Here is a 57138-nt window from a genome sequence, read left to right as displayed (position 1 = left end):
TCACCGACGCGACCATCGAGGCCGGCGTCGACCCCGACGTCACCTCCGAGTTGACCCGCCCGATGTCCCTGCCGATTGCGGCCGTCCCGGCACGCGACGCCAAGCCGGCGTCCGGCCCCGAGGCGGACTCCGAACCCGGCACCGAAGCCACGTCCGAGGCCGAAGCCGACGCCGAAGCCACGTCCGCCCCCGAGGCCGAGACTGAGGCCGGGTCCGAGGCGCAGACCACGGTCATGTCCATCCCCGAGGTCCGGGCGAAGACCGAGACGGCGTCCGAGGCGCAGACCCAGGTCACCTCCATCCCCGAAGTCCGGACGAAGACCGAGACCGCGTCCGAGGCGCAGACCCAGGTCACCTCCATCCCCGAAGTCCGGACGAAGACCGAGACCGCGTCCGCATCCGGCGAGGCGGAGGCCGAGGTCCAGACTGAGGCCCAGCCGGAGGCAGGGGCGGACGGCGGCGCCGGGGACGAAGGCCCGGTCGGGGCGATGGCGGACGAGCCCGTCGACGACGACGCCACACAGGTGATCCAGCTTCCGCTGCCGGCGGCGCGCACGAACGACGCCGCGCGAGCCGTCCTAGCGCCTCCGGGGGCGGAGAAGGCCCCGCCGCTCGACGCGTCGCGCGAGCCGGCCGAGAGCAACCTGCTCGACACGACACCGGCCGTCCCGCAGCCCGTGCCGGCTGCGGCCACCCCGGCCAAGAAGCCCGGCCCGGCCAAGACACCGGCACCGGCACCGGCACCGGCCAAGACACCGGCGGCGAGTAAGCCGCCGGCACCGGCCAAGACACCGGCACCGGGTAAGACGCCGGCACCGGCCAAGACACCGGCGGCGAGTAAGCCGCCGGCACCGGCCGCGACTCCGGCAGCGGGTGAGACACCCTCGCCTGACGAGACCGTCGCACTGAAGATGCCGGCCCCGGCCGCCCGAGCCGCCTCATCGGCCGCGACCGCCGTACCGACCAAGAGCCCTGTACCGGCCGAGATCGCCGTACCGAGCAAGCCTGCCGGGCCTGCGGAGGCGGCGGTGGCGGTGACGGTCGGGGAGGTGCCCTCACGTGCCGGCGGAGACGCGGATGTGGCGCCGACGGGCATGGTGGCGCGGATGGCGGCGAGCGCGGCATCGTGGCTGCCCCCGCTGCTGACCCTCGAGGGCCTGGTCATGTACGTGCTGGCGCTTCGCGTGCCGCACGGGGCCATGCGCGGCGTGGATCTCGACAAGATCAACGGACTGGGCCTGATCTCGGTCCTGCCGATCACCGCCTTCGCCGCGATCGCGCTGATCATCGTGTCGTTCTTCGTGACCCTGACGCAGAACACCGACCGCAAGGGCGTGCTGCTGTTCCAGCTCGCGGCGGTCACCTTCACCCTGCACGGCGCCGCGGCGCTCATCGAGTCCGAGCCGCGCTTCCACACCGCGTGGGTGCACGCGGGCTTCGCCGAGTACATCGGGCGTGCCGGAGAGGCGCTGCCGGGACTTGACGCCCGTTTCGCCTGGCCGGGCTTCTTCGCGCTGTTCGGGTTCGTCCTGCGCGCGGCCGGCGTCAACGACCCCGGGACGGTCCTGCAGTGGACGCCACTGGTGTCCAACCTGCTCTACCTGCTGCCGTTCGTGCTGATCCTGCGGCAGATCGTGGCGACGACCCGGGCCCGCTGGTTCGCGGCGCTGTTGTTCATCCTGGTCCAGTGGATCGGGCAGGACTACTTCTCGCCGCAGGGGTTCACGTTCGCGCTCTATCTGGTGTTCGTCGCCATCGTGATGCGCTGGTTCGGCCGGGCGGAGCCCAGGACCGCGCCGTTGCCCGCCAAGGGGTTCCTGCGGCGCACGCTGGCCCGGCTCGACCGGCTGGTTCCGGGCGAGCTGCCCGCCAGGCCGACGACGGTGACCGACCGGGTGGTGCTGCTGACGCTGCTGGTGGGGCTGTTCATCGCCACCACGGCGACCCACCAGATCACGCCGTTCATGATGCTGGGGGCGCTGACCGGGCTCATCGTGCTCCGCCGCAGCACCCTGTCCCTCGCGCTGCCGGTGTTCATGGGGCTGATCGTGCTCGCCTGGATCAACTACCAGGCGACGCCGTTCTGGAGCGGCCGGATCAACGAGCTGTTCGGCGGCATCGGCAAGATCTTCGCCAACCTGCAGGAGAACACCGGCGACCGGCTCGTCGGAACCGACCCGCAGCATGCCATCGTCCTCAAGGTGCGGCTCGCCATCTGCGGGGTGATCCTGCTGTTCGCCGCCATCGGCCTGCTGCGGCGGCTGCGGCGCGGCGTCGGCGACCGGACCGCCGCGGTCCTGCTTTGCGTCCCGACGCTGGCGCTCGGCCTGCAGAGTTACGGCGGCGAGATCGGCCTGCGCGTCTACATGTTCGCGCTGCCCGCGGCGTGCATCCTCGGCGCGTACGCCTTCTTCCCGAACCTGCCCGCGCCGAGCAGCGACTCGCGCGAGGGCGAGACCGTGCCGGTCCGGCGGCGTGCCGTGCGGTTCAACCCGGGGACGACCCGGCGGATCTCGGCCGTGCTGGCGGCGGTCGCGGCGCTGGCGCTGGCGGGCGCCTTCCTGGTGGCGCGCTACGGCAACGAGAAGTTCGAGCGGGTCACGACCGGCGAGGCCGCGGCCATGCAGTACATCTACGCGCACGACCAGCCGAGCGCGCGGGTGCTCTATCTGGTCCCGGTCCTCGGCGAGGAGGTCACTCCCACCATCCCGTGGCGGGAGCGCGACATCGACCGGGTGGAGTACGACCAGGCGCTCGTGACCAAGGATCCGGCCGACGTCAGCGGGATCCTCACGGCGCTGACCGGCAAGGCTCCCAACACGTTCCTGATCGCGAGCCGGGGCCAGGCGGCGTACCTGGAGCTCAATCATGGTTTCCCCGCCGGGTGGGGGGAGCGCTTCCAGGCGTCGCTCGACTCCTCGGTGAAGCTCAAGCGGGTCTTCTCCAACGCGGACGCCGCCATCTACACGTTGCGCTCGTACCCGAAGGGGGCGGAGATCCCGCCGCCGGCGCCGGTGACCATGGTGGGCGACCGTTCCACCCCGTGGACGCCGCTCGGGCTGGTGGCCCTGGCCCTGGCCGTGTCCACCTTGTTCGCGGCGGAGCTGGCGAGGTTGCGCGGAACGGAGCGGGCTCCCCGAGGACGCCGCAAGCTGGTGCTGGTCGGCATCCTCACGACGGTCGCCGCGATGGCCGTCATCGTGGAGCGGTTCCTGACCCTGACCTCGGGCTGATCCCCGGCCGGCCTTCATGTGCTCGCCGGCCGGCCTTCATGTGCTCGCCGGCCTGCCACACGCCGATTCCCGGCCGGCCTCACTCCGGCGATCCTGCCGCCGGGCACCGCCTGCCGGTGAACGGGTCACTGGCCGCGGTCGCTCCACTTGACGTCGTAGGCGTCGAGCTGGAACTCCTTGCCGTCGACGGTGGCGGAGAGCGGGGCGGACGCCGTGTTGACCATGATCATCTGTTTGTCGACGGCGAGCACCTGGACCCGGGGGTCGGAGGCGGTGACGTCGACGAGCTGGGCGCCTGCCGGGAACCACCGGGTGAAGCCGCTGATCAGGCCCGCCATGGGCATCTCGTCGCCGACGTCAGGCGTCCACAGGCATCCCGGGCAGTCGTCCCCGGCCTTGCGCTGGGGGTTCCAGTAGAGGGCCGTGGCCGCGCCGCTCCTGGCGAACTCCATCATGGCCGCCGCCTGCACCGCCGTGCGGTGCTGCTCGTCCCAGTCGATGTTGTCGGGGGCGATGTACCACTCGGCCCACCAGACGGGCAGGTCGCCGCTCTTCTGGCGGAGCCAGGTGGTGACGGCGGAGAACTTCTTCAGCGCGATGAACTCGTCGGGGACGAGCCCCCTGTCGTTGGTGGCGGAGGAGCCGTCGATGACGACGAAGTCGGCGCCCTTCTTGTGCTGGAGCCAGTACTCGACGCTGTCGAGATTCCTGCGGTCGACGGCGCCCCACGGTCCCTTCAGGGAGGAGGCGTTGGTGGCGGAGACGTGGCTGTCGATCGGGATGTACGGCCCGCCGACCTGGATTTTGGGGTTGACGGCCTTCAACGCGTCGTAGACGCGGTTGTAGAAGTCGGTATAGGCCTCGACGTCCCAGTTGTTGTGCGCGTCGTCCCAGAAGCCCTTGAACTCGTTCCAGACCATGTAGTGGGTCACGGTGGGGTAGCGCTTGGCGACGGTGGCGGCGAGGGCGGCGTAGTCGTCGAAGTGGTCACGCTGGGGAGCCACCTCGATCTTGCCCCAGCTCGTGCGTCCCTCGGCGCCGCCCTTCATCCAGTCGGGGGCGCAGCACAGGGTCAGCACGGGCTGGGCCTTGGTCGCGGCCATCAGCTTGACCCGGCGGTCGAGATCGCGGAAGTCGTACTTGCCCGGCACCGGTTCCGGGTTTCCCGCGCCCCAGCCCATGATGTGCTGGTTCTGCAGCATGGGGACCCTGAGGAACAGGTCGTCCACTCTCGCGCGGACGGACTCGTTCTCGTTGTCGGCGCTGTACTGGGTGTGGGTGACGCCCCAGCGCGGCCAGGTGTGCACGACGGGCGGCTGCTCGAGGGTCGGCGGGGGCTCGGGTGTGGCGAGGATCGTCGCCGCGACGCCGTCGGAGCGTCCCTTGCTCCGGTGCGCCGCTATGGCCAGGAGCCCCACCACCATGGCCAGGGCGAGCAGACCAGCGCCGATGGCGACCGGTCCGCGCGGTATGTAGCGACGCCGAGCATGCCGGCCACTGTTGTCAACCACTTGGTCACCGTATCCACTTGCGCTTGCAGAACCCTTGAATGGTCCCACTGTCGGCCAGGGGCACGCAGGTCGCCGGCGTCTCGCCTCAGGGCTCGCCTGCCTACCACCCGACTCGCCCATAACATCTTTAACGGCGCAAGACAGGCGATGGGCCTCATACCAACAATCAAGGATCATAAGGTGTCAACTGCTTAATGAAAGGGGTATAAAAGCGGCGACCGAGGATTTGAGGGGGCACAGTGGCCCAGGCATGGCTGCCCGTCGCCAGTCGAATTCCCGCTCTCGAGGATTCCGGCCCCATGGCCGGAGGCGTTCCCCGGGTGGTCTGGTTCATTTGGCCCACCGATCCCCAACGGGTGTCGGCCAAGTCCGTGGCCCAGCGGCTCATACAGATCGCCCGCCCCGCCCACCTGGTGTGGAATCCCGTCACCGGGCAGATCATCCAGTGCCTGCCCCCGACACGGGCGGCGAGCGGCCTGCCGGGCGAGTTCAACCGGCACGGCCGGGTCTGCGTCCAGATCCGCGTGCTCGGCTCGGTGGAGGAGCCGTTCACCGAGACCAAGCTGGACGGGCTGGACGACATCCTCGCGTGGCTGGACTCCTGGGAGGTGCCCCGCCGCTGGCCGGCCGGCCCTCCGCTCCCCTATCCCCACTCGGTGGCGGCGCAGGGCAGCCTCCGGCTGTGGGCCAGGGGAGGCCACTTCGGCGGTTCCCAGGTGCCGGGCAGTTCCGAAGGGGATCCGGGCGCGATCGACGTCCATCGCATCCTCGGCGAGCACGCCGCGAGCCTCGAGGTGCCGCATCCCCGCCAGGGTCTGGACAACCGGGGCTCCGGCCTCGACCGACAGCGCTATCAGTCGTCGAGGATCACACCCGTGATCTGATCCTTATCGTACTATTACATGCCAGGCACCAAGCTGGGTAAAAGGCGTAGGCCTCGTCCGGCGTCTCGAGTACCACCCAGTAGGAGCTCATGCGCATCTCCGTTGTCCATCCTCGGGAGCTCGGCCCGTCCGAGACGGCCCAGTGGCGGGCGCTGCAGGCCGGCGACCCCGCGCTGGACAGCCCCTTCCTGTCTCCGGAGTTCACCATCGAGACCGGCAAGGTGCGGGAACAGGCGCGCGTGGCCGTGCTGACGGACGGCGCCGACATCGTGGGCTTCTTCCCCTTCGAGCGGCACCAGTTCGGCATCGGCATGCCGGTCGGGGCCGGGCTCACCGACGCCCAGGGGATGGTCCACGCCAAGGACATCGAGTTCGACCCCCAGGACCTGGTGAAGGCCTGCGGGCTCGCCGTGTTCGAGTTCGACCACCTGCTGGCCGGCCAGCCGCTGGTCCCCGCCAAGCACACCCGCCACCCCTCACCGGTCATCGACCTGTCCGACGGCTACGCGGCCTACGTCGAGACGCTGAAGCAGGCGTCCGGCAAGACCTACAAGTCCACGGCGTACAAGAGCCGCAAACTCCAGCGCGACTTCGGCGAGCTCCGCCACGACTTCGACGTCCGCGACCAGGCCGTGCTGCGCACGCTGCTCGACTGGAAGACCGACCAGTACCGGCGCACCGGCCGCACCGACCGCTTCTCCCGGCCATGGATCCTGCGCCTGGTCGAGAGCCTGCTCCAGGTGGACACCGAGCACTTCGGGGGGCAGCTGGACATGATCTACGTCGACGGCCGCCCGGTCGCCGGGCACTTCGGGCTGCGCACCAAGACCACGCTCGCCGGCTGGTTCCCCGCCTACGACCCGGCCTTCGCCAAGTACTCGCCCGGTCTGATCCACCACCTGGCGATGGCCGAGCGCGCCGCCGAGGCCGGGATCCGCCTCATCGACATGGGCCGCGGCGAGAAGGAGTACAAGGAGAAGCTCAAGACCGGCGAGCTCTGGGTCACCGAGGGCCGCATCGCCCGGCCGACCGCGGGAGCCGGAGTCCACTGGCTCGTCCGCGTTCCCGTCCGCAAGGCCCGTGGAACGGTCCTCGCCAACTCGGTGCTCCGCGAGACCGCCGACCTGGCCCTTAAGACATACGGCCGGATCCGGACTTCCATCGCTTCGTAGTCGGAGCGCTCTCATGCGCTACCTTTCTGCTGTGCCGCGTCTCGGTGCCGGCAGAACGGAAGGCGGAAAGAGGAGCAGTGAGTCCGGAGCAAGCCCTCGCGGCCCGCACGGGTCGCGAGACCGTCTATCTGCCGTCCAACCGGCTCGGGCTCTTCCTGGCGCTGCGACACTGGTGCACGCCGGGGCAGCGGCTGCTCATGTCGCCCATCTCGGCCGACGAGATCCTGTTCCTGGTCCTCGCCGCCGGACTCATCCCGGTGATCGCACCCATCTCCGTCCTCGACGGCAACATCGAGATGGCCCGCGTCCTGCTGGGCACCGTCGACGCCGTCCTCACCACCAACCTGTACGGCCTGCCGGACGAGGTGTCGGCCATGGCGGGCCTCGTCGTCATCGAGGACGTCGCCCACGCGGCCGAGACCTCGATAGACGGCCGGCCGCTGGGCACCTTCGGCGTGGCGGGCGTCTTCAGCCTGTCCAAACACGCCGGAGCCGGGTCCGGCGGGGTCCTCGCCGTCGAGAGCGCGGCCGACCGGCGCGCGCTGGAGCACGAGCGCGACCTGCTGCTCCAGCCGGGCGCCCTGCGAAGGGACCTGCTGGGCGTCGCCACCTCCACCGGCCGACATCTGGCCCTGCGGCTCGACATGGCCCGTCCCGCCATGCGGCTCGCCCGCACGCTGGGGTTCGAGGAGCCCCGCGACGGCTACCGCATCGCCCTGCGGCCCGGCGACCTGCGCGCGGTCCTGGCGGAGGCCCCCGGCCTGCCCGCGCTGGACGCGTGGATCCGCGCCGACCTGCACGACTACCGCAGCTCTCGTGGCGCTGTCGCACGGTGGTACCAGAGCCGCCGGCTCGCACGCCTCCCGAAGGACCGCGCCGCGAGGCTCGCGGGCGTCGCCAGGCTGGCCGAGCTGCCGACCGTGGCGGGCGGGGTGCTCGACCACGTGGACCAGCCGCTCTTCCGCGTCCCGCTGCTCGTGGCCGAACGTGACGCGGCCGTCGCCGCGCTCGCGCGCCGGGGCGTACCGACCGGCTACCTCTACGACCCGCCGTACGACGACTACGCCGAGCACTTCGTCGAACCGTCGCCGGACCGCGAGACGGCCCGGTGGTGGGCGCGGCACGTGCTACCGGTCGACCCGATGTACGCCGAGCGCGCGCTGCCGATCGTCGAGTCGCTCCAGCCGGCGCCGCCACCGCCGGGCGACCGCCTGCTGCGCCGGGCCGCCTGAGTCACGGGCGCCGGGCCGGGTTTAGCGGCCCGCGAGGAGGCCGGCGATGACGGCGCAGGCCTTCCTGACGTCGTTCAGCGACGCCGAGCCGTATCCGATCACCAGCCCGTGGTGGCGCACCGGCCCGTGATGGTGCCGCTCTGCCGTGTCCAGGAGCACGCCGCGCTCGGCCGCGGCGGCGACCAGCGGGGCCGCCTCTCCTGCCGAGAGCCCGAGGAACACGTGCAGCCCTGCCGAGTCGCCGCTCACGCGCGGCCCGAGGATCTCGACGATGGCGGCGCGGCGGCGCGCGTACTCAAGGCGTGCGCGCCGCAGGTGGCGGTCGAGGTCGCCCCGTTCGAGCAGCACCGAGACGGCCTCCTGGACCGGCCCCGAGGTGCGGTCGGCCAGCGCCACACGCGTGTGGGCGATGGCGGCGAGCAGGCCGGGCGTGGCGACCAGCCAGCCGATGCCCACATCGGGCGCGAGCGACTTCGACAGCGTGCCCAGCAGGACGACCCGTTCGGGGTCGAGCCCGTACAGGGCCGGGAGGGGGGCCACGTCGTAGCGGAACTCGGCGTCGTAGTCGTCCTCGATCACCGTCGCGCCCGTGCGGCGGGCCCAGGCGAGCAGCCCCTCCCTGCGGGGGATGGGCAGCCGCCCGCCGAGCGGGTACTGGTGCGCGGGGGTCGTGTAGAGGATGCGCAGGTCCTCGGGCAGGCCGGCGGGCTGGACGCCCTGCTCGTCCACCAGGCAGGGGAAGATGCGCCCGCCGCGGGCCTGCACGATGTTGCGCGCCTTGGCGTACCCCGGCTCCTCCACCCCGGCGGCCTCCCCCGGCCGCAGCAAGGTGGCGACGATCAGGTCGAGCCCGTGGCCGGTGCCCCGGGTGACCATGACGTTCTCCGGCCCCACCGGCACGCCCCGCGCCCTGCGCAGATGGTCGGCCAGCAGTTCGCGCAGGCGGGGGTGCCCGTACGGGTCGATGACGTCGGAGGGCGGCCGGTCCGCCGCCCTGCGCCAGGCGCGCCGCCAGGCCGCCCGGTCGTAGTCGAGCACCCATGGCCGGCCGGGGCGCAGGTCGATCAGCCCGTCGGCGGGGCGGTCCGGCTCGGCGGGGGTGATAGCCGCGTCCGGCGCCCCTCCGTGCGGGGAGGTACCGTTCGGTGGCGCAGATCTGTCCGCCACGAACTGGGAGAAGTCGGCGACGTAGGTGCCCGAACCGTGCCGGCCCTCCAGCCATCCCTCGGCGTACAGCTGCTGGAAGGCCTCGGTCACGACCGTGCGGCTGACGCCCAGCAGCCGCGCGAGGCCACGGCTGGACGGCAGGCGCTCCCCCGACCTCAGGGTGCCGGCCCGCATGCCGGCCCGCAGCTGGTCTCCGAGTTGCACCGCGAGGGGGACGGACGCTTCCCGGTCGAGGACGAGGGGGAGGTCGACATGGCCGGGCAAGTGGTCTCCTGGAAGTGCTCAGCAGTGGACGTTCACCACCGGTCCACTTGTCCCTACGGTAGCGGCATGCTCTCCTCGACTCCCCGTACCACCCTCCACCGCGGCAAGAACCGGGGCCGCGCCGACCGTTCCGAGCTGTACGCCGTCCTGGACGCCGGGCTGATCTGCCACCTCGGGGTCGTGGTGGACGGCTCTCCCATGGTGGTCCCCACCGGGTACGGGCGGATCGGCGACACCCTCTACCTGCACGGCTCGACCGGCGCCGTCTCGCTGCGGGCGGGGGGCGAGGTCTGCGTGACGGTCACCCACCTCGACGGCATCGTGCTCGCCCGATCGGCCTTCCACCACTCGGTCAACTACCGGTCGGCCATGGTCTACGGCACGCCGAGGGCCGTCGAGGATCCGGAGGAGCGGCTGGCGGCCCTGCGTGCGATCACCGAGCGGCTGGCGCCCGGACAGTGGGAGGTCGTGCGGCAGCCGGACAAGAAGGAGCTGGCGGCCACCAGGGTGGTGGCGCTGTCCCTCGCGGAGGCGTCGGTCAAAGTGCGCCAGGGGCCGCCCGTGGACGACGAGGAGGATTACGCGCTCGCTATCTGGGCGGGCGTCCTGCCCCTCCAGGCGGGCTGGGGCACCCCCGAACCCGACCCCGTGCTGGCTCCGGAAACCCCGGTTCCACCCCATATCGCCCGGCGGGAACGGCCTTTTACGTCGCATTGATCCGCGGAACGGCCGTCCCGTCCGGTGCGCCAATAGCTGACAATGGAGCCGACAATATATCAAATATCTATTTAAACATCACGGATCAGCCACGTCGCCGTTAGGCTTCGTTCTCGCGTCATGGGTGGGGGCCCGGCCACATAAGGAGAACGAATGGACGGCCACAGGGGGGCATGGCAAGTCCCCGGATATACCGAGGTCCGTGATCTCGGTACCGGCGGGTCGGGGCGCGTCGTGATGGCGCGCTACGACGTTGACCAGACCTTCGTCGCGATCAAATACCTGTCCGACGAGCTCTGCGCCGATCCGGGATTCGTCGTCCGGTTCCGCCACGAGGCGCGGCTGCTGGAGCTGATGGACAGCCCGCACTCCGCCCGGTTCTACGAGTACGTGGAGAGCGCCGGCGGCGGCGCCGCCATCGTCATGGAACTGGTCGACGGCGTCTCGCTCCGCACGATGTTGCGCTCCGAGGGGCCGACCGGCGCCGAGGCGGCGCTCGTGCTGCTCAAGGGCTCACTGCTCGGCCTGGCCACCGCGCACGCGAGCGGGGTCATCCACCGCGACTTCAAGCCCGATAACATCGTCATCGAGAGCACCGGCCACAGCAAGCTGGTCGACTTCGGCATCGCCGTACGCTCCGGAGACGGGGTCAGCGGCGCGGGCACGCCTCCGTACATGTCCCCCGAGCAGTGGGCGGGCGCGCCGGCCGGTCCGGGCACCGACGTCTACGCCGCGACCATCGTGTTCTTCGAGTGCCTCACCGGCACCCGGCCGTTCCAGTCGCGCAACATGGCGGCGCTGGCGCGCCAGCACCAGTCGACACCGCCTCCCGTCGAGCAGGTCCCCGCGCCGCTGCGGGGGCTCATCGAGCGCGGCATGGCCAAGCATCCGGCCGACCGGCCCGCCACGGCCGATGCCTTCCTCATCGAGCTGGAAGCGGTCGCCGCCCAGGCGTACGGGCCCGACTGGGAGGACCGGGGCCGCCGCAGGCTCGCCGCGCTCGCGGGGCTGCTCGCGATGCTCTTCCCGCTCGCGGACGAGGCGTCCGTGGGCACCTCCGTGGCCGAGACCGAGCTCGGCGGGGGCGTCAGCCGGGGTCTGAGCAAGCTCAGCGTGAAGATCGCGGTCGGCGCGGTCGGCCTGGCCGTCATCTCCGCGGTCACCGCCGTCCTGGTGGGCTCGCTCGGGGACACCGAGCTTCAGGCGCAGAGCACGATCGCCACCCCGACCCCGGTGGACACGAGCTCCAGCTCACCCGAGCCCGCGATCGCCGAGGCGCCCACCGAGACGCCCACCGAGGAGCCGGCGGAGGACCCGTCCGAGACCCCGACGGCCGCGCCCACCGCGGCGGCGCCGACGAACAGCGTCGCGGGCGTCCCGACGAGCGGCCCCAAGCCCACCAAGACCTCTCCGAAGCCCACTCCCAGCAAGAAGCCGACGAAGAAGCCGAAGCCCTCGGCGTCCGGCTCGCCCAGCCCGTCGCCGACCGAATCGGACGAGTCCGACCCCAAGGTCGACGACACGCTGCCCACCGGCAAGCCGAAGCCGACCCCGACGCCGACCACGCCGTCGCCCGATCCCACTCCCACGCCCACGCCCCCGCCCCCGACCGAGCCTCCTGGACGGGTACCCGGTGACACACCGTCTCCCGAGGCGACGCCGGAGAGAGGCCCCGCGGGCGTCCTCGCCCTCGGCCTGGTGACGACCGGGGCCGTTCCCGCCACACTTGTCCTGAGACAGCACATGGCGGGACGGCACCGAAGGCGGCGGTAGATGCCAGATGGCGGAAGCATCGCGGGTTACCGGCTGACGGGCCGGTCCCGCACCGGCGAGGTCGGCACGTGGACCGACGCGTTCGCACCCGACGGCACCCTCGGCGGCGTCCTGCGGCTCGATCCGGGGGCCCTGGCGGCGCCCGGGGCCACCGAACGGGTCGTCGCCGAGGTCACCGCCGACCGGCGCCTGGTCAGGAGCGGTCTCGCCGGCCTGATGCCGATCAGCGATCTGGTCGCCGCGCGCGGGGAGGTCTGGCTGCTCACGGCCCGTCCCGGCACGCCGTCCCTGGCCGAGCTGATGCACGGGCGGCCCTCGGGCCCGGCCCCGGACGCGGGGAGCGCGGCCACCATCCTGGTGGAGACGGCGCAGACCCTGCTCGCCGTCCACGCGGCGGGCCTCGCCCACGGCGCCCTGCACGCGGGCACCGTGGTGATCACCGAGGACGGCACGGCGCTGCTCGCCGAGCGCGGGCTCGCCATGGCCCTGCGGGGCGAGCAGGCCTCCGTCGATCGCGACCTGGCGGCATGGGCGTCCCTGGCCCGGGGGCTCGCGGCCGCGTGGGCGGCCGGCGATCCGCGCGCCGCGCAGCTCTTCGACCGGGCGGCGTCCGCCGCGACCACCCACGGCCTCGGCGCCGCGCGAGACGCCCTGGTCAACGGCCGCGAGTTGCTGCCCTCCGGGTTCGCCACCCGCGAGCGGCTGGTGCGGACCATCCAGTGGTGGTCGGCGAGCGACGTCCCCACCCAGCGGCCCTCGCACGTGCCGGAGATCGTGGACACCGGCGAGGTGGTCACCCTGCTCTACTCGCCGGCCACGGGCGAGTCGCCGGCCGCCGGCCAGCCGCAGGCCACGGCGGCGTCGCCCGGCCCTGGCGCCACGGCGGCGGCGGCGGGGGCCTCGGAGATGCGTTTCGGTCCCGGGGTGCCCGCCGACACGACCGCCGCCCAGATCTGGCGGGCAGGACGCGAGCAACAGGTCACCGTCCCCGCCAAGGAGCGGCTGAGGCGCCCGCCGGCGAGGCGGCGGCGCGGCTTCCTCGGGTCCGGGGTGCTGTTCGCGCTGATCCTGCTGGCCGGGGTGTTCCTGTGGTTCCAGCGGAGCGCGCCGCTGTCGGTGACGGCGGTCGAGGTCAAGACGCCGCAGGCGAAGGGTTGCGACATCGTCGTGAACGTCGTCGGGGTGATCACCACGAACGGGTCGTCCGGCCCGGTGTCCTATGAGTGGTTGCCGAGCGGCGAGAAGGCGGTCAGGCACACCGAGACCTTCCCCTCGGGGCAGTCCAGCCACCAGGTGAGCCTCAAGTGGGAGGTGGGCGGCCGGGGCACGCGGAAGCTGACGGCCCGGCTCCGCGTGCTCTCGCCACTCGGGCCAGACGGTGCCCGGCTGGAGGACAAGGCGTCGTTCACCTATAAATGCTGAGGGCCAAATCTCCCCCCAAATGCGTAATAACGGGGATGTCACTATTCTGACGACATGACGCAGACCCCCGCCGGGTGGTACCCCGACCCATACGGATCTCCGCAGTTGCGTTGGTGGGATGGCGCCCAATGGACCGATGCCACCCATCCCCTGGAGGCTTCCTCGGGTCAGGCCCCCGTGACCACCGGCCAGTGGACCCAGCCGGGCGGCACGCCACAAGCGGGCACCGGACCCCAGCAGGGCACTGGACCGCAGCCGGCCGCCGGAGCAGGCACCGGGCCTCAGCAGGCCCCTGCGCCGCAGGACACCGCATCCCAATCCGGCAGCACCGGGGCGCAGTCCGGTGCCCGGCCGCAGGACACGGGGCAGCATCCTCAACCCGGTACGGGCCCGCAGCCACAGCCCGGCACCGGCCCCTATCCGCAACAGGGGACGGCCCAGTTCGCCCCGCCCGGCGGGCAGCAGTTCCCGCCACCCGGCGGCCAGCAGTTCCCTCCGCCGGGCGGTCAGCAGTTCGGCCAGCAGGGAAGCCCGTACGGCGGGCCCTCCGGCCCGTACGGCCAGCCCACCGGGCCACAGCAGTGGGGCACCCCGCCGGGCGGCACGGCGCAGATGCCGGTGCCGGAATTCGGCCCGCAGGGACCCCCGCCCCCGAAGAAGAGCCCTCTCCCGTGGGTGCTCGGCGGCGGCGCCGTCGTGATCCTCCTGGTGGTGGCCCTGGTCATCGGGCTGAGCATCGTCAACCGCGACACCACGCCGACGGCGGTCGGCACGCCGCTGCCGAGTGAGACCGTCGAGCCCTCCGACCCGCAGATCACCCCGCCGCTGGAGGACACCCCGACGCCCGACCCGAGCACCACCGACTTCCCGGCCGAACTGCCCGAGCCCAAGGGCAACGTCATCGAGGATCCGCGCACGGGCCTGTCGTTCGCGTTCCCGGGCGACCCGTGGGTCGTGCCGAAGTGGTCGGATCTGAACGGCCCGGCCGACCCGCGCTTCCCGCAGTGGAGCAGCGGCTACCAGGCCGTGTCCCAGAAGGACTACGACGGCAAGAAGAACGACTGGGTGGGCACGGTGACGGCGTGCAGGCTGCCCGAGGCGTTCGACTACTCAGGGCCGGAGAATCTGCGCGATGTGACCAAGCTCGTCCTGAACGCCTACGAGAAGGGCTTCTACAGCCCTCCGCACAAGCGCAGGATCGTGAAGGACGCGGCGATCGAGGTGAGCGGCAAGCAGGCGTGGCTCCTCCGGTTCGAGATGGACTTCTCCGCTGACGCCAAGAAGGCCGGTTGGAAGTTCAGGAAGGAAGAGGGCATGTTCGTCCTGGTCGACCGGGGTGCCGGGGAGCGACCCGCCCTTCTCTACGCCTCCGTACCCGACAATCTGGACACCTCGGTGATCGATCGCGTACTGGACTCTCTCAAGGCTTCGTGACCGGGCACTACGCTGAGCCTTATGAGTGACCTGTTGGTCTGGATCGACTGTGAGATGACCGGGCTCGACCTCGGCCGTGACGCGCTCGTCGAGGTCGCGTGCGTCGTGACCGACAGCGAGCTGAACCAGCTCGACGAGGGTGTCGACGTCGTCATCAAGCCGCCGCAGGAGGCGCTGGAGCAGATGTCGGAGGTCGTGCGCCAGATGCACACCTCCTCGGGGCTGCTCACCGCCTTGGGCGACGGCGTGACGCTCGCCGAGGCCGAGTCCCTGGTCCTGGAGTACATCCGGCGGCATGTGCCGGAGCCGAAGAAGGCTCCGCTGTGCGGCAACTCCATCTCCACCGACCGCGCCTTCATCGCGCGTGACATGCCGGCCGTCGACGGCTACCTGCACTACCGCATGGTGGACGTCTCCTCGGTGAAGGAGCTCGTCCGTCGCTGGTACCCCCGGGTCTACTTCGCCTCGCCGGCCAAGCAGGGCGGCCACCGCGCGCTGGCCGACATCACCGAGAGCGTCCAGGAGATGCGCTACTACCGCGCCGCCGTCTTCGTGCCCCAGCCGGGCCCCGACTCCGCCACCGCGCGGGAGGTGGCCGAGGCCATAACCGGATCTTGACGCGCCGCGGCGTCAGAACCCCTCAAAGCCCGCTACACTTTTCTCTGTGCCGCGGTGTTGGCCGCGGGGCATGGTGGGTGTAGCTCAGTTGGCAGAGCGCCAGGTTGTGGTCCTGGATGTCGTGGGTTCAAGTCCCATCACTCACCCCAGATGGATCGAAAGGCCCTGGTCACCGTCATGGTGACCAGGGCCTTTCGCGTTGCGGGGCGGGCACCGCGCGACCGGCGGCCCGGCCGTTTCCGTGGAAAGTGAGCTTTTCTCGGACAGCATGGACCCCAAAGGCCGGGACGGCGGGCTATGCTCGCACAGAACCGCTACGCCGCAAGCGCGGGGGGCTCGGCGATCAGACAAATTCGTGCCACGGAGGCCGGATGAGTGTCGATGACGCCACATACAACGAGCATGTGCACACCGGGCTGAGCAAACGCGAGGCCGAGGTGATGGAGCTGATCGCGACGGGTCACTCGAACGGAGAAATCGCACAACGGCTGTTCCTGAGCGAGAAGACGGTCAAGAACCACGTGAACCGCATCTACTCCAAGCTCGGCGCGGACTGCCGGATGACCGCCATCGGCATGTGGAGGGGCGACTCCCCCGGGCATCCGCGCTCGTGACCCGCCCGGCGACCTGAGGTCAGGCAGGGACGCCCATCGCCTCCTGGGCGGCCGTGAGCGTCCGGGCCAGCGCCGACAGGCCGTACTCGATCTCCTCCGGAGTCACCGAGAGGGCGGGGCGCAACCGTACCGACCGCTCGCCGCAGGGCAGGACGAGCACTCCCTCGTCCTCGCGCAGGGCCTGGACCAGCCGATCCCTGCCTTGGGGGGCGTCGAAGGCGCACAGGAGACCTCGTCCCCGGACGTCGCGGACGATGTCGGGGAAGCCGGCCTCCAGCTCGCGCAGGCCGCCGAGCAGCGTCTCTCCGAGCACGCGGGCCCGCGGGATCAGCCCGTCCCGCTCGATGATCTCCAGCATGCGGCGGGAGCGCACCATGTCCACCAGGCCGCCGCCCCAGGTGGAGTTGATCCGCCCGCTCACCTGGAACACGTTGCCCTCGACCTCGTCCACCCGGCGGCCGGCCATGATGCCGCCGACCTGGACCTTCTTGGCGAAGGCCACGATGTCCGGCTGGAGTCCGAGCTGCTGGTAGGCCCACGGCGTACCGGTCGCCCCGACTCCCGTCTGCACCTCATCCATGACGAACAGCGCGTCCCGCTCGTGGCACAGGCGCTGGACGGCCTGCAGGAACTCCGGCCGCATGTGGTTGTCGCCGCCCTCTCCCTGGATGGGTTCGGCGATGAAGCAGGCGATGTCGTGCGGATGGCGGTCGAAGGCCGCGCGCGCCTGGGCCAGGGATCGCTCCTCGGCCGCCTCGACATCCCCGAAGTGGATGGCGGGCACGTCGATCCTCGGCCAGTCGAAGACCGGGAAACGGTCGGTCTTGACCGGCTCGGTGTTGGTCAGCGACAGGGTGTATCCGCTGCGGCCGTGGAAGGCCCGGGTCAGGTGCAGCACCTTGGTGCCGAGCGCGCCGGAACGGCCGCACGCCTCGTTGCGGCGGCTCTTCCAGTCGAACGCGCACTTCAGGGCGTTCTCCACGGCGAGCGCGCCCCCCTCGACGAAGAACAGGTGGGGCAGCTCGGGGTCGCCCAGCACCCGGGCGAAGGTGTCGGCGAAGTCGGCGAGGTGGGCGGTGTACATGTCGGAGTTCGCCGGCTTGTTGGCCGCCACCCGGCCGAGCAGGGCCTGGAACTCCGGATCGTCCCGGAACGGGTTCACGCCCAGCGGGGCGGAGGCGAAGAAGGTGTAGAAGTCGAGGTACCGGCGGCCGCTGCCCGCGTCTACGATCCACGACCCGGCGCTTCGCTCCAGATCGAGTTCGAACCGGTAGCCGTCGACGAGCAGGTGGCGGGCCAGCCGGCCGAGGACGCTCATGTGCTCTCCCATGCGGGGTTGGACACTACACAAGAGTATTCCCGGCCTGCTGGCTGATTATGTGGAAGCTTTTCGGTACATGACCCTTACCGCGCAGGATTTTCGCTGAGACCCTCCGGCGGTCCGATACATCTAGACGGCGTGTGCGGCGGTGTCCGCCCTCCCCCGCCTCATGCCCTTCATCCGGTAGGCCAGCACGAGCAGCGAGGCGCCGTAGAGGATGGCGAACAGGCCTATCAGCCACGTCAGGGCGAGGGCGCCGGAGGCCGGCCAGATGAACAGCAGGATTCCGAAGACCACCGCGAGCACGCCGCTGGCCAGGTTCATCCAGTCGGTGTCGCCCGCCTTGCGGCGCACGATCGCCGCGACGATCTCGGCGACGCCGATCACGACCGCGTAGGCGGCGATCAGCATGAGCAGGGCCAGCGCCGTGATGCCCGGCCAGACCCAGGCGACGATTCCGGCCAGCACGCCGAGGACGCCGGAGATGATCAACCACGTGCGCGAGTCGCGAGGGTGGGCGCCGCGGAAGGCCTCGTAGAGGGTGAAGCCCCCGTTCACGATCGCGTAGGCCCCGAAAAGGATGACCAGTGTGAGCAGCGTTATGAGAGGCCAGACGATGGCCAGGATGCCGAACAGGACCGCACAGGCGCCGCGCACCGCGAGCACCCACCAGTGACGGGCCACCTCGCCGATGATCTCTTGCATGACACCCTCCTCGATCGAGCTACGTTTCGGTTCCTATCCGCGAAGCACCTGGTAGCACACCAAATTGGAGCCAAATGCTGTCTACATGCCGGAAAGTCCGGCAATATCCTCTGAAGTCGCGGACACGCGTCAGCGAGGAACCTGAAGGGGATGCCGGTGTCACTCCGTGAAGCCGCCAACGACATGAGCGAGGAGCTCGTACGGCTGCGCCACGCGCTGCACCGCGAACCCGAGCTGGGCCTGGACCTGCCGAGGACCCAGGAGAAGGTGCTCGGCGCGCTCGCGGGCCTGCCACTGGAGGTGTCGACCGGCAAGGGGCTGAGCTCTATCACCGCCGTGCTCCGCGGGGCGGCGCCCGGGCCCACCGTGCTGCTGCGCGGCGACATGGACGCCCTTCCCGTCTCCGAGCGCAGCGGCGCCGCGGTGGTCTCCGAGGTCCCCGGACGCATGCACGCCTGCGGGCACGACCTGCACACGACCATGCTCGCCGGGGCCGCCCACCTGCTCGCGGCCCGGCGCGACCGGCTCGCGGGCGACGTCGTCTTCATGTTCCAGCCCGGCGAGGAGGGCGCGGGCGGCGCCAAGGTCATGATCGACGAGGGGGTGCTGGACGCCTCGGGACGGCGTCCGGTCGCCGCCTACGCCCTGCACGTGATCAGCTCGGTCCTCCCCCGAGGCGTCTTCGTCAGCCGGGGCGGCCCGATCATGGCGGCGGCCGACCGGCTGCTGGTCACCGTACGCGGCAAGGGCGGGCACGGCGCGACCCCGCACCGGGCCGCCGACCCCATCCCCGCCGCCTGCGAGATGGTCACCGCGCTGCAGACCATGGTGACGCGGGGCTTCGACGTGTTCGACCCGGTCGTGGTCACCGTGGGCAGCTTCCACGCCGGGACCGCGGACAACGTCATCCCCGACGAGGCCCGCTTCGAGGCGACGGTGCGGTCGTTCTCCGCGGCGGCGCACAGCCGCATCCAGGAACGCATCCTCATGCTGCTCAAGGGCATCGCCTCCGCGCACGGCCTGGAGGTCGAGGCCGACTACGACGTCAGTTACCCGGTGACCGTGAACAGCTCCGCGGAGGCCGACTTCGCCGGCGCGACCGTGCGGGAGGTGTTCGACGAGCACCGCTATATCACCGCGCCCCAGCCGTTCACCGGCTCCGAGGACTTCTCGTTCGTCTGCGACCAGGTGCCGTCCGCCTTCATCGCCCTGGGCGCCTGCCCTGGTGGTGCCGACCCGGCGCGCGCCGCCTACAACCACGCGCCGGAGGCCGCCTTCGACGACGCGGTGCTGCCCGACGGGGCGGCCCTGTACGCCGAGCTCGCCGAGCGGCGGCTCGCCCGGGAGGCCGCCGGCTGAGCCCGGCGCGACACCCTCAGGCCGCGGCGTAGACCACCAGCGAGACGGCGATGTACTGCACGACGTACGCGGCCAGGGTGAAGGCGTGGAACACCTCGTGGAAACCGAACCACCGGGGCGAGGGGTCGGGGCGGCGCAGGCCGTACACCACGCCTCCGATGCTGTAGAGGACGCCACCGGCGATCACGAGCGTGACGGCGGCCACCCCGGCGCCCTGGAGGAGCTGGGGCAGGACGAAGACGGCGGTCCATCCCAGCGCGATGTACAGCGCCGTGTAGAGCCGGCGGGGCGCGCCCAGCCACACGGCGCGGAAGACCACCCCGGCGACCGCGCCGGTCCAGACCACCGCCAGCACCGCGACCCGCACCGGGCCCTCCAGCGCGAGGAGCGCGAGGGGCGTGTAGGTGCCGGCGATGATCAGGTAGATGTTGGCGTGGTCGAGACGCCGCAGCACCTCGGCCAGGCGTGGCGCCGAGCGGCCCCGGTGGTAGGCCGCCGAGATGCCGAAGAGCAGGCCGGAGGTCACCGCGTACACGGCGGCGGGCAGCGCTCCGGCGTGCAGCCAGCCGCGCAGCCGGGGCGGTGAGACCACCGGGCCGGGCTCGCGGTCGAGTGGTGGCGGCGAGACCACCGGGGCGGGCTCGCGGTCGAGTCGTGGCGGGGAGACCGCCGGGGCGGGGGTGCGGTCGAGAGCTGTTGCGATCATCGTCAGGACCTCCTTATAACCTACGCTACCGTAAGTTACGTAGCCGTAGGTTGTGAGTCCGATCACTGTGACGCGGCGCACGAAGTCGCGCCGAGGAGGCGCGCGAGGTCACAACGCGCCGGCGAAGCGTCCGGCGAACGAAGTCACGACGCGGCGAGGAAACGGTCCTTGAACGCAGTCACAACGCGCCGAGGAAGCGTCCGGCGATCGAGGCGGCGGCGCCGGCGCCCGTGCCGCCGTGCTCGACGAAGACCGCGAACGCCAGGTCGCCCCGGTAGCCGACGAACCAGGAGTGGTCCTCGCCCGACGCCGCCTCGGCGGTGCCCGTCTTGCCCGACACCCCCTCGGGCAGCCCGGAGGAGGCCGCCGTCCCATCCGCCACCACCGCCGCCATCATGGACCTGAGCTGCGACACCACCGGCGCGGGCAGGGATCTCGGCTTCGGCCTGCCGTCGATCTCCAGGCGCTTGACGGCCTTCTCCGACATGAGCCGGGGCGGGCGCCAGGTGCCGTCCCGGACGGCGGCGGCGACGAGCGCCATGCACAGCGGGGTCGCCTGCACCGAGTTCTGCCCGATGGCGTCGGCCCCGAGCTGGTCGCCGTTCCTGGCCTCCCGCATGGTCCCGCAGACGCCGCCGAGGCCCGATTTCAGGTCGCCCCCGAACCCCAGCTCCGCCGCCTCCCGGCGGAGCATCCCTCCGCCCAGGCGCTCGACGGCGAGCCGGCTGAACGTCGTGTTGCACGAGAGGGCGAACGCCTCGCGCAAGGTCACCGTGCCGTGGCCCTCGTCCTGGTAGTTGTCGAAGGTCCGCCCGTTCGGGACGGTGTAGTGCGCGGGGCAGTCCACCGGCGTGTCCGCGGTCAGCCGGTCACCGAGCAGCGCGGCCGCAGTGATGATCTTGAAGGTCGATCCGGGAGGGTAGGGCGTGTAGAAGGCGCCCTGGGCGGGCAGCCGGTCGGACACCGCCAGCACCTCGCCGGTGGACGGCCGGACCGCGACGACGGCCGCCGGGTTCTCCACGCCGTCCAGCGCGCGGGCGGCCGCCGCCTGCGTCCACCAGTCCAGGGTCGTCCGGTAGGTCCGCTCCGTGGGCCGGCGGAACACCACGAGGTTCCTCGCCTTCCCCGTGGCCGAGGTGGCCTCGATCGCCCACCCCGCCGGCGGATCCTCGTAGAACTCGTCGATCTTGCCGATGAGGTCCTCGGCGTAGGTCTCGGCGCCACTGTCACGCGGCAGCGGCCTCCCCTGGCGGGTCAGCAGCTCGGTGCCCGGCACGGGGATCTCCCGGATGCGCAGGCGCTCGTCCGCCGCGACGCCGGGGTGCAGGGTCTCGGGCGTCCAGATCACCTTCCACTCGCCGTCTCTGACAGCGAGGTGCAATACCGAGGAGAACCGCCACTCGCCGAGCTCCCCGATCTGCCGGACACCCTGGAACGGCAGGTCCGCGGCCCGCTCGCCGTGCCGCACCGCCGTGCCGGGCGTCAGCTTGATGGAAAGCACCTGCAGGTCGGCGCTCAGGCGCCGATGCTCTTCCATGAAATCGGCGGGCGGAGAGGCGACGCGCTTGCGCATCTCCGCGAGGTTCTCGGCCGCCCAGGCGTCGAGATACGCCCGGCCGACCGCTTCAGGGCTGCCGTTCACCCGGCGCGAGTCCACCACCAGGGCCACGAGGGAGGCCGCGACGATGACGAGGCTGACCCCCACGAGAGCGAGCAGACCTCGGCGGCGCATACGGTTCTCCCAAGAGTGCCGGGTATGGCACATCCCGATATATCAGAATCACGGGAGACCATGTGGGCAAGCGCAAAGCTGAGGAGGCTCCCCTGCCCGGCCGCTACCCGGTGGACTCGGGCGAGGTCGAGCTCCTGCGTGACCTCGACCGGCCCAACGGGTGGCTGCTGAGCATGGCGGGAGTCCCCCAGTCGTACGTCGATCTGGACGATCCCACCTACCTCGACTTCGAGTATGTCCGGCTCATGGCGGACGTGATCGACGCGATCGACGAAGGTCCGCTGGACGTCGTCCACGTCGGCGCCGGCGCGTGCACCCTCCCCCGCTACGTCGCCGCGACCCGCCCCGGCTCCCGCCACATCGTGATCGAACCGGACGCGGCCCTCGTGCAGCTCGTCCGAGACCAGCTACGGCTGCGGTCCGTGCCCCGGCTGAAGGTGCGCGTGGCGGACGGCCGCACGGCCGCCGCCGGCCTGCGCGACGCCTCGGCCGACCTGTTCGTCCTGGACGCCTTCAGTGGCGCGACGATGCCCCTCGACCTCGCCACGGCGGAGTACATGGGCGACATCGCCCGCATTCTCAAGCGGACCGGCACCCTGCTGATCAACATCGCCGACGGCAAAGGGCTGGCCTTCGCGCGCCGCGTCGTCGCCACCGTGCGCGGCACGTTCGGGCACGTGGCGCTGCTCGCCGAACCGGGCATCCTGCGCGGACGCCGGTTCGGCAACCTGATCGTGGCCGCCTCGCCCGCGCCGCTGCCCCTGCGGGAGCTGACCCGCAGCGCGGCGGGCGGCCTGACCCAGGCGCGGTGCGTGTACGAGGACGACCTGGTCAACTTCGTCGCGGGCGCGGCTCCGATCAAGGACGGCGACCGGGTGGTGACCCCCGTCCCGCCGCCCGCCCTGTTCGAGTGACCTCCCGGGTGGCCGGACCACCCGGGCTCAGTCGAACAGGTCCGGCTCGGCGCGGGTGATCTGGTCGTAGAGCGGCTGGAAGTTGATCCACCCCACCAGGTCGTTGCCGATCTGGCCGTGGGTCAGCTTGGCGTTCTCGTGGCTGATCGGGACGACCTGCCCCGCCGCCTTGGCCAGGAGCTGCGCCTGGCACGAGCGCTCCATCGTGATGAACCACCAGGCGGCGGCGTCCACCGAGTCGCCGACCGTCAGCAGTCCGTGGTTGCGGAGGATGACCGCCTTGTGGGAGCCCAGGGCCTGGGCGATCCTGCGGCCCTCCTCGGTCTCGACCACCACTCCGGTGTAGTCGTCGAACAGTCCGTGGTCCTCGTAGAACGCGCACGCGTCCTGGGTCAGCGGTTCGAGCGTCTGACCGAGGGACGACAGGGCCTTCCCGTGCACCGAGTGGCTGTGCGCGGCGGCCACCGCGTCCGGGCGGGCCTGGTGCACCATCGAGTGGATCGCGAACGCCGCCTGGTTGACGTGGTAACGCCCGTCGACGACCTCGCCCTGGTGGTTGACGAGGATCAGGTCGCTGACCTTGATGTGCTTGAAGCTCATCCCGAAGGGGTTCACCCAGAAGTGATCGTGGTGCTCGGGGTCGCGCGCGGTGATGTGGCCGGCGACGCCCTCCTCGAAGCCGAAGCGGCCGAACAGCCTCAGCGCCGCGGCCAGCCGCTCCTGGCGGTGGCGCCGCTCGTCCGCCACGTTCTCGAACTGCTGCGGAAGCCGGAAGGTCAGCTGCTCGCCGGGCACGGGGCGAAGGTCCGCGAGGCTCATAGGGGTTCTCCTCATCGCCGAACTTCTGTCGGTTACTGAGCAGTATGCCCGCTGGCCCTGGACGCGTGAAGCCGCCCCGTCGAGGGAGACCCGAGCTCCTGGCATGCTCTCCGCCGGGCCGGAGGCCGGCTCGGCACATCTGGTAAGGGATCTTTCCTGATGACAAATTACTCCCAGGGAACAAAAGTCATCCTACCGAATGGCATTGCCCGGCCTAACGGGAAACGTCCGGGGCCCTCGACCCCATTCGCCCGGCCCGTTACAGAGTCACGTTCATCTGCACATGCATTTGCATGCCGCCGCTGCATGTTCGAGGAGGTCGGCCCTGCTGGCCAACGCACTACCGACACTTCCTCCCATAAGTAAGAAAGCGGACATAAGTCGACCACTCCCGCCGCAGACGCCCTTTCTGGAACACCATTCGGCAGCCCATCAAGGCAGCTCATTGGGCACATGAGGATGATCTTTCACGAAATATCAGGCGTAGGGCGTGCCGACCTGTACGCTGTGGCCACATCGGGGAACGATCAGGCAATTTAAGGAGGTATAACTCGATATGACACTAACTGAGCAGCTAAGTGCGGAGCCGTCCGGACCTCGGTCTCCGACCGGCCCGCCGGCGCGCTGGGGCAAACGCGCCGCGAGGGCGGCGGCCCGGCATCTCCTCGGCTTCAGCAGCGGTGTGGCGGTCGCGGTGACCGCGGCCGGCGTGCTCCAGGCGATCAGGACCTGGCCCTCGCCTGTCGACGAGATAAGCATCGAAGTTCCGCAGCACGGGTCACATACGAAAGTCGGCCCCTGCCTCCGGGTGATCGGTCACGGCACGTCCCGGCCCGGCACCAAGCAGGTGATAGCGGTACAGCAGACCGACACGAGCGACAGCCCGATGACGTTCTTCACCGATGTCCGCATCGTCGGCGATGAATGGCAGATATCGGTGCCCCTAACCGGGCCGGAGGACAGCTGGTTCCGCATCCGGTCGGTGGTGCTGTCGACCAAGCTGGCCGATTATCTGGAGTCAGTGGGGGGCAGCGTCGGCAGATCCAGGTGGATATCGCCCACGATGCCCCCCGGTAGTGCCATAACCGACTCGGTGGATGTTCAACGGGGTCCTGGACAGATCTGCTGAACCCCTCCGAGTGAGGCCGAATCTGGGTGGCGGCCTTCCGGCTGCCGCCCAGAACGGCGTTCGTAGAGCCTATGACACGTCCGGACGGCGCGCATCAGCCGTTCTTCACCTTTTTATCCGGCCGGTCGTCGTAGTGGCAGACCTCACGGCCGTCGATCAGGACGCGCAGCGCGCGGCTCATCACGTCGAGCGGGTCGCCCGACCACAGCACCACGTCGCCGTCGAGGCCGGGCCTGAGGGCGCCGGCACGATCGTCGAGACCGAGGACGGCGTCCGGGTTGACGGTGCGGTGTCCCTGCCACAAGAGGGACTTCTCATTCCGGTGTCAGACGTTTTTCATCTAGGGACGGCAGATTTCTGGATGTGGGGGCACCTCTCCTCGGGGGAGATCACCAGATCGTCCGAGAGGTGCCCCGGACGGGATACCTCCATGCGCCTCAACAGATCTCTCGCCGTCACGGCCATCCTCGGCTTCGGCCTGCTCACCGGGACCGCGGTCGCCGGCACGGCCTACGCGGACGCCACCGATGCCCGGTCCATTCCGGCGGCGACCGCGTCACCCCACTCCTCCACCGGCGAGGAGTACGGCAAGACCTACGGGAACGCGTACCTGAACACGAGCCGGAAGGACCCCGGTCACGGCGACAAGAAGAACGGTGGCCGCTCGCGTGTCCCGGCTTCGGTCAGCGCGACGGTGAGCCCGGCCAAGGTGTCGCAGGGAGGGTCCTACACGGTCTCCATCGCGACGAGTGGCGTGAAGAACGGGACCACCGCGACGGTGACAGGCGTCGACGGGAAGTCCTCGACGGTGACGGTGAGCAAGGGCGAGGCCACCGCCGTCCTCAGGGTCCCGCGCCGGACCGCACCGGGCGCCTACGAGGTGACGGTCACCGTGGGCACCCTCAGCGACACGGCGGACCTCACCGTCGTCAAGGAAAGGAAGCACACCCCGGCCAAGCACTGAACAAACCGGCCCGCCGGCCTCGCCCCCCGGCCTCCAGCGAAGGAGGCCGGGGGCCGCACGTTCTTCCGTGAAACCTGCGCCGCCTTCCGTGAAACCTGCGCCGCGGCCTGCGTCCCTTCCGGGCCGTGGACACCTCGCGGACGTAGCCCCCGTGGTGGCTCGGCCGGCGGTACTAGCCGCCGAGGCGGGTGCCCGGGTTGGCGACGGCGGTCACGAGGCAGTAGCCGATCGGGCCCGAGGTGTCGTGCACCGTGCAGTGGGCGGTGGCCACGCCGTCGTCGCTTAGGTGGCCGTTCGACTCCAGGCCGATGTCCTCGCCGAGCGGCAGGCGGCTCAGGGTGAGCGTGTAGTCGGCGTTGATGAAGTGCAGGCCCGCCGTGCCGGAGTTGGCGAGAGGGCTGGCGAAGTCGCCTGCCAGCGCGACCCGCACGAACGGCGACATGGTCTCGCCCTCGACCAGCGGAAAGGTCTCCCTCAGCCAGACGCGCTTCGGCCCGGGGTCGGTCCAGGAGGTGAGCCGCCAGAGGTCGAACGGCGGCGTCCAGGCGCCCGGCGGCTGCGGGCCGATTTCCTCGGGGGTCGGCGCGTCCCAGGTGGGCGTCCGCGACACCTCGCCCTCGGGCTGCTCGCCCCGCCTCAGGAGCACGGCGGTGGCCCGCGCGATCGCGCCGTGCCCGGCGGTACGCACGGTCGCGTCGGCCACCCGGATCCGGCGGCCCTCTCTGATCCGTACGGTCTCCACGCTCAGCGGCACCAGCGGGCTGTTGCGGAACAGGTCGACGGTCAGCCTGGCGAAGTGGAACTCCGGATCGCCGTGCTCGTCCTCGATGGCCCGCGCCGCGAGGCCGCCGAGGAGCCGGCCGTGCAGCATGTCCGGCGCCCAGGGGCTGCGGGCGTGTGGCGCGGGGACGAACTCACCGTTCTTGAGCGAGAAGAACGCTTCCTTGTCAGGCACAGAACGAGATTCTAGTCACCTCGGCCGGCATCGGGCCGCGGAACGACGGGGTCAGCCGGTGGCGCCGTGGTCGGCGGCGATGGCGTCGATGCGGGCCGCGAGCGTGAAGTCCCTCTCGGTGAGGCCGCCTGCGTCGTGAGTGGTCAGGGCGAGATGCAGCCGGCGCCACCGGATGTCGATGTCCGGATGGTGATCGAGACTCTCGGCCTGCTCGGCCACGTCGTTCACGATGGCGATGGCCGTACGGAAGTCGGGGGCGACGACCGTACGCCGGATCTCGTCGCCCGCGCGCTGCCATTCGGGCACCCCGCTCAGCCGGGTGGAAATCGCCGCGTCGTCCAGCCTGTCCATGGCAGGAGTTTTTCACGTGACGGCGGAGTTGTCGCCCGTCCGGGACGGCGTGGCTGATCGCAGCCGGGACAGGCCGCGCCAGAACGCCCGGTCGCCGTCCTGGACGGCCGGCGCGGCGTCCGGCTACCGCCGCCCGGACAGGCGGGCCAGGTAGCCGTGCGTGACGATCTGGTCGGCCATCCGCGTGTAGGCCTCGGGGTCCTCCGGGGCGTAGGTGGCCAGGCCGTCGACGTAGCGGTTGTACATGCAGAAGGCGGCGGCGATGAGCACGGTGTCGTGGATCTCGACGTCGGTGGCGCCGGCCTCGCGCGCCGCCTCGACGTGGTCGGCGGTGACGGCGGTGCCGATCCGCTGGACCGCGGCGGCGACGTGCAGCAGCGCCTTGAGCTTGCCGGAGATCGGGGCGGTGTCGAGGTCGGAGCAGGCGTGGGCGACGGTCTCCGCGCCTCCCGGCAGCTGCGCTGCGGCGAACGCGGCGTGCGAGGCGGAGCAGAACCGGCACTGGTTGAGGCTGGACACGTAGGAGGCGATGAGCTCGCGCTCGCCCCGGGTCAGCGTGTTGTCATCCCGCAGCAGCACCTCGGCGAGCTCGCTGAGCACCCTGCCGGTCTCCGGCCGGTACTCCATCAGCCCTCTGATCCCGGGCGCGTCGTTCCCCAGTTCGATGTGTGGCATGGAAGTCTCCCGTCATCGCGTGGTCGGGCGCACGGCGGGCGTCGTCGTGCGGAATACAGAGATCACCTTATGAAGGTCGGAGTTCGGCGTCCGGACGGCGGGCGCCACCGTGAGAAACGGTGAGCGCCGCGTCCGGACGGCGGGCGGACCGGTCAGACGCCGGCCAACTGGCAGGTGGCGGTCGACTTCTTGGACGGGTCGCTCTCGGAGGTCGCGGTGAGCTTGAGGCGAGCCAGGTGGTCGCCTCCCTTGCTCCGCTGGGCGTAGACGGGTACGAGGGTGGTTTCACCGAAACCGACGGCGGCCAGCCGGTTGGGCGCCCACGTCGACCATCCCTTGCCGTCGACGGTGGTGTCCAGGCGGTAGACGTCGGACTTCAGGTACGCGCCGACGTCCTCCGGGTGCTGGGCCTGCGAGGCGGCGGCCCCGCCCGTGTTGGCCAGCGGGAAGCGGCACGCCGCCCACTCCGTCCCCTTGGCGACCGCGGCGCTGGGCAGCACCTTGACCGCGCGCCGCTGCGGGCCGGCGCCGTCCAGGGAGCGGATCGCGATCGTGTAGGAGAGCACACCCTGCTTGTCACGCTTCAGGTCGAGCACGTAGAAGTGCAGGCGATTGGCCGGGTCGACGTACTCGTACTCGCTGCCGGAGTCGGTGCCCGCGTGGAAGAGGGCGTCGGACAGCTGCCGGTAGTCGCCGATCGTGATGGGGACGCGCGTCCCGTCCGGCAGGACGTAGTCGGTCATGCCGATGTCCTGCGGGTTGGCGTCGATGACCCATTCGAACGGCGCCCGGTCCTGGTTCTTGGTCTTGGCGAGCAGCACGCCGGAGTCCGGGGTGAAGGAGTCGGAGCCCATGCGGTCCACGACCTCGACCGTGTAGTTCTCGTAGCCGCCGCCGTCGCAGAGCGGCTCGGTGGCGAGGTCGCACTTGGGGCTGAGGTCGCCGGTGCCGAGGGCGATGTTGACGCCGGACAGCCCGTTCTCGCCCGGCTGGACCTCGCGAGCGGTGACACGGGCGACGACCAGGCCGGATTCGGCGAGCGCCTCCCGCGACAGGCGCAGGACGTTCTTCTCGTCCACCATCTCCAGCTTGATCTTGTTGCGGAGCATGTGCTGTGCGCCCATCGAGCCGCCGCCCGTGGGTGGGATGGTCCACCGGCTGTGCGGGCCGCCGGGGCCGTTGAAGCTGCCTCGGCTGAGCATCTCCCAGATCCCGGTGTACGCGCGGCGCGGCGGCACGCTGAAGGGGTTGTTGTAGTTGTCGCCGATGCCGAGGATGTGGCTGAACTCGTGGGCGTAGACGCCCTGTCCCGAGCTCTCTGCCTGGGTGGAGGATCCGCCGCCGGCGTTGGGCCAGATGGTGGACCCCGAGGCCCAGGAGGTCCATTCGACGTACCGCGTCCTGGCCCAGTTGGGCAGGGCGGGGTCGGGCGGCCCGAAGTCGTCGGTGACCTCTTCCTTGGTGGGGAACTTGATCGGCCCGAACTCCTGCCAGGTCGACGACTCGTCCTGCCCGGCGCTGAGGTAGAAGACGAAGTCGTACTTGGCGAGTTCGTCCTCGCCGGCGTCGGCGGCCCACGCGGCGCGCCCGTCGGTGCGGATGTTGCGGTTGCAGGTGTCGCCCGCGGGGCAGGCGGTGCCGGCCTGGAACTCCATGGCGTACTCGTGGGACTTGCCCGGCATCTCGTACGGGCCGAACGCGGTGAGGTCGACGCCGTACCTGCCGCCGGAGTCCTCCATCCAGTACTCGTTGATGGTGTGCCCGCGGTTGAGCTGTCCGGGGGTGTTGAGGAAGTCCTTGTAGAACTGCGCGACCTGGTCGCGGGGGATGTCGTGCGCCTCGGAGCTGGGGTTTCCGAACACCGTCGAGTGCGCGGGACGGGTCACCACGAACGACTGGCCGGGGTAGTCGAGCAGGACGAGCGCGCCCTTGAACGTGCGCTTGGAGGCGACGCCGGCCGGGTCGGCCCAGGTGGTCCCCGGGACGGGCTTGTAGTCGTCCCAGGTCATATGGTCGGGGTTCTTCCAGTTCTGCGGGTCGATCACGGCGGGCCCGCCCGGCTTGCCCTTGAGGACGGCGGCGGGCTCCCCTTCCTGCCAGGGCTGCCGCTGCGGCCAGTGGTCGGCCTGCCATGGGTTCGCGGGTTCCGGTGGCGGCTCCGCGGAAGCCGGTGCCGCGGCCAGTCCCACGGGACCGAGCACGGCGGCGATGATCAGTATGGTCAGTCGTCTCTTCCTGCGATAGGTCGACGACTCGGTCACGGCCTCACCCCTCCGTATGAGCACGGCGTCCGGCCAAGCACGCGCCGGACGTCTTGCCGGAGATCATCCATCACTTGCCGGAAGTCCGATAGGGGGTTTATCCGGCAAATGATGAAGTCCAGCGAGATGAGGCGAAAGCACCCGCTACTTGACGGCGCCGGCGGTGAGACCGGACTGGATCTGCCGCTGGAAGATGATGTAGACGATCATCATGGGGATGATGGCCATGCTGAGCGCGGCGAACAGTCCCGGCCAGTCCGCCTCGTAGCCGGCGCTGGTGTTGATGTTCGCGATGCCCTGCGTGATCAGCCACTTGTCCTCGACGCTGCCCGACAGCAGCACGATGGGCAGGAGGTACTGGTTCCACTGGCCGAGGATGTTGAAGATCGTGATGCTGATCAGGCCGGGCCTGGCCATCGGCATCATGATCTGGAAGAACGTCCGCGTGTGGGAGCAGCCGTCCATCATCGCCGCCTCGGCCACCGACGTGGGCAGCGTCTTGAAGAACGCCGTCAGGAAGAACACGGTGAACGGCAGCGAGTAGGCGATGTAGACGAGGATCACGCCGAGGTGGGTGTCGATCAGGCCTAGGTTGCGCACCACGAAGAACAGCGGGACCAGCGCCAGGAACACCGGGAAGGACAGCCCCGACACGAACAGGTAGTAGATCGCCCGGTTGCCCCAGAACCTGTACCGCGCCAGCACGTACGCGGCCATCGATCCGAACAGCATCGTGAACAGCGTGCTCACGCCGACGACCAGGATGGTGTTCAGCATGTACCTGCCGACGTGCGCCTTCTCCCACGCCCGTCCCCAGGCGTCCCAGCCGAAGCTGTGCGGCAACGCGAGCGGCGCGTCCCCGACGATCTCGGGATTGGTCTTGAAGGAGGCGAGGAACGTCCACAGGATCGGGCCGACGACCAGGATCGTCCACACGATGAGCGCGACGTGGGAGAGGGCGCCGAAGACGCCCACGGAGTTCTTCTGCCGGCGGCGGGCCGCCGCGCGCGGGGCCACGCGGACCGCATCGGTCTGGATCGCCATGTCTAGAACTCGATCCTCTCGCGCCGCGTCACGCGCAGGCTGAGCGCCGCGAACGTGATGGTAAGGAAGAACAGGGCCACGCCCATCGCCGAGGCGTAACCGAACTTGGAGAAGGTGAACGCCGTGCGCCAGATCTCCAGCGGCAGCACCGTGGTGGCGTTGTCGGGCCCACCGCGGTCCACCGAGAGCACCTGCACGAGCGCGAAGCAGTCGAAGGCCGCTATGCCGAGGTACACCCAGCCGACCTGGATGGTGTCCCAGATCAGCGGGAGCGTGATGCCGAAGAAGAGCCGGAACCGGCCCGCCCCGTCGAGCGCCGCCGCCTCGAAGACGTCCTTCGGGATGGCCGACATGCCGGCGGAGAACAGCACGACATAGAAACCGACCGACTGCCAGACGACCACCCCCATGATCGACCAGAGGGCCAGGTCCGGGGTGATGAGCCAGCCGACGGGGCCGAGGCCCACCGTGGAGAGCAGGCCGTTGAGCACGCCGGTCCCGTCGGGGCGGTAGATCGCCTGGAACAGGACGCCGACGACGGCCACGGCCAGGACCTGCGGGAAGAAGTACACGACCCGGTAGAACCCCGACCCGCGGACACCCCTCATCGCGCCGCCCTTGCTGCCACCTCCGACGTTCAGCAGGAAGGAGAAGAACAGCGCGATCGCGATGGTGATCAGCGGCATGGCGAGCAACAGGAGCCCGTGGTGGCGGACCGCCGCCCAGAAGACGTCGTCGTCCAGCAGGCGGCCGAAGTTCTCGAACCCGATGTACTGCGGGTTCGCCGAGATGCCGCGCCAGTTGGTCAACGAGATGTAGAACGCCTGAGCGTACGGACTGATCACGAAGACCACGTACAGGATCAACGGGACCAGAAGGAACGAGACGATGAACCCGTACGTCCTCATCTTGGCTGAGAGCAGCCTTCCGCCCGCCCCGCCGTCGCCATGCCGCATGATCGGCTACACCGTCCGGTTCTGCTTGGTGATGGAGGAGTCGGCCTTGACCGCGTCGGCCTTCTTCTGCATGTTGGCGCAGAACTCCTCGGCCGAGATGCGGCCGAACATCAGCGAGTTGGTCTGCTTGCGCAGCTCGGTCTCCAGCTCCTTGTACCAGTTCTCGAAGCTGCTGTAGGTGACGATGTTGGCGCCCGCCGCCTTCTGGGCGTCGGCGGTGCTCTTCAGGCCCGGGGCCAGGTTGAGCCCGTCGGCGGAGCCGATGACGACGGTGAGGCTTCCGGACTTCTCGATGAAGCCCTTCGCGCCCTCCTTGGAGAGCATGATGCGGGCGTACTCCAGAGCACCGGCGGTGTTCTTGCCCTTCGCGGGGATGATGTACGGCTCGCCCGCGACGGCGCGGATGGCCTCGAACGGCAGCTTGTCGGCGGACGTGAGGCTCGGGGTCGGCGTCACGGCGTACTCGAAGGAAGCGGGCGTGTTGCTCTTCTGCTCGTTCTCCAGCCAGGCGCCGGACGGGTAGAGCGCGATCTTGTCCTGGTTCTGCCGGGTCTGGACCTCGGTGTGGATGAGACCTTCGTAGCTCTTGTCCATGAACTTGCCGATCTCGGCCCACGCGGCGGCGGACTGCTTCACCGCGTCGTTGTTCCATGCGCCGTCGGCCAGGTTGTCGATGTCGATCAGGACCTGGTTGCCCCCGGCCTTCGCAGCCGTGATGAGGATCATCCAGTACTGGTAGTAGGAGGCGTTCTTGCCGGCGTAGGCGTACGGCGTGATGCCCGCCTTCTTGATGGTGTCGCACAGCGTCTTGAACTCGTCGAACGTCTTCGGCGCGGTCCAGCCCTTCTCCTGGAAGAGCTTGCTGTTGTACCAGAGGCCGTAACCGGTGAAGACGTAGTTCAAGATGTACGGCTTGTCGGCGATGAGACCCGACTCGACGGTGCCGGGGATCAGCGTGTCCCGGACCTTCTTGCTCGGGTCGTCGATCGAGGGGGCGTCGAACAGCGGGGTCAGGTCCAGAAGCTGGCCCTCGGACTGCAGGGCGCCGTTGTCCATGAGGTCGGAGCCGGAGTTGGCGATGAAGTCGGGGACGTCGCCGCTGGCGAAGCGGGGCTGCAGCGTCTGGGCGATCTGCTGCGTGGCGACGTGCTTGACGGTGGCCTTCGGGAATTCCTTCTTGTACAGCGGCTCGTGGACGTCGGTGGCGTAGCTGTCGCCGAGACCGCCCTTGAAGATGACGACTTCGAGGGCGGCGTCCGCCTTGACCCCGAAGGGGTTCGCGGCCGAGGTCGCGCCGCCGCTGGCGGCGGCGGTCGGGGAAGCCGCGGAGCTGCCTCCGCCGGTCGCGCAGGCGCTGAGGAAGCTCGCCGCGGGGCCTGCGACGAGTGCGGTGAGGCCGATCCGGCGGAGCATCTGCCGCCGGGTGATCTCTCGGGGCGTGCCGGCGGAGTTGGACATGCAACCCTCCAGGAATGGGGCAATCAATTAGGAAAGTTTCCTAAACGTTTGAGGAACGTACGTCCATCCCCCCACACCGTCAAGTGGTATGGGCCACCCGTGATCGAGCTGTGGCCGACCAGCAAACGACCTGCGACCAGCGGCGGCGCCGGACATCGCGCGAAACTCCCGCGTAACCCAGCAACCACACAGGTCATGGGCCGATGATTACACAAATCCACCCTGAACCGACACCCCTTTGACCCGGTCTAGACCACCCGAGTCGGAAGGGCAGGTCACAGCGCCACAGGTCCGGTCGGTCGCCGTCGACCCGGCCGCGGACCGGACACGGTGCGTCATGATCGGTCACGGTCGGCATCAACGGGCCGATGCGGCCGGGCGTGGTGGGGCCGGCCCGGGCACGGCACCGGTACGGCGGCCGCCGGGCGCCGGTGTCCCACCAAGCGGACCCGGCTGCCGCGGAACGCGCGAAAGGGCTAGCGTCGGAGCGACACCCCCGACATCCCCAGCCACCCCGACACCCCGAGGAGCACAGGGTTGCCGCTCCAGATCACCGGCGCTCCCAGCGATCCCGATCTGATCCGCCTGCCGTGGGATCTCCCCCTGGAAGACTGGCCCGACCACTACCTCGTGACGCTGCCGCGCGGCATCTCCCGGCACGTCGTCCGGTTCGCCCGGCTCTCCGGGCGGGTCTACGCGATCAAGGAGATCAGCGAGCGGTACGCCAAGCGGGAGTACCAGCTCCTGTGGGACCTGAGCCGCCTCGACACCCCCTCCGTCGAGCCCGTGGCCGTGGTCACGGGCAGGGCGTCGGCCGAGGGTGAGCCGCTGGACTCGGCGCTGGTCACCCGCCACCTGCAGTTCTCGCTGCCCTACCGGGCGATGCTGTCGGGCACCCTCCGTCCCGACACGCTCATCCGCCTGCTGGACGCCTTGGCCGTGCTCCTCGTGCGCCTGCACCTGACCGGGTTCTACTGGGGCGACTGCTCGCTGAGCAACACGCTGTTCAGGCGGGACGCGGGGGCGTTCGCGGCGTACCTCGTGGACGCGGAGACCGGCGAGCTGCACCCGGTGATCAGCGAGGGCCAGCGCAGCCACGACATCGAGGTCGCCCACGTCAACATCTACGGGGAGATGCTGGACCTGGAGGCGGGCGGCCTCCTGCACCCCTCGATCGATCCGCTGGCCTTCGCCGAGCAGCTCTGCGAGCGCTACCACCGGCTGTGGAACGAGCTCACGCAGGAGGAGATCGTCGAGGACGTGGAGTGGCACCGGGTAGACCAGCGCATCCGGCGGCTCAACTCCCTCGGCTTCGACGTCGCCGAGATGATGGTCAGGCGCAAGGCGGGCACCGCCCGGCTGATCGTGCGGCCCAAGGTCGTGGACGCCGGCCACCACCAGCGCCGCCTGCTCCGCCTCACCGGGCTCGACGTCGAGGAGAACCAGGCCAGACGGCTGCTGAACGACCTCGACGCCTTCCGGGTCGCCAAGGGATTGCGCCACGAGGACGAGGCGATCGTCGCCCACCGCTGGCTCGCCGAGACCTTCCAGCCGACCGTCAACGCCATCCCGGCGGAGCTGCGCGGCAAGCTGGAGCCCGCTCAGCTCTTCCACGAGGTGCTCGACCACCGCTGGTACATGTCGGAGCGGGAGGGCCGCGACGTCGGGCTGGAGGCGGCCCTGAAGTCCTACATCGCCACCGTGCTGGTCTACAAACCCGACGAGAAAGCCGTCATCGGCGGCGACCCCACCCCCGACCCCGTCAGCCCCTGACCGCGGATTCGAGGTCGCCGAGGTAGGCGGCGGCGTCGGCGAGGCGGTCCTCGCCGAAGACGCGGACGCCGTTCGCCTCCAGCAGGGCCGCCGTCACCCCGGATCCGGGAGTCACCCTTCCCCGGAACGTGCCGTCGTGGATGCGCAGGCTGCCGCAGGAGGGGCTGCCGTCCTTGAGGATCGCGAGCCTGATGCCCATCGACCGCGCGAGCGCGAGGGCGGACTGGGCCCCGGCGAGGAAGTGCCGCGTGACGTCGGCGCCTTCGGGGGTGAGGATGCGCGCGGCACCGGTCAGCACGGCGGCGCCGCCGACGCCGCCCTCGATCTCGGCGGGCGGCCTCGGCACCGGCAGCCCGCCCTCGATCTCCGGGCACAACGGCACCAGCCGGCCCTCGGACCGCCAGCCCGCGAGCAGCGCGTCATCGACGGTCTTGGCGCGGCCGTCGAAGCGCACCGGCCGCCCTATCAGGCACGCGCTGACCAGGATCCTCTCCATCCCTTCACGGTATCCGCCGCGCACGGCAGGCGGCGGAGCGGGCATTGATCCGTTCATAGCGGTTGAGCGAGCATCGATCCGTTCATTATTGGATTTCGGAGTTTCGTCCCATTTGCCACGCATATCGGGCTGGTTTCGCGTAGTCCCCGATACGTCGCCGTCTCCGGCTGGATGCGCATGTCAAGCGCGATATGGGCAGATGTGGGATCACGTCTCTGGGCGAGGCCGAGGCGGACGCCCGCCGCCTGGCAGGCTTGGTGCGCGGCGAGTGGCAGACAGAAAACGATCTTCATTGGCGGCGGGACGTCACTCTGGCCGAGGATGCCTCCCGCGTCCATACCGGCTCCGCGCCCCGGGCCATGGCCAGTCTTCGCAGCCTGGCGATCGGGGTCCTGACCCTGTTCAACGGCATGACGGGGCCTGCTAGAGTTTGCCGCCACGTGCGGAAGGGACCGCCCAGGGAGGAGTTGACCGTGCTCGATATCGAAGACTGTCTCACCGATATCCTGGCCATCCCCGGCGCCCTGGATGCGCTCGTCATCGAGGACACCGGCGGGATGCCCGTCGCGGCGGGCAGGACCGCGCCGCACCTCGATCCACAGACATCGGCCGCCGCGCTGAGCCAGACCTTCCGGGCGACCCTGGACGGGCTGGCCGTGGCCTCGCCCGACGGGACGATCCGCGTCGAGGACGTCATCGTCACCTCCGACAAGGGCCACCACCTGCTCAGGCCCGTGGAGACCGCCGTCACCGGGCCGATCCTGCTCTACCTGCGGCTCGACCTCGAACGCTCGAACCTCGCGCTCGCGCGCCACCGCCTGCGCGCCATCTCCGACCGGCTGATCAGCGCGTGAACCATGTCCCCCACGCAGCAGCTGGACGCCGTGCTCGGCGGCTTAGCGAAGGACCGCGCGACCGGCTCGCTCAGGGTCGGCCGTGCCGGGTGCGTCTACCTCTCCGGCGGCCGGGTGACCTACGTGGAGAGCACGAGCGCCCCCGGCGTGGAGCAGATTCTGGTCACCTCCGGCCGGGTCGGTGCCGCGACGATGCGCAGCGCCCGCCAGTCGGCCGTGGGCCGCGCCGACGGCGGCGAGACGCTCGTACGACAGGGCCTGCTGGCCCGCGGCGAGCTGCAGCTGTGCGTGCTCGGCGCGATCCTCGACGCCGCGTTCTTCGTCCTCGCCGCAAAGGGGACCAGGCCCCGCTTCAAGGAGGGGGACCGGCACTGGCTCGGCGACCAGTGGTACTTCGACACCGCCGGGCTGCTCCGCGAGTGCCGTCGCAGGAGGGCTCAGTTGGACCACGTGTGGCCGTACCCCGACGTGGACTCGCGGCCGGTGGTCATCACTCCGCGGATCAGCGCGCAGCGGGTCGTCCTGACCTCGCTCCAGTGGGAGGTGCTCGTCAGCGCCGATGCCACGGCGACGCCGATCGACCTCGCCCGCAGGCTTGGGCGCCCGGCGTACTCCGTCCTGCTCGCCGTACGGCAGCTCGGCGTGGCGGGACTGCTCCTGGACCCGGTGGGCGCGCAGGACGCCGTACCCGCCGCCGGCGCGCCGGCGCTGCCGAAGCGGGCCGGGCGCACGGGCCCCCGTCCGGGGGCACTGGAATCCCGGCCCGTGCCGGGACTTCCGCAGGTCAGCGGGGACCCCACCGATGTCAGCGTGCTCATCAGGCTGCGCGACGCCCTGGAGAGGCTGTTGTGAACCCGCCCACGACGGCGTCATGAGATTGCGGTCGCTCAAGAGGGCCGGAAGGAGGTCGGCGATGGATCTACGTCACGACTTGCACGAGGAGATGCTCCTTCTGATGAGACGCATGGCCGACGTCACCGGTGCGCTCGTGTGCACGGTGGACGGCATGCCGGTGACGGCGGACGTGCGGGTGGGCGCGGAGCAGGCGTCGGCGCTGAGTTCGGCGCTGCTCGCGATGAGCCGCCGCATGACGGAACTGGCACAGGCGGGCGCCCTGGAGGAGACGCTGGTCTCCGGCGTCGGCGGCTACGCGGCGTGCTACGCCGCGGGCCCCAAGCTCGTCCTCACCGTGTTCGCCGCCCGGGGCACCAACCTCGGGCTGCTGCGCATAGAAGGACGCAAGACGGCGGCGAACCTCGCCGCCATTGTCGAACGCGCGCCGGCCGCCGACCAGGCGTCCCCGGCCCGCCCATGACCATGAGAGGAAGAACATGGCCAGCATGGACGTCTCGCTGAAGGAGATGATGGCCATCGACGGCGCCGTCGGCGCCGCCGTGGTCGACTACAACAGCGGCATGGCACTCGGCACGCTCGGCGGTTCCAAGGAACTCGACCTCCAGGTCGCGGCCGCCGGGAACACCGAGGTGATCAAGGCCAAGCTCCGCACGATGGAGGCCCTCCAGCTCAAGGACAGCATCGAGGACATCCTCATCACCCTGAACGGGCAGTACCACATCATGCGCCCTCTGGCCGGGCGGGGAGGCAAGGGCCTGTTCCTGTACCTCGCGCTGGACCGCGCCCGAGCCAACCTCGCCCTCGCCCGCCACGCGCTCCGCGCGATCGAGGAGAAGATCGACATCTGACGAATCCAAATCGGCCTCCGCTCCCCCGGCCGCCGCCCCCCGCCGTCCCCCCCCGGGCGGCGCCCGGCTCGTCCATCGGGCCCGAATACCGCGACGTGCGGGCGGGCCGCGGCGGTTGACCCGGAGCGCGCTCCAGCACCCAGACTCCTGCTCGAACGCCCGGACGTGACGGGCGTCGCGAGAGGAGCCCTGCATGAGATACCGCACGATCGGCACGGATCCGCGCACGCGCCGCGAGGTGAGCGTGCTGAGCCTCGGCGCCATGCTGTTCGGCACGGTCACCGACGAGCCGACGTCGTATGCGATCCTCGACCGGTACGTCGAGGCCGGCGGCACGTTCATCGACACCTCCGACAACTACGCGTTCTGGGTCAACGGCACGCAGGGCGGCGAGAGCGAGGAGTTGCTCGGCCGCTGGCGCCGTAGCCGCGGGGTCGGAGACGAGGTGGTCATCGCCACCAAGCTCGGGGGACGGCCGCTGGCTCCCAGCGCCACCTTCTCCGAGAACGTCGAAGGGCTGTCGGCCAAGGTGATCAGGGAGTCGGCGGAGCGGAGCCGGGAACGGCTCGGCGTGGACAGGCTCGACCTGCTGTACGCGCACATCGAGGACCCGCGCGCGGTGCCGCTGCGGGAGACCGTCGAGGGCTTCGCCGAACTGGTCGCCGAAGGCGCCGTCGGGCTGCTCGGGGTGAGCAACCACTGGGCGTGGCGGGTGGAACGAGCCCGGACCCTGGCCGCGGCGGCGGGCCTGCCGGGCTACGAGGTGCTGCAGTACCACCACACCTACCTGCGCCAGCGCACCGACCTGCCGAGCCTGCGCTCCAAGGACGGCACCCAGGGCGTGGTCACCGGCGACCTGCTCAGCTACCTGCGGGCCGAACCGGAACTCGCGCTGGTCGCCTACTCGCCGTTGCTGAGCGGCGCGTACGTCCGCGAGGACAAGCCGCTGGGAGCCGGGTTCGACCACGCGGGCACGCCCGCCCGCCTGGCCGCGCTGCGCGAGGTCGCGAAGGAGACCGGGGCGACGCCCAACCAGGTGGTGCTGGCGTGGCTGATCGGCGGCGAGGTCCCCATCATTCCGCTGGTGGGCGCCTCCTCGGTGGCACAGCTGGACGAGAGCCTGGCCGCGGTGGACCTGGAGCTGACGCCCGGGCAGCGCGCGAGGCTCGACGCGGCGCGGTGATCCCGCCCGATGACCCCGACCGATGACCCGGCACCGATGACCCGGCACCGCGACGCCGCACGGATCGCTCCGGCGGCGCCCCGGTGCCCGCGCCGGCGCCTCAGCCGGCGCGCTCGGTCAGCTCGGTGACCGCGTCGGCGATCTCCGGCCACAACGGGCGCGGCAGATCGTGTCCCATGCCGGGGAAGGTCAGCAGCTTGGCGCCGGGGATGGCCTCCGCCGTGGCGACGCCTCCGGGCAGCTGGACCAGCGGGTCCGCCTCGCCGTGGACGACCAGCGCGGGCACCGTCAGCTCGCGCAACGCGGCGGTGCGGTCGCCGGAGCCGCGGATCGCGGCGAACTGGCGGCCGAACCCGGCGGGATCGTAGGCGCGGTCGAAGCCCTCACCGGCCACCCGGGCGACGCGTTCGGCGTCCATCGGGTATCCGGGCGAGCCGATGACCTCCCACATCTCCAGCGCCCGGCTGACGACCGCGTCCCGGTCGGCGGCGGACCGTGAGAGCAGCGCCGCCATGGCGGCCTCGGTCGGCGCGCCGATCTGCGGGCCGGGAGTGGACATGATGGAGGTGAGGCTGAGCGTCCTGGCCGGGTGCCGGATGGCGAACGTCTGGGCGATCATGCCGCCCATCGACGCCCCGACCACGTGGGCGGCGTCCCAGCCGAGCGCGTCCAGCAGCCCCGCGGTGTCGTCGGCCATGTCCTCGAGCAGGTACGGCGGCGCGGCGGCGCCGCCAAGGTCTGGCATGCCGGCCTCGTGGAGGTGCGTGGACAGGCCGGCGTCCCTGTTGTCGAAGCGGACGACCCGATGCCCCCTCTCCGCGAGCATCTCGCAGAACTCCTCGTCCCAGCTGATCATCTGGGCTCCGAGCCCCATGATCAGAAGCAGCGGGCGCCCGGCGGGGGGCCCGAAGGCGTCGTAGGCGAGCTCGATGCCGTTCGTCGTCGCGCGATTCATGGGGCTAGAATTACATTCTGTTTCCGGTGGCGACAAGCCCCCGCGCCGATCTCCGCACCCAGCAGGCGAGCCTTAGAGCGCGGGCAGTGACGCCGGTCCGCAGGATGCTCGTACCCGGGGCAGCACCTCGGCGCCGAGCCTGGCGATGTTCCGGCGGGTCATCGCCGGATCACCGGCCCCCTCGACCAGGTAGATCAGGTGGCGGACGCCCGTGCGCTCGATCGTCGCGAGCATCGTGTCGGCGCAGTGCTCCGGCGAACCGACGGGGTGCAGCCGGCAGAGCAGGTCGGCGTAGGCACCGGCGTCCTTCGGGACGTACGCGCGCCCGTCCACCGGCCGGTAGCCGGCCAGGCCGGGCGCCAGCCACCTCGGCAGGGACTCCTTCATCGCCGCCACCGCCTCGCCGGTCGTGTCCGCGACGTACGCGACGCCCGCCGCCACGTGCGGTATCGCCGCGAGGTCGTGGCCGCACGCGACCGCCGTCCCGGCGTACGCCTCCACCAGCGCCGCCTTGTCCGGGTCACCGATGTGCATGCCGAGCAGCATCGGCAGCCCCCGCGCCGCCGCCACCTGGACGGTGCCGGGCGAGGTGGCGGCGACCACGGGGCGCATCGGCCGGCCCGGCCTCGGGACCATCTGCACCTCGCGGAACCGGAACGTCGGCCCTTCGGCGGCGACCCGCTCCTGGCCGAGGGCCGCGACCAGCAGGTCCAGGCCCTCCACGAACCCGTTCTCGTACCGGTCGAGCCCCGTGCCGAAGACCTCCAGGTCGATCCACGGGCCGCCGCGCCCGACGCCCAGCCGGAACCGTCCCCCGGAGACGCGGTCGAGGAGCGCGGCCTGCTCGGCCAGTGCCACGGGATGCCAGGTGGACAGCACGCTCACCGCAGTGCCGACGCCGATGCGCCGCGTGCGGCCGAGCACGTACCCCGCGAGCGTCACGGCCGACGGGCACACCCCGTACGACATGAAGTGGTGCTCGGCGATCCACACGTCGTCGAAGCCGGCCCGCTCGGCGGCCACCGCCGCGTCCACGGCCGAGGACAGCGCCTCGCCGTGGTCGGCGCCGGGAAACCCCGCCGCCAGAAGGAAGACCCCGATCCGCACCTGGTCGGCCACGACCCAACTCTGCCAGCCCGCGCCGCCCCGCCCGGCTCACCCCGGACGGAGCTTCAGCGCGTGTCGGCCGGTTCCAGCCGGCGATCTAGCCGGTGGCGCGGTTGAGCAGTTCGAAGAAGGTGTCGCCGCGGACGACCTCGAACGGGTCTGCGAGCAGGCCGCCGAGCTCGGCGACATCGCTCGGCGTCCAGTTCCAGGCGTTGATCGCGCCGGCGATGAACAGCGGTTCGGCGCCGTCCCAGCCTTCGATGTGCTTCAGCAGCGTGTCCCGGTACTCCTGGGCCTTGCCCTGGGGCGAGAGGTTACCGATCACCGGTAGCCCGGCGGGGCGGGCCAGCAGGTCTCCGGTCTCCCAGGACTGGATGATGCCGCGCAGCGGCGTGTTCTCCCGGTAGGACCGGACGATGCGCTCGTCGAAGGGCACCCATCCGTCGCCTTCCGGCTTGCGCTGGTTGTACGCGTAGACCAGGTCCATGCCGGTGCGGCGCAGGAAGCGTCCGGTGAGCTCGGTGTAGGCGTCCAGGGCCGCCGTGGGCCAGGACCCGGGGTAGGTGTAGCCGGCGCCGGAGGGGCCCGCGATCAGCAGGTCGTTGGCGGTGGCGGTGCGCTGGTAGTACGCCAGCAGAGCCGGGCCGATGTCGGCGAGCAGCGGGCTGACCGTCCAGTTGACGGGCACGTCGCCGCGCTTCGGGTCGTCCCAGAGGTCCCGCATCCGGCGCTGGCAGTACTGGATGTTGTCGCCCTCGCCAAAGGTGAGGGTGAGGTACACCCGCTTGCGGAGGTCCGCCTTCGGTCGCGGGCGGACCTTGTCGGAGACCTTGGCCGCGACCCCGGCGTGAACGGTCGCGTTCATGTAGTAGTCGGCCGGTACGACCTCGATGCCGTGCTGCGAGGCCCGGTCGACGCCGCCCCACTCTCCGGCCACATCGTTGGAGAACCAGCCGGCGTAGGGGGTGGTGGGCTTGACCTTGGTGAAGATCTCGTCGAGCAGCCGGCCGGTCTCGCCCGACGGGGGCAGCCAGATGACCATGGCCCGCATCGCCACCGCGTAGTCCCGGAAATACGGGAAGGGCTCGACCCGGGTGGGCGCCGTGGTGGTGGCCGTGACCAGGTACTGGTTCCACAGGTCGACCTCGACCAGGAGCTGCTTCGTACCGGCCGGGGCGGTGAACCGGTAGATGAAGTACCCACCGCCGTCGGCGAAGCGGTTGGAGTCGCCGCCGATGGCGGAGTTGATGCCGTCGAAGAGGTACGGGGCCTCGGCGTCCGTGCCAGGGGTGAAGGTGGCGATCGGCGTGCCGTCGGCCTTGACGGTGACGGAGCCGACCGAGGCGCCCCATCCGTCGTCTCCGAGAGAGTCCTGGAAGCGGAGGTAGACGCCGTCCTGACCGGTCAGCTCGGGGCTCAGATCGAAGGTGCGCACCGCGCGGTTGGAGGAGTCGCGGATGCGCTCGGTCTCGCGCGCGACTTCGCGCCATTGCACGTTGTCCACCCGCACGGTCCTGGTGGGCGGGAGCCCGGCGAGGAGGGCGTGGCTGCACCGGGGGAACAGGGTGTCGAGCTGCCAGCGGTGGGTGGCCAGCGGGTCGTCGGCGTGGAAGCGACCGCGAAGATCTGTGATGATCTTGAGCCCGTGCTCCTTGGCCTGCGCCTCGGTGGCGGCGACGGCGTTCTCCAGGCCGGCGAGCGTGGTCGCGACGTTCACCGAGTCGGGGACATCCGGGTCGTGCAGCACCGCGCCCCGGACCTCGTCGCGGTAGCGCCCGACCAGGTCGAGGGGATGGTCGTGCCGGGTGACGGCGGCGCCCGTGCTGGACAGCCAGCGGAAGTCCCAGTCGCCGCTGTCGTAGTTGAAGTAGAGACGAGGCCGACGGCGGTTGACGACGCCTTGCAGGGTGGTCAGCAGTAGCTGGTCGTCTCCGGTGAGGGTGCTGACATCGGCGGCGTCGAGCCGGGTGGGGCGTCCGAAGGACGGCAGGAGGGCGGCATCGGCGGTGGACTCGGTGGCGGACCGGGCGGCGGACTCGGCGGCGGCGAGGCTCGGCAGGGTGAGGCCGAAGCCGCCGGCCGTGAGGACGAGGCCGTTCGCCCGCAGGAAGTTCCGTCGTGACAGCATCAACGATCACTGCTCCTCAGAAGAATGCTTGACAACGTTGTCACCTGCAGGGCGCCGCGAGCTTCGTGCTCGCCGGCCCCGCCCCCGGCCCGTGCGCCGGCCGAGGCGGCCGGCGAGGTCAGCGGCATCGAGGCCACCTTCGCTCGTCTCAATCGGACTCCTTCTCCGGGCCGTGACGGACGACCACGGACCCCGGCGGCGGGCCCCGACCCCCGCGCCGGCATGGTCGACCGGCCCTGTTTCGGCCATGTTTCCTGGGATGGCGAGAACATAAGTCTTTTTGATTTACTAAGTCAACGGATCATCGGATTTTGCCCGCAAGATCGCTGGGCCACCCCCCAGAACCCGAACCAGACGACGCGATCGGCGAAGGTGGCCGCGATGCTGGCCCGCTTCCTCGCGGCCACCGACGATCTGTTCGCGCTCCCGGACCGGCGAGATCGTCAGTTCTCCGGCGACGAGTCGAGACCTTGAGCAGGGGTGCAGGTCGTCTTGCCGGCTGTGGGCAGGCCGCTGTAGAGGACTTCCCGTTCCCATTGGTCTCGCGGCTGCTCATGCAGCCGCCAGTAGTGTCCGGCGATGTCGTCGGGGTCGAAAGCCGTGCCCGGGGCGCAACCGGCTCGCCGAAGCGATCACACAGCTCGAAACCTCCCAGCAGGCACTCGACACCCTCCTCACCACCGCCCTCCAACAGCGCCACGGCGCATAGGGTCGTTCAGGGCCGCGACATCGCGGAGACGCGGGTCGAGGGTGCCGAGGAGGCCGTCGATGCACGACGCGGATCAGCGGTACGCCGCGCGCATGGCCGCCTACGGGACCGTTTCCACGGACCTGTCGCTGCTGAGCGATCGCCGGCTCGGCGAGGCGGTGGCGGCGGCCACCGCGCTCGGGTCCGGCATCGGGGGCCGGTCGGCCAAGCTCGACATCGGCGGGACGCCGGTCTTCGTCAAACGTGTCCCCCTGACGGACCTCGAGCTGCGGCCGGAGAACGCGCGGTCGACGGCGAACCTCTTCGGACTGCCGACGTTCTACCAGTATGGAGTGGGCTCGGCGGGGTTCGGGGCGTGGCGCGAGCTGGCCGTGCACATCATGACCACCAACTGGGTCCTCGGGAACGAGTACGAGGGCTTCCCGCTGACGTACCACTGGCGGGTCCTGCCCGACTCCCCTCCCGAGGGGTTCGCCGACGAGTTCGGGGGCATCGACGGGGCGGTCGCGTACTGGGAGGGCTCGCCGGCCGTGCGTGAGCGGCTGGAGGCCATCGGCCGGTCCGCGTACAGCCTGGTGCTCTTCCTGGAACGCCTGCCGCACACGCTCGCCGGCTGGCTGAACGACCACCGGCACGCCGCGTGGCAACGCGAGGACGACCGGCTCTACCTCTGGGTGGAGGAGTCCCTGGCGCGCGGGGTCGCGTTCATGAGCTCTCGCGGACTCGTCCACTTCGACGCTCACTTCCGCAATGTGCTGACCGACGGCAGGCTGCTCTACTTCGCCGACTTCGGCCTAGCCCTGAGCTCCGGCTTCGAACTCTCGGCGGCGGAGGCCGAATTCCTGGCGGACCATCTCGCGTACGACCGCTGCCACACCGCGAGCCATCTGCTCCGCCACCACCTGCTCGACGGCGTGCGCGACGATACCGGGCACGAGACCTTCCTGCTCGACTGGCTCGCGGGCCGGCGCCCCGATGGCACCCCACCCGCGATCGCCGCCATCATCGACCGCCACGCCCGCACCGCCGTCATCCTCGACGAGTTCCACCACCGCCTGCTCAAAGAAAGCAAGCGAACCCCCTTCCCGGCCACCGAGATCGAGCGAGCACGGGCTACTGCGATGCCCGCGAGGCCGCCGACACCCGGTGATCGGCTCCGATCCAAGGGGCCCTAGCCTTGTTGGCACCTGCGGCGCCGAGTCCCCGGAGAAAGAGTGAGCAGCATAAAGATCGTGGTAGACGACCTCTCCGGCCCGCAGATCGCCGGGTTCCTCGGCGAGCACGTCCAGGAGATGCGGTCCATCACCCCTCCGGAAAGCGTGCACGCCCTCGATCTCGACGGGCTCCGCAAGCCCGAAGTCACGTTCTGGTCGGTCATGGACGGTGACACTCTGGTGGGCTGCGGTGCGATCAAGAGACTGGACGCGGGCCACGCCGAGGTGAAGTCGATGCGCACCACGCCGAGGCGCAAGCGGAGCGGGATCGCGTCTCTGCTGCTGGAGCACATCATCACCGAGGCCAAGCGCATGGGATTCACCCGGCTGAGCCTCGAGACCGGCGCGGACGAGTTCTTCCTGCCCGCCAGGAAACTGTACGAGAAACTCGGCTTCGACTACTGCGAGCCGTTCGCGGACTACCAGCCCGACCCGAACAGCGTTTTCATGACACAAGCGCTGTAAACGACGATCTCCGGCTGCTCGGTGCCCTAAGGCGCGGATCGGCCATCTGGTCGCGGGCAGACCTCCCGGAAGGGGAGCGCGGGAATGTGGGCCGCCCACTCTTGCGGGGTCAGCGACCGTCCGGCCCGGGCGCAGACGGCCTTGGCGACGGCCTGCGCGGCGGCCGGGAACCGGTTGACCGTGCCATGGCCGTCCACGGTGAGCACCTGCGTCCCGTCGAGGGTGAAGGCCACGGACGACAGTTCGCCGGTGCCTGGGGCCAGCCCGCCGCCGGTGTCCGCTGACCGGCCGAGGCTGCTTCCCGAGATCGGGTCGAACAGCAGCACATGGCCCTCGCCCTGCGTGAACGCGATGAGATCCTCGGTGGGCGAGTAAGAGGCGCTCCCGGCGAAGACACCACGCGTGGGCGTGCCGATGCCGCGCCTGGTGGCGGTGTCCCAGCGGGTGACGCGCCCGCGCGAGTCATGCACGACCAGGATCTCGCCCGAGCGGGTGAACCACACCCGGTCGCCGATGGCGCCCGCGTCGCCGCCGAACGGCTCGCCGATCATCTTGCCGGTGGCGGTGTCGAGGATTCGCTGGTCGGCGCCGCCGATGGCCAGCCGCCGCCCGTCGGGGGAGAACGTCACGGCGAGGGGCATGCGCGTCGGCGTCTGCCACAGCCTTCGGTGGGACCGCCAGTCCCAAAGCTCCACGGCGTGCCCGCGCCCAAACCGCCGCGAGAGCGCGAGCCTGGTCCCGTCGGGACTGAAGAACACCTGCGAGCTCCCCTTGCCCGTGGTGAACTCGGCCAGAACCTTCCGGGTGGCCAGGCCAAGCACCTTGATCTGGCCCTTGGACACGACGGCCAGCCGACCGTCGTGGCTGAAGTCGAAGCTGTCGGCGGCGGGCATGGGGCCGAGGGTCTTTCCGGTGGCGACCGCGCGTATCGTCGTGCCGCCCGCCTCGGCGGCCACCAGGTAGCGGCCGTCGCGGCTGAACGTCGACTGGTCCATCAGCTGCGACGTCACCTCGGCCATCAGGTCGGTGACGTCCACGGAGAAGACCTGGTCTCCCATGACATACCGGAACGTCGAGCCGTCGAAGGCGCCGTACGGTCGCTCGCCATCGTCTCCGTCCCCCAGGACCCGGACCTTGGTGAGCAGATGGGAGTCGGGCAGCCGCCAGAACTGGATGTCGTCCCTGATCACCGTGGCCAGCAGCCGCCCGTTCGCACTGAAGACGGGGTCGCCCTTGTTGTAGCTCCCCTTGCCTACCTCTTCCGACCAGCCTTCGCCGAGGTTGGTCAGCATCAGCCGTCCCAGGTCGTTCTCCGCCTTCCACGTGCCGTCCTGGCTCGCGACGGCGGTGCCGGCCTTCGGGTCCGCGGCGGTCACGTCCGAGCGGGTGCGGGCCCTGACGTGCACGTCCTGGCCCTCGTTCTTCTTGATGGCCGCGATCCAGGCTCTGGCCAGGTAGTTCGTGCGGTCGTAGGGCCAGGTGCCGACGCTCGCGCCGGTGCGGGCGTCCCAGGCGCCGGTGCGCACGGCGTTCGCGGCCATGAGCGTGCGGGCCGAGGGTGACAGGGCGACGTCCGTCAGCGGCCCGCCATCGAGCTTGAGATCGGGGATCACCGTGATCTGCCTGCCGGTGCGCACGTCCCACAGCCGTGCCTGGTCCTTACTGACGCTGACCAGCGTGCGCCCGTCGCCGCCGAACACCGTCATCGCGCCGAGCGGGTATCGGAACATCGCCTGGTCGCGCTGGGCGAGCGAGCCGTTCAGCGCCGTCCTGGCCTGCGGAGTGCCGTCCAGCCGCCAGGCGGCCACGCTGAGCAGCATGGCGAGCCGCGGATCTGAGCTTCTGGTGGTGTCCGCCAGGGCGGCCAGCCGGATCGACTCCGACGTGCTCAACTGCGTCGCCAGCTGCTCTGCCCTGGAGTCGGCGACCATGCCCTGCTGAACCGCCAGCCCGCCGGCCACCAGCGCGATGACCAGCAGTCCCGCCAGGCTCAGCGAGACGAGCCTGGTCCGCCTGGCCCGGCGCCTGGTCAGCCGAGCCGAGGAGTCCAGGAAGTCGCGTTCGGCCGGGGAGAGCGTGATGTTCCTGCGCGAGGTGGCCGCCCACTGCAGCGCGTTCTCCAGGCTGGTGCTCTGGAACAGGTCCCCGTCCTTGCGCCCGCCCGCCGTCCACCGCCTCGCGGCGGTCAGGATCTGGTGGTGTACGGCCAGACCGTCGCGGTTGGCGTCGATCCAGCGGCGCAGGCGCGGCCAGGCGTGCGGCAGGGCGGGATGGGCCAGCCAGACCTCCTTGTCGTCGCGACCCAGCAGGTAACCGAACACCTCCAGGATCCGGGTGACCGACGACACCTCGGGCAGAGGACGGCCTTCCACCAGCTCGGACATGTCCGCGTGCCGTACGGACAGCTCGCTCTGCCGGCCCATCGTGACCAGCCGCAGGAACACCTCGGGGACCAGTTCGCGCTCGGCCGGGTCGAGCAGCGCGTAGCACTCCTCGGCCAGCGTGCCGAGCGCCGGGTCATCGCCGGACACCGCCATCTGGGCGGCCGCCTGGTCGCCCTGCGCCAGCAGTCGTGCCGTGTCGAGCTTGCTGTCGCCACTGACCAGCGCGAGCAGGAGCTGCCGGGCGGTGGGGCGCTCGCGCGGGTCCTTCATGAGCGCCGCGGCGACCAGCGAGCGTATCGGCTCGGGCAGCACCCGCAGGTCGGGGTTGGACGACAGTACCCGGTGCATCACCCCGCCCAGGCTCTCCGCCTCGAACGGGTCGATGCCGGTGGCCGCGTACAGCATGATCCCGCCCCAGCCGAACACGTCGGCGGGCGCGCCCGCCCGCTGCCCGGAGAACACCTCCGGCGCCATGTAGGTGGGAGTGCCGGTCACCAGGCCGGTCGCGGTCAGCGACATCTCGGCGGTCCTGGCGATGCCGAAGTCGATGACTCGGGGGCCGTCGGGGCCGAGCAGCACGTTGTCCGGCTTGAGGTCGCGGTGGACCACGCCGACCTCATGGATCGCGGTCAACGCGGTGGCCACCGCGATGCCCAGCCGGTGCAGATCGCCGCCCAGGAACCTGCGTCCTTCGGCGATCGCCCTGCGCAGGCTGGGGCCGGGGACGTACTCGCTGACCAGGTACGGGCGCGGCCCTTCCAGCTCGGCGTTGATCACCCGCGCGGTGCAGAAGGAGGAGACCCGCTGCGCGGCCGCCGCCTCCTTGGCCAGTTGCGCGGCCTGGTCGCTGTGCAGGACCTTGATGGCCACGCGGGTGCCGTCCTCGGCGTACGCCTCGTACACCACCCCCTGGCCGCCGGCGCCTAATCTGCCGGCCAGCCAGTACTCGCCCAACCGTTGTGGGTCGCCCGCAATCAGTATGTCCACGGGACTTTGGATGCAAAGATCGACCGCAAAGTTCGGCCCGAGAAATGTGTTTTTAAGCATATGAGAGGGTTCGTTAGCCGGTGTGGTGCATGACATAAGGTCACCAGGCATGATCATGACTATCGCGCTCAGCGCGTCACTCCTCTTGACCGGCTCGCCTGCCCAGGCCGCGACCAAGCCGGTGTCCTTCCGTGGCTTCACCATCCAGATCCCGGCGAAGTGGCAGGTCAAGAGGTTGGGCACCGACGCCTTGCAGATCTTCACCGGCGCCTGCTCCAAAAAGGCCGCCGAGTGCGAGGGCTTCACGCTGGGAGGTCCCCTGGCCATCAAGTACGGCAACGAGAGCAACAAGTACACGCCTGACCAGCCCTACCGGGGTGCCAGCACCGGCGCCGTCGAGTGCGTCCTCGACAAGCGGGTCTTCGTCAACGGCACGGGAAAACTCGTCCGGACCGCGAAGGTCCGGTTCGGCGCCGGACATCGGGCCCAGTTCACCGAGTGGAAGAGGTTCTGCGACGGGACGAAGCCGAACTCGATCACCTACACCCAGCGCATCTGGTTTCTGCGGGCCAAGCAAGTGATCGTCATCGACGACTGGAAGACGCCGGGCCTCGGAAGCTTCCTCAGCAAGGCCGTCTGGAAATAGGACCGGCGGAGAAAGCAGGGGCCGGGCGGGCTGACAGCAGGGCCCGGCGCCTGCGTGACCGGCGCTCGCCCACGCCGGGCGAGGGATCGGAGGGTCAGCCGGCCTGGTCGCCGGGGGGCATGTAGGGGCTGCCTGGGTGGACGGGGCTCTGGGCGCCGACGCCGGTGCCGTGTTCGGGGGTCGAGACCCCGACCGGGCGGCGGGCGGGGCCTTCGACGCCGATCTTCTTGCGTCCGGCCTCCTCCTCGCGCTGAGCGATCTTCTCCGCGCGGGCGCTCGTGCTGGTGCCCACTCCCAGAGGGGATCTGGCCTCGTTGTCGGTCGGGGACACGCCGTGCTGCTCCACCTCGGTCATCACGCGCGGAGGCCGGCTGCCCCCTCTCGGCGGGCTCTCGAACGCGCGGTCGCCTGCCATGGTGACCTCCCGGCGGACCTGCGCGCGGATCTCGTCCAGGTCGAGCGGGCCGCCCGGGGCACCGGGTCCTTGCGCCTGCGTCATGACACCACCCCTGTCGGATGACGATCGACGGCGGAGAGCCATCGAATCGAACAAAAGCCTCGTTGTCCTACAAAGCACTCAGGTAGCCCATACCCACTTATCAGCCGAGCTCGCGGAGGTTCGGCGTTCAGCGGGTCAGAGGCGGGTCAGAGGCGGGTCCGAGGCGGGTCCGCGTCGCCGGGCCCCGTTCAGCAGATGCGCGGCAGCGGATCCCCCACGAGGACGTCGACGATCCGGGTACCGCCGAAGCCGGTCTTGAGCAGGACGAGCCCGGGCGGGTCCTCGGCGATCCGCCCGATGACGGCGGCGTCCTCCCCCAGCGGGTGCGACCGGAGGGCGGCCAGCGCCGCGTCGGCGGACCGCCCGTCCACCACGGCGATCATCCGGCCCTCGCAGGCGACGTAGAGCGGGTCGATGCCGAGGAGCTCGCACGCGCCGCGCACGGCGGGCCGGACGGGCACCGCGTCCTCGTCCAGGACGACCGCGACCTCCGACGCCTGCGCGATCTCGTTCAGCACGGTGGCCACCCCGCCCCGGGTGGCGTCCCGCAGGCAGCGCACCCTGCCCTCGGGACAGGCGTCCAGCAGCCGGGCGGTCAGGCCGTTGAGCGGCGCGGTGTCGGACACCAGGTCGGCCTCGATGTCGAGCTCTCCCCGGGCGAGCATGACCGTGACGCCGTGCTCCCCGATCGGCCCGGACACGATGATCGCGTCGCCCGGCTCGGCGGCGGACGCGCTGAGCCTGACCGCCGGGTCGACGGTCCCGACGCCGGCCGTGGTGATGTAGCAGCCGTCGGCCTTGCCTCTCTGGACGACCTTGGTGTCGCCGGTGACGATGGCCACGCCGGCCGCCCGCGCCGCCTCCGCCATCGTCGCGGCGATCCGGCGCAGGTGCTCGATCGGGAAGCCCTCCTCGAGGATGAACGCGGCCGACAGGTGCTCCGGCCGCGCCCCGCACATGGCCAGGTCGTTGACGGTGCCGTTGACCGCGAGGTCCCCGATGTCCCCGCCGGGGAAGAACAGCGGGGTCACCACGTAGGAGTCAGTGGTGAACGCCGTTCCCCCGGTCACCGCGCCGTCCGCCAGGGGCTCCAGCAGCGGGTTGCGGAAGGACTCCAGGAACACCGCCTCGATCAGCGTGCGTGTGGCCTTGCCGCCCGCGCCGTGCGCGAGGGTGACCAGTTCCTCCCGCACGCGCGGCCTGGCTCGGCGCGCCCGCTCGATGCGCTCCAGAACCTGCTCCTCGCGGTTCAAGACCGTGTCGCCTCCTTGACCCGGTCGCGCGAGAACCGGCCGAAGTTGTAGTACGCGGCGCAGGCGCCCTCGGAGGACACCATGCAGGTGCCGATCGGCGTCTCGGGAGTGCAGGCCGTGCCGAACACCTTGCACTCCCACGGCTTCAGCACGCCTTTGAGCACTTCGCCGCACTGGCAGGCCTTCGGGTCGGCGACGCGCCCGCCCGGGATGCGGAAGATCCGCTCGGCGTCGAACTCGGCGTACGGCTCCCGCACGCACAGGGCGGATTCGGAGATGAACCCGAGCCCGCGCCATTCGAAGTGCGGGCGCAACTCCATCACCTCGTTGATCACCGCGAGCGCCTTGGCGTTGCCGTCCCAGGGCACCACCCGCCCGTACTGGTTCTCCACCTCCGCCCGCCCTTCGGCGAGCTGGACGAGGTTCTGGTAGACGGACTGCAGCACGTCCAGCGGCTCGAACCCGGCGACCACCAGCGGCTTGCCGTAGTCGCGGGCGATGAAGCCGTACGGCCGGCAGCCGATCACCGTCGAGACGTGGCCGGGGCCGATGAACCCGTCGAGCCGCAGGTCGGGAGAGTCCAGGATCGCCTTGATCGCCGGAATGATCGTCACGTGGTTGCAGAAGACCGAGAAGTTGCCGATGCGCTCGGCGGCGGCCCGCAGGACGGTCATCGCCGTGGAGGGCGCCGTGGTCTCGAACCCGATGGCCAGGAAGACCACCCGTTTGTCCGGGTTGTCACGAGCGATCTTCAGGGCGTCCAGCGGCGAGTACACCATGCGGATGTCCGCGCCCCGGGCCTTGGCGTCCAGGAACGACCCGTTGCCGCCGGGAACGCGCATCATGTCGCCGAACGACGTCATGATCACGCCGGGCTGCTCCGCGATGTGGATCGCGTCGTCCACCCTTCCCATCGGGATGACGCAGACGGGGCAGCCCGGGCCGTGCACCAGCGTGATCTGCCCGGGCAGGTAGTCCTCCAGCCCGTGCTTGTAGATCGTGTGGGTGTGCCCTCCGCACACCTCCATGAACTTGTACGAACGTCCCGGCTCGCACAGCGCGGCGATCCGGGCGGCCAGCGCCCGCGCCTTGCCCGCGTCGCGGTACTCGTCGACGAACCGCATCGGCGTCACCCCTGTTCGATCATGGATTCGCGGAGGGCGTCCATCTCGTCCTCGTACGCCTGGCCGATGCTCTCCAGAAAGTCGAGCGCCGACCTGGCCTCCGCTTCGTCGATCTTGGACAGGGCGAAGCCCACGTGGATGAGGATCCAGTCGCCGGGCGCGAGCGGCTCCCCCTCCAGCAGGCCGATGTTGATCGCCCGGCGGACCCCGCTGACGTCGACCTTCGCCAGGTCAGGACGATCCGACAGGATTTCCACGATCTCCCCGGGAATCCCCAGGCACATGAGTCGCCTCCGCGAGCTGAATGGATTCGAGGACGAGATCGTCGCCGCCCTCGGTGTCGACGTCGGTGTCCCCGCAGGCCGGGCAGACGGCGTAGGGGTCCACCGAGGTGGCCGTGTTCCCGCACTCCCGGCAGGTGATCCGCACCGGGAGACTGACCAGGTCCAGGCGCGCGCCCTCGGCCACGGTGCCCTCGGTCACCATGGCCCACGCGTCGTTGATCGAGGGTTCGGCGACACGGAGCAGGGCCCCCACCTGCACCCGTGCCCGGCGCACCCGCCGGCCGTCCGCCCTGCCCTCCACCGCGGCGAGAATCGACTCCGCGATCCCGTATTCGTGCACGATTACCTCATCTCGTCTGGGTCGGCTTCGGTCGCCGGCGGCCGGCCGGCGGCGAGGTCACATCTTCCTGATCTGCATGTAGCGCTTCAGGTCCGGGATCGACCGGTAGACCATGACGCCGATCCCCACCAGCACCGTGAGCGTGATCATTCGCTTGAGCATGTCTTCTCTCCTGTCCTGCGATCGCGGCCTCTTCCGCGACCGCCTCCGTCGCGGCCTGTTCCGCGATTCCTCCCGTCGCGGCCTGTTCCGCGATGAGTTCCAGTACCAGGTCCGCGGCCCTGCCGACGGCGGCGGCGACCGGCGGGCTCAGCTCCATGCCGGGTGAGACGTCCGCGGGCCGGCATCCCACGAGCAGGACCGGCCCGATCTCGCCGCCCAGCGTCCGCGCCAGCGCCAGGACCGCGTCCGGGTTCATGTCGTGGGCGTCGACGAAGGTGCCCGGAGCCTCCTGCGGTGACGGCCGCAGGACGTACAGCGTGCCGGGCGGGCCGCCCCGCGCCACCGTGTCGACCAGGATGGCGAGGTCGTGGCCGCCGCCGGTCAGCTCGTAGGCCAGATGCACGCCCCGGATGCCGAAGTCGGACACCGTGACGCCTTCGGGCACGCCGGTCGCGGCGAGACGCCGGGCCACGGCGACCCCGAAGCCGTCGTCGCCGAGGAAGACGTTGCCCACGCCCGCGACCAGGACCCTCACGCGCCCGTCCCCTCTCCGGCGACCGGCTCCACCTCGTCGGGGGCGAAGTACAGGAAGCGCCCGTGTGAGCGGTGCAGGTCGGCGCCGAGGTCGTCGTCCAGCGTGACGGCCAGGTAGCGTCCCCCGTCGACGTCACGGAGCACGGCCTCCACCTGGGCGGTCCTGCCGGCGAGGAACATGTCGTGGGCGTCGGCGCGCCGCTTCCCCGGCGTCAGCCGGACGCGGCTGCCCTTGGCGATCTCGACCCCGGCGACGGTCACGCTGCCGGCGCCGTCCTCCGGCTGCGGCCCTTCCATCGCGGCCACCGGATCGCCACTCGGCGCGCGCGCGGGCGGGCTCGAGGGCTCGCCCAGATAGCGGATCGCGCCGTGCAGGCGTTCCACCAGCTCGGGCGGCAGGTCGCCGGCCCGCTGGATGATCTCGGCGGCCCGCGGGTCGGTGGCCCGCGCCTCCCGCTTCTCCTCCTCGGTGAGGGTGAGCGTCCGCAGGTGGAGCATCTCGTCGATCTCGGTCCCGTCGAACAGGTCGCCGGGGCTCTCGGGCGCGATGTCGGGGTAGTCGTACAGGATGATCGGCGACGACAGCACGACGTCACGGTGCCCGGGCTCGCCGACGAGCACCGGCCAGGTGTTGACGTTGTGGCAGCCGGTGGCGGGCTGGCGCGCCCATTCCGGGGGGTCGATCAGCGAGAGGAACGACCCGGCCGTCACCCCGATCAGCAGGTGGGCGGCGACGAGGGAGTGCCGCAGCGCCTCCTCACGCGTGGCGTCCGCCGGCGGCGGCTCGGCGGCGTTCTCCACCCGGACTCGGATCTTCACCAGCCCGTACGGCCCGTCCTGCCGCTCGGCCGTGACGCGGAGCACGGCCCGCACCGGCCGGTGCTCGGCGACGATCCGCCCGACGACCTCCCCCTGCCGGGCCACGGCGGCGTCTCCCGGTCCGGCCGTGACCACCTCTCCCGCTGCGGCCACGATCGGCTCCTCGGAGCGGTCCCCGGGCAGGCGCACCGTGACCGCCCGCTCCGCGCCGAGCAGGTGGGGCACCGCCAGGACGGTCTCCACCTCGCGCGCGGTCGCCTCGTCGAAGGTGAGGTGCGTCGTGCCGCCGCACGTCAGCTCAGGGACCGGCAGGTAGCGCCCGTCCTTTGCGCGTTCCACCCGGCGCTCCTTGACGTGCAGGAACCGCAGGCGCAGGCGCAGCAGCGCGTTGGCCGCCCCTTCCAGGAGGCACTCGGTCACGCTCGCCGAGGGCTCGGCCGTCGCCGCGTACCCCGGGGGGACCAGGACCCCGAACTGCCAGCGCAGCCGGTTCTTGGCGGCCGAGGCACGGTAGGGGTAGAGAAGGTACCCCTCGTACAGGACGGTGTCGGCCACCTTGCGGGCGATCTCCATCGGCACGCTCACTCCCGCGCCTCCTTCAGCAGTGCTTCCATCGCCTCGTCCCAGGTGGGCATGGCGCGGTCGGACTTGTACCGTTGCAACGCCCGCAGCGTGTCCCGGTGCAGCCGCAGCCAGCCGCTCCCGGGGAAGTAGCGGTCCATCAGCTCCCGCCACACCGAGACGGGCAGCCCCTGGCGGGCCTCGCAGTCCCACGGCACCTGCCGTACGGTGAACCCCTCGCCGGCCGCCCTGGCGAAGATCGTGCCGCTGAACAGCAGGAGCAGCGGCACCTCGCCCTCGTCGAGCGAGGCGAGGTACTTCCCCGCGGCCACCTCGAGGTCGTAGCTGCACGGCACCGGCAGCTCGATCTCGGTGGCGCCGGCGAACCGCGGGACCATGAACGAGACGTTGGCGAACTGCAGGGGTTTGACCGTCTCGCCCCATCGGGACGGGTGCCCGAACAGGTCCGCGAGCAGCTCGGTCTCGCCGGTGCCGTACCGGCGGCGGCCGGGCTCGACGCGGATCTGGCAGCGCAGCGCGATGGCGTGCACGGCGCTCTCGTCGGGCGCCGTGATGCCGAGCCCGAACAGCAGCGTCGGGAAGGCCCCGTACGGGTCCGCGCGCACGCCGCGGCACTCGAACCGGATCTCAGCCACGGTCGCCCGCCTCTCGCGCGCGCACGTCCGCGGACCGCTCTGCCGGGTGCGCGTCCCCGGGCCCAGCCGGGTGCGCGTCCCCGGACCGCTCTGCCCGGTGCGCGTCCCCCGCGGCGGCGCCGGTCCCCACGACCTCGCCGCGGCGGCGGAGCTTGTCGAAGAAGCCGTCGATGGCCTCCTGCGCCTGCTGCCCGCCGTGGAATCCCTTCCAGTGCACCCGGACCAAGCCGACCAGCTCGTAGCAGGCGTCGATCGGGACCAGGTGGCAGGTGAAGCCGTCCGGGCGGCGGTCGAGGAGGTAGGCCTCGACGTCCGGCTGGGCCGAGGGCAGCTCGGGGTTGGCGGCGAGGACGCGATCCCAGGCGGACAGGTCGAGCAGCGACTCGGTGGCGCCGCCGGGGCTGGGATAGAACGCCACGTACCGGCCGAGCGTGGAATTGTGGAAGAAGAACGCCGTGCGCACCGGGATCTGCAGCTCCTCCCATTCCGCCGCCGTCAGCCGGAACGAGGGGACGTACAGGTAGCGCTCGGGGACGGCGCGGTAGCGGCCCCGGGCGACGGACGCGCCGTGCGAGAGCAGCAGGCGGCAGCCGACGCAGATGCACAGCAGCGCGCGGCTCTCGGCGTTCACGGCGTGGCCGTGACGGTCGTCGAGGGGCTCGGCGCACATCTCGCACGCCTCCACCGCCGGCCGCCGCGGCTCCCGGAACCGCCGCAACCCTGCCGCTCCCGCCGGCTCGGCGGCCCCCGTCACGGGGTCGCCTCCTCGGGGACCGGGCAGGGGCCGGGCGGGCGGTGCTGGATCTGCAGGAGTGGCGACGTGGTGTCGGCCACCCCCTCGACCTCCAGCCGCGACACCTCCGGAGCGGCCCGCAGGACGGCCCGCTCGATCGCGCCGGTGACCGTGGCCTG

52 protein-coding genes, 1 tRNA gene and 2 pseudogenes (2 of these 55 running past the window's edge) are annotated in these 57138 nt (G+C 70.7%); 25 read left to right on the top strand and 30 right to left on the bottom strand.

Translation table 11 applies throughout. The annotated features are described in order from the left end of the window. Positions 1 to 3233: the 3' portion of a hypothetical protein gene (locus MYF83_RS06595; RefSeq protein ID WP_248959278.1), read on the top strand. 82 nt of this gene lie to the left of the window's left edge; 3233 of the gene's 3315 nt are visible here — the last part of the coding sequence; its start codon lies off the left edge, out of view; the stop codon is at positions 3231 to 3233. A 125-nt stretch (positions 3234 to 3358) separates the two neighbouring features. Here MYF83_RS06595 and MYF83_RS06590 read toward each other — a convergent pair whose 3' ends face one another. After that, a complete protein-coding gene (locus MYF83_RS06590; protein WP_248959277.1) occupies positions 3359 to 4744 on the bottom strand; it encodes a GH39 family glycosyl hydrolase in 1386 nt (461 codons plus the stop codon). A gap of 299 nt (positions 4745 to 5043) precedes the next feature. Here MYF83_RS06590 and MYF83_RS06585 point away from each other — a divergent pair, with 299 nt between their 5' ends. From MYF83_RS06585 to MYF83_RS06575, 3 genes are all read left to right on the top strand, one after another. Then, a complete protein-coding gene (locus MYF83_RS06585; protein WP_248959276.1) occupies positions 5044 to 5628 on the top strand; it encodes a hypothetical protein in 585 nt (194 codons plus the stop codon). An 89-nt stretch (positions 5629 to 5717) separates the two neighbouring features. Next, on the top strand, positions 5718 to 6800 hold the full coding sequence (locus MYF83_RS06580; RefSeq protein WP_248959275.1) for a GNAT family N-acetyltransferase: 1083 nt from the start codon (positions 5718 to 5720) through the stop codon (positions 6798 to 6800). A 77-nt stretch (positions 6801 to 6877) separates the two neighbouring features. Next, a complete protein-coding gene (locus tag MYF83_RS06575) occupies positions 6878 to 8032 on the top strand; it encodes a DegT/DnrJ/EryC1/StrS family aminotransferase (RefSeq protein ID WP_248959274.1) in 1155 nt (384 codons plus the stop codon). Positions 8033 to 8053: 21 nt separating this feature from the next. Here the strand turns inward: MYF83_RS06575 and pdxR are convergent, their stop codons facing one another. Then, positions 8054 to 9463, bottom strand: a complete 1410-nt coding sequence (gene pdxR, locus MYF83_RS06570; protein ID WP_248959273.1) for a MocR-like pyridoxine biosynthesis transcription factor PdxR — start codon at positions 9461 to 9463, stop codon at positions 8054 to 8056. A gap of 66 nt (positions 9464 to 9529) precedes the next feature. Here pdxR and MYF83_RS06565 point away from each other — a divergent pair, with 66 nt between their 5' ends. The 8 genes and pseudogenes from MYF83_RS06565 to MYF83_RS06535 all read left to right on the top strand — a co-directional run bounded on the left by MYF83_RS06565 (position 9530) and on the right by MYF83_RS06535 (position 16041). Beyond that, a complete protein-coding gene (locus MYF83_RS06565; protein WP_248959272.1) occupies positions 9530 to 10180 on the top strand; it encodes a pyridoxamine 5'-phosphate oxidase family protein in 651 nt (216 codons plus the stop codon). Positions 10181 to 10333: 153 nt separating this feature from the next. Continuing rightward, positions 10334 to 11953, top strand: coding sequence for a serine/threonine-protein kinase (locus MYF83_RS06560; RefSeq protein ID WP_248959271.1), 1620 nt, complete (start codon positions 10334 to 10336; stop codon positions 11951 to 11953). After that, positions 11954 to 13375, top strand: a complete 1422-nt coding sequence (locus MYF83_RS06555) for a protein kinase family protein (protein WP_248959270.1) — start codon at positions 11954 to 11956, stop codon at positions 13373 to 13375. It begins immediately after the preceding gene. 54 nt (positions 13376 to 13429) lie between these two features. Next, positions 13430 to 13525 (top strand): annotated as a pseudogene (locus MYF83_RS44175) (DUF2510 domain-containing protein); the annotation flags it as partial. Between the two features lie 27 nt (positions 13526 to 13552). Further along, entirely contained in the window at positions 13553 to 14809 is a 1257-nt protein-coding gene (locus tag MYF83_RS06550; RefSeq protein WP_248959269.1) for a hypothetical protein, read from the top strand. A gap of 21 nt (positions 14810 to 14830) precedes the next feature. Beyond that, positions 14831 to 15427 carry an oligoribonuclease gene (orn, locus tag MYF83_RS06545; RefSeq protein WP_248959268.1) on the top strand — a complete coding sequence of 199 codons (597 nt, stop codon included), beginning with the start codon at positions 14831 to 14833 and terminating at the stop codon, positions 15425 to 15427. A gap of 73 nt (positions 15428 to 15500) precedes the next feature. After that, positions 15501 to 15576, top strand: a tRNA-His gene (locus MYF83_RS06540). 222 nt (positions 15577 to 15798) lie between these two features. Continuing rightward, positions 15799 to 16041 carry a helix-turn-helix domain-containing protein gene (locus MYF83_RS06535; RefSeq protein WP_248959267.1) on the top strand — a complete coding sequence of 81 codons (243 nt, stop codon included), beginning with the start codon at positions 15799 to 15801 and terminating at the stop codon, positions 16039 to 16041. Between the two features lie 19 nt (positions 16042 to 16060). On the opposite strand, the gene lat is transcribed toward MYF83_RS06535, so the two are convergent. Then, a complete protein-coding gene (gene lat / locus MYF83_RS06530; protein ID WP_248959266.1) occupies positions 16061 to 17359 on the bottom strand; it encodes an L-lysine 6-transaminase in 1299 nt (432 codons plus the stop codon). 132 nt (positions 17360 to 17491) lie between these two features. Next, a complete protein-coding gene (locus MYF83_RS06525) occupies positions 17492 to 18067 on the bottom strand; it encodes an HdeD family acid-resistance protein (RefSeq protein ID WP_248959265.1) in 576 nt (191 codons plus the stop codon). Positions 18068 to 18223: 156 nt separating this feature from the next. On the opposite strand from MYF83_RS06525, the gene MYF83_RS06520 reads away from it, so the two are divergent. Beyond that, entirely contained in the window at positions 18224 to 19426 is a 1203-nt protein-coding gene (locus MYF83_RS06520) for a M20 metallopeptidase family protein (protein WP_248959264.1), read from the top strand. Positions 19427 to 19442: 16 nt separating this feature from the next. Here the strand turns inward: MYF83_RS06520 and trhA are convergent, their stop codons facing one another. After that, positions 19443 to 20132 carry a PAQR family membrane homeostasis protein TrhA gene (trhA, locus tag MYF83_RS06515; protein WP_248959263.1) on the bottom strand — a complete coding sequence of 230 codons (690 nt, stop codon included), beginning with the start codon at positions 20130 to 20132 and terminating at the stop codon, positions 19443 to 19445. A gap of 178 nt (positions 20133 to 20310) precedes the next feature. Beyond that, positions 20311 to 21864, bottom strand: a complete 1554-nt coding sequence (locus MYF83_RS06510; RefSeq protein WP_248959262.1) for a penicillin-binding transpeptidase domain-containing protein — start codon at positions 21862 to 21864, stop codon at positions 20311 to 20313. A 62-nt stretch (positions 21865 to 21926) separates the two neighbouring features. Between MYF83_RS06510 and MYF83_RS06505 the strand changes: the two genes are divergently transcribed. Further along, entirely contained in the window at positions 21927 to 22778 is an 852-nt protein-coding gene (locus MYF83_RS06505) for a spermidine synthase (RefSeq protein WP_248959261.1), read from the top strand. Positions 22779 to 22805: 27 nt separating this feature from the next. Here the strand turns inward: MYF83_RS06505 and MYF83_RS06500 are convergent, their stop codons facing one another. After that, a complete protein-coding gene (locus MYF83_RS06500) occupies positions 22806 to 23597 on the bottom strand; it encodes a class II aldolase/adducin family protein (protein ID WP_248959260.1) in 792 nt (263 codons plus the stop codon). A gap of 682 nt (positions 23598 to 24279) precedes the next feature. Here MYF83_RS06500 and MYF83_RS06495 point away from each other — a divergent pair. Next, positions 24280 to 24726 (top strand): hypothetical protein, encoded by a 447-nt coding sequence (locus tag MYF83_RS06495; protein WP_248959259.1) that lies wholly within the window; start codon positions 24280 to 24282, stop codon positions 24724 to 24726. 94 nt (positions 24727 to 24820) lie between these two features. Here the strand turns inward: MYF83_RS06495 and MYF83_RS06490 are convergent. After that, positions 24821 to 25012 (bottom strand): annotated as a pseudogene (locus tag MYF83_RS06490) (amidohydrolase); the annotation flags it as partial. Between the two features lie 144 nt (positions 25013 to 25156). Here MYF83_RS06490 and MYF83_RS06485 point away from each other — a divergent pair. After that, complete coding sequence (locus MYF83_RS06485) at positions 25157 to 25690, top strand: hypothetical protein (protein WP_248959258.1); 534 nt, start codon at positions 25157 to 25159, stop codon at positions 25688 to 25690. Between the two features lie 172 nt (positions 25691 to 25862). On the opposite strand, the gene MYF83_RS06480 is transcribed toward MYF83_RS06485, so the two are convergent. The 7 genes from MYF83_RS06480 to ngcE all read right to left on the bottom strand — a co-directional run bounded on the left by MYF83_RS06480 (position 25863) and on the right by ngcE (position 33390). Beyond that, a complete protein-coding gene (locus MYF83_RS06480) occupies positions 25863 to 26645 on the bottom strand; it encodes an acyl-CoA thioesterase domain-containing protein (RefSeq protein ID WP_248959257.1) in 783 nt (260 codons plus the stop codon). Positions 26646 to 26696: 51 nt separating this feature from the next. Next, the gene (locus MYF83_RS06475; protein ID WP_248959256.1) at positions 26697 to 26996 is read right to left on the bottom strand and encodes a 4a-hydroxytetrahydrobiopterin dehydratase; all 300 of its coding nucleotides are present in this window, start codon (positions 26994 to 26996) and stop codon (positions 26697 to 26699) included. Between the two features lie 123 nt (positions 26997 to 27119). Then, positions 27120 to 27671, bottom strand: coding sequence for a carboxymuconolactone decarboxylase family protein (locus tag MYF83_RS06470; protein WP_248959255.1), 552 nt, complete (start codon positions 27669 to 27671; stop codon positions 27120 to 27122). Between the two features lie 152 nt (positions 27672 to 27823). Next, positions 27824 to 29932, bottom strand: a complete 2109-nt coding sequence (locus MYF83_RS06465; protein WP_248959254.1) for a M6 family metalloprotease domain-containing protein — start codon at positions 29930 to 29932, stop codon at positions 27824 to 27826. A gap of 144 nt (positions 29933 to 30076) precedes the next feature. Beyond that, a complete protein-coding gene (locus tag MYF83_RS06460; protein ID WP_248959253.1) occupies positions 30077 to 30976 on the bottom strand; it encodes a carbohydrate ABC transporter permease in 900 nt (299 codons plus the stop codon). Positions 30977 to 30978: 2 nt separating this feature from the next. Next, positions 30979 to 31932 (bottom strand): carbohydrate ABC transporter permease, encoded by a 954-nt coding sequence (locus MYF83_RS06455; protein WP_248959252.1) that lies wholly within the window; start codon positions 31930 to 31932, stop codon positions 30979 to 30981. Positions 31933 to 31938: 6 nt separating this feature from the next. Continuing rightward, complete coding sequence (gene ngcE, locus MYF83_RS06450) at positions 31939 to 33390, bottom strand: N-acetylglucosamine/diacetylchitobiose ABC transporter substrate-binding protein (protein WP_248959251.1); 1452 nt, start codon at positions 33388 to 33390, stop codon at positions 31939 to 31941. Positions 33391 to 33927: 537 nt separating this feature from the next. Here ngcE and MYF83_RS06445 point away from each other — a divergent pair. Further along, a complete protein-coding gene (locus tag MYF83_RS06445) occupies positions 33928 to 35163 on the top strand; it encodes a DUF4032 domain-containing protein (protein WP_248959250.1) in 1236 nt (411 codons plus the stop codon). Here the strand turns inward: MYF83_RS06445 and MYF83_RS06440 are convergent. Beyond that, the gene (locus MYF83_RS06440) at positions 35153 to 35659 is read right to left on the bottom strand and encodes a 2-thiouracil desulfurase family protein (protein ID WP_248959249.1); all 507 of its coding nucleotides are present in this window, start codon (positions 35657 to 35659) and stop codon (positions 35153 to 35155) included. The genes MYF83_RS06445 and MYF83_RS06440 overlap by 11 nt on opposite strands. Before the next feature lie 257 nt (positions 35660 to 35916). On the opposite strand from MYF83_RS06440, the gene MYF83_RS44170 reads away from it, so the two are divergent. The 5 genes from MYF83_RS44170 (at position 35917) to MYF83_RS06415 (ending at position 39399) form a co-directional block, all read left to right on the top strand. Next, positions 35917 to 36513, top strand: coding sequence for a roadblock/LC7 domain-containing protein (locus tag MYF83_RS44170; RefSeq protein ID WP_372500100.1), 597 nt, complete (start codon positions 35917 to 35919; stop codon positions 36511 to 36513). Between the two features lie 3 nt (positions 36514 to 36516). Beyond that, the gene (locus MYF83_RS06430) at positions 36517 to 37365 is read left to right on the top strand and encodes a hypothetical protein (protein ID WP_248959248.1); all 849 of its coding nucleotides are present in this window, start codon (positions 36517 to 36519) and stop codon (positions 37363 to 37365) included. Between the two features lie 61 nt (positions 37366 to 37426). Further along, positions 37427 to 37828 (top strand): roadblock/LC7 domain-containing protein, encoded by a 402-nt coding sequence (locus MYF83_RS06425; RefSeq protein ID WP_248959247.1) that lies wholly within the window; start codon positions 37427 to 37429, stop codon positions 37826 to 37828. A 16-nt stretch (positions 37829 to 37844) separates the two neighbouring features. Next, positions 37845 to 38216 carry a hypothetical protein gene (locus tag MYF83_RS06420; protein ID WP_248959246.1) on the top strand — a complete coding sequence of 124 codons (372 nt, stop codon included), beginning with the start codon at positions 37845 to 37847 and terminating at the stop codon, positions 38214 to 38216. A 193-nt stretch (positions 38217 to 38409) separates the two neighbouring features. Next, positions 38410 to 39399: an aldo/keto reductase gene (locus tag MYF83_RS06415; RefSeq protein ID WP_248959245.1), complete on the top strand. Its 990-nt coding sequence runs from the start codon at positions 38410 to 38412 to the stop codon at positions 39397 to 39399. A gap of 100 nt (positions 39400 to 39499) precedes the next feature. On the opposite strand, the gene MYF83_RS06410 is transcribed toward MYF83_RS06415, so the two are convergent. The 3 genes from MYF83_RS06410 to MYF83_RS06400 form a co-directional block, all read right to left on the bottom strand. Then, positions 39500 to 40354 carry an alpha/beta fold hydrolase gene (locus tag MYF83_RS06410; protein ID WP_248959244.1) on the bottom strand — a complete coding sequence of 285 codons (855 nt, stop codon included), beginning with the start codon at positions 40352 to 40354 and terminating at the stop codon, positions 39500 to 39502. A 72-nt stretch (positions 40355 to 40426) separates the two neighbouring features. Further along, positions 40427 to 41473: an LLM class flavin-dependent oxidoreductase gene (locus MYF83_RS06405; protein WP_443729289.1), complete on the bottom strand. Its 1047-nt coding sequence runs from the start codon at positions 41471 to 41473 to the stop codon at positions 40427 to 40429. Positions 41474 to 41558: 85 nt separating this feature from the next. Next, entirely contained in the window at positions 41559 to 43589 is a 2031-nt protein-coding gene (locus MYF83_RS06400) for a GxGYxYP domain-containing protein (protein WP_248959243.1), read from the bottom strand. A 768-nt stretch (positions 43590 to 44357) separates the two neighbouring features. Here MYF83_RS06400 and MYF83_RS06395 point away from each other — a divergent pair. Next, the gene (locus tag MYF83_RS06395; protein WP_248959242.1) at positions 44358 to 45473 is read left to right on the top strand and encodes a protein kinase family protein; all 1116 of its coding nucleotides are present in this window, start codon (positions 44358 to 44360) and stop codon (positions 45471 to 45473) included. Positions 45474 to 45512: 39 nt separating this feature from the next. After that, a complete protein-coding gene (locus MYF83_RS06390; RefSeq protein ID WP_248959241.1) occupies positions 45513 to 45977 on the top strand; it encodes a GNAT family N-acetyltransferase in 465 nt (154 codons plus the stop codon). Between the two features lie 26 nt (positions 45978 to 46003). Here the strand turns inward: MYF83_RS06390 and MYF83_RS06385 are convergent, their stop codons facing one another. Continuing rightward, positions 46004 to 49348, bottom strand: a complete 3345-nt coding sequence (locus MYF83_RS06385; protein WP_248959240.1) for a serine/threonine-protein kinase — start codon at positions 49346 to 49348, stop codon at positions 46004 to 46006. 109 nt (positions 49349 to 49457) lie between these two features. On the opposite strand from MYF83_RS06385, the gene MYF83_RS06380 reads away from it, so the two are divergent. Next, complete coding sequence (locus MYF83_RS06380) at positions 49458 to 49994, top strand: hypothetical protein (RefSeq protein ID WP_248959239.1); 537 nt, start codon at positions 49458 to 49460, stop codon at positions 49992 to 49994. A 94-nt stretch (positions 49995 to 50088) separates the two neighbouring features. On the opposite strand, the gene MYF83_RS06375 is transcribed toward MYF83_RS06380, so the two are convergent. The 10 genes from MYF83_RS06375 to MYF83_RS06330 all read right to left on the bottom strand — a co-directional run. Beyond that, complete coding sequence (locus tag MYF83_RS06375; RefSeq protein ID WP_248959238.1) at positions 50089 to 50493, bottom strand: hypothetical protein; 405 nt, start codon at positions 50491 to 50493, stop codon at positions 50089 to 50091. A gap of 188 nt (positions 50494 to 50681) precedes the next feature. Beyond that, complete coding sequence (gene hypE / locus MYF83_RS06370; RefSeq protein ID WP_279339191.1) at positions 50682 to 51746, bottom strand: hydrogenase expression/formation protein HypE; 1065 nt, start codon at positions 51744 to 51746, stop codon at positions 50682 to 50684. Then, positions 51743 to 52870 carry a hydrogenase formation protein HypD gene (hypD, locus tag MYF83_RS06365; RefSeq protein WP_248959237.1) on the bottom strand — a complete coding sequence of 376 codons (1128 nt, stop codon included), beginning with the start codon at positions 52868 to 52870 and terminating at the stop codon, positions 51743 to 51745. Before hypD ends, hypE begins: the two co-directional genes overlap by 4 nt. 5 nt (positions 52871 to 52875) lie before the next feature. Further along, a complete protein-coding gene (locus MYF83_RS06360; protein WP_372500097.1) occupies positions 52876 to 53127 on the bottom strand; it encodes a HypC/HybG/HupF family hydrogenase formation chaperone in 252 nt (83 codons plus the stop codon). Further along, complete coding sequence (locus tag MYF83_RS06355) at positions 53102 to 53494, bottom strand: hydrogenase maturation nickel metallochaperone HypA/HybF (protein ID WP_248959235.1); 393 nt, start codon at positions 53492 to 53494, stop codon at positions 53102 to 53104. Before MYF83_RS06355 ends, MYF83_RS06360 begins: the two co-directional genes overlap by 26 nt. Before the next feature lie 7 nt (positions 53495 to 53501). Beyond that, positions 53502 to 54191: a hydrogenase maturation protease gene (locus MYF83_RS44760; RefSeq protein WP_248959234.1), complete on the bottom strand. Its 690-nt coding sequence runs from the start codon at positions 54189 to 54191 to the stop codon at positions 53502 to 53504. Continuing rightward, complete coding sequence (locus tag MYF83_RS06345) at positions 54188 to 55594, bottom strand: hypothetical protein (protein WP_248959233.1); 1407 nt, start codon at positions 55592 to 55594, stop codon at positions 54188 to 54190. Before MYF83_RS06345 ends, MYF83_RS44760 begins: the two co-directional genes overlap by 4 nt. Continuing rightward, positions 55591 to 56226, bottom strand: a complete 636-nt coding sequence (locus tag MYF83_RS06340; RefSeq protein ID WP_248959232.1) for a DUF6084 family protein — start codon at positions 56224 to 56226, stop codon at positions 55591 to 55593. The genes MYF83_RS06345 and MYF83_RS06340 overlap by 4 nt, the downstream gene beginning before the upstream one ends. Continuing rightward, complete coding sequence (locus MYF83_RS06335; protein WP_248959231.1) at positions 56219 to 56980, bottom strand: DUF5947 family protein; 762 nt, start codon at positions 56978 to 56980, stop codon at positions 56219 to 56221. The genes MYF83_RS06340 and MYF83_RS06335 overlap by 8 nt, the downstream gene beginning before the upstream one ends. Further along, on the bottom strand, positions 56977 to 57138 hold the final stretch of the coding sequence (locus tag MYF83_RS06330; RefSeq protein ID WP_248959230.1) for a NifU family protein. It continues 408 nt past the right edge of the window; the window shows 162 of its 570 coding nt (coding positions 409-570); the start codon falls outside the window, past its right edge; the stop codon is at positions 56977 to 56979. The genes MYF83_RS06335 and MYF83_RS06330 overlap by 4 nt, the downstream gene beginning before the upstream one ends.

The sequence above is a fragment of the Sphaerisporangium perillae genome (assembly GCF_023276435.1).
Lineage (GTDB): Bacteria > Actinomycetota > Actinomycetes > Streptosporangiales > Streptosporangiaceae > Sphaerisporangium > Sphaerisporangium perillae.
Note: the sequence above shows the minus strand (reverse complement) of the source record. Positions and strands in the feature narration are given on the sequence as shown.

Coding starts and splice junctions, on each gene's coding strand:
- MYF83_RS06525 (WP_248959265.1), bottom strand. CDS start 18,067: ATGCAAGAGATCATCGGCGAGGTGGCCCGTCACTGGTGGGTGCTCGCG.
- MYF83_RS06420 (WP_248959246.1), top strand. CDS start 37,845: ATGGCCAGCATGGACGTCTCGCTGAAGGAGATGATGGCCATCGACGGC.
- MYF83_RS06380 (WP_248959239.1), top strand. CDS start 49,458: ATGATCATGACTATCGCGCTCAGCGCGTCACTCCTCTTGACCGGCTCG.
- MYF83_RS06410 (WP_248959244.1), bottom strand. CDS start 40,354: ATGAATCGCGCGACGACGAACGGCATCGAGCTCGCCTACGACGCCTTC.
- MYF83_RS06430 (WP_248959248.1), top strand. CDS start 36,517: ATGTCCCCCACGCAGCAGCTGGACGCCGTGCTCGGCGGCTTAGCGAAG.
- orn (WP_248959268.1), top strand. CDS start 14,831: ATGAGTGACCTGTTGGTCTGGATCGACTGTGAGATGACCGGGCTCGAC.
- MYF83_RS06510 (WP_248959262.1), bottom strand. CDS start 21,864: ATGCGCCGCCGAGGTCTGCTCGCTCTCGTGGGGGTCAGCCTCGTCATC.
- MYF83_RS06500 (WP_248959260.1), bottom strand. CDS start 23,597: ATGAGCCTCGCGGACCTTCGCCCCGTGCCCGGCGAGCAGCTGACCTTC.
- MYF83_RS06565 (WP_248959272.1), top strand. CDS start 9,530: ATGCTCTCCTCGACTCCCCGTACCACCCTCCACCGCGGCAAGAACCGG.
- MYF83_RS06455 (WP_248959252.1), bottom strand. CDS start 31,932: ATGCGGCATGGCGACGGCGGGGCGGGCGGAAGGCTGCTCTCAGCCAAG.
- MYF83_RS06425 (WP_248959247.1), top strand. CDS start 37,427: ATGGATCTACGTCACGACTTGCACGAGGAGATGCTCCTTCTGATGAGA.
- MYF83_RS06580 (WP_248959275.1), top strand. CDS start 5,718: ATGCGCATCTCCGTTGTCCATCCTCGGGAGCTCGGCCCGTCCGAGACG.
- ngcE (WP_248959251.1), bottom strand. CDS start 33,390: ATGTCCAACTCCGCCGGCACGCCCCGAGAGATCACCCGGCGGCAGATG.
- MYF83_RS06415 (WP_248959245.1), top strand. CDS start 38,410: ATGAGATACCGCACGATCGGCACGGATCCGCGCACGCGCCGCGAGGTG.
- MYF83_RS06560 (WP_248959271.1), top strand. CDS start 10,334: ATGGACGGCCACAGGGGGGCATGGCAAGTCCCCGGATATACCGAGGTC.
- MYF83_RS06475 (WP_248959256.1), bottom strand. CDS start 26,996: ATGGACAGGCTGGACGACGCGGCGATTTCCACCCGGCTGAGCGGGGTG.
- lat (WP_248959266.1), bottom strand. CDS start 17,359: ATGAGCGTCCTCGGCCGGCTGGCCCGCCACCTGCTCGTCGACGGCTAC.
- hypD (WP_248959237.1), bottom strand. CDS start 52,870: ATGCGGTTCGTCGACGAGTACCGCGACGCGGGCAAGGCGCGGGCGCTG.
- trhA (WP_248959263.1), bottom strand. CDS start 20,132: ATGATCGCAACAGCTCTCGACCGCACCCCCGCCCCGGCGGTCTCCCCG.
- MYF83_RS06460 (WP_248959253.1), bottom strand. CDS start 30,976: ATGGCGATCCAGACCGATGCGGTCCGCGTGGCCCCGCGCGCGGCGGCC.
- MYF83_RS06470 (WP_248959255.1), bottom strand. CDS start 27,671: ATGCCACACATCGAACTGGGGAACGACGCGCCCGGGATCAGAGGGCTG.
- MYF83_RS06395 (WP_248959242.1), top strand. CDS start 44,358: ATGCACGACGCGGATCAGCGGTACGCCGCGCGCATGGCCGCCTACGGG.
- MYF83_RS06440 (WP_248959249.1), bottom strand. CDS start 35,659: ATGGAGAGGATCCTGGTCAGCGCGTGCCTGATAGGGCGGCCGGTGCGC.
- MYF83_RS06585 (WP_248959276.1), top strand. CDS start 5,044: ATGGCCGGAGGCGTTCCCCGGGTGGTCTGGTTCATTTGGCCCACCGAT.
- MYF83_RS06400 (WP_248959243.1), bottom strand. CDS start 43,589: ATGCTGTCACGACGGAACTTCCTGCGGGCGAACGGCCTCGTCCTCACG.
- MYF83_RS06535 (WP_248959267.1), top strand. CDS start 15,799: ATGAGTGTCGATGACGCCACATACAACGAGCATGTGCACACCGGGCTG.
- MYF83_RS06375 (WP_248959238.1), bottom strand. CDS start 50,493: ATGACGCAGGCGCAAGGACCCGGTGCCCCGGGCGGCCCGCTCGACCTG.
- MYF83_RS06485 (WP_248959258.1), top strand. CDS start 25,157: ATGCGCCTCAACAGATCTCTCGCCGTCACGGCCATCCTCGGCTTCGGC.
- MYF83_RS06555 (WP_248959270.1), top strand. CDS start 11,954: ATGCCAGATGGCGGAAGCATCGCGGGTTACCGGCTGACGGGCCGGTCC.